The 47,463-nt window shown below is 60.5% G+C and carries 51 protein-coding genes; 32 read left to right on the top strand and 19 right to left on the bottom strand.

Features of this window, described 5'->3' with window-relative positions:
• The 8 genes from mreC to ADK28_RS27260 all read left to right on the top strand — a co-directional run.
• Positions 1-711 (top strand): rod shape-determining protein MreC (mreC, locus tag ADK28_RS27295; RefSeq protein ID WP_048797194.1); only part of this gene is annotated, 711 nt, incomplete at its 5' end.
• Positions 708-1,196 carry a rod shape-determining protein MreD gene (gene mreD, locus ADK28_RS27290; protein WP_004936918.1) on the top strand — a complete coding sequence of 163 codons (489 nt, stop codon included), beginning with the start codon at positions 708-710 and terminating at the stop codon, positions 1,194-1,196. The genes mreC and mreD, both read left to right, overlap by 4 nt.
• Before the next feature lie 10 nt (positions 1,197-1,206).
• Positions 1,207-1,791 (top strand): Maf family protein, encoded by a 585-nt coding sequence (locus ADK28_RS27285; RefSeq protein WP_004936921.1) that lies wholly within the window; start codon positions 1,207-1,209, stop codon positions 1,789-1,791.
• A gap of 38 nt (positions 1,792-1,829) precedes the next feature.
• Positions 1,830-3,299, top strand: a complete 1,470-nt coding sequence (gene rng / locus ADK28_RS27280) for a ribonuclease G (protein ID WP_016930237.1) — start codon at positions 1,830-1,832, stop codon at positions 3,297-3,299.
• Positions 3,300-3,387: 88 nt separating this feature from the next.
• The gene (gene yhdP, locus ADK28_RS27275) at positions 3,388-7,191 is read left to right on the top strand and encodes an AsmA2 domain-containing protein YhdP (RefSeq protein ID WP_033639288.1); all 3,804 of its coding nucleotides are present in this window, start codon (positions 3,388-3,390) and stop codon (positions 7,189-7,191) included.
• A complete protein-coding gene (nit1, locus tag ADK28_RS27270; RefSeq protein WP_033639289.1) occupies positions 7,188-8,048 on the top strand; it encodes a deaminated glutathione amidase in 861 nt (286 codons plus the stop codon). The genes yhdP and nit1 overlap by 4 nt, the downstream gene beginning before the upstream one ends.
• 7 nt (positions 8,049-8,055) lie before the next feature.
• Positions 8,056-9,501 (top strand): metalloprotease TldD, encoded by a 1,446-nt coding sequence (tldD, locus tag ADK28_RS27265; protein WP_048797193.1) that lies wholly within the window; start codon positions 8,056-8,058, stop codon positions 9,499-9,501.
• Positions 9,502-9,652: 151 nt separating this feature from the next.
• A complete protein-coding gene (locus tag ADK28_RS27260) occupies positions 9,653-10,417 on the top strand; it encodes a CDP-diacylglycerol diphosphatase (RefSeq protein ID WP_033639291.1) in 765 nt (254 codons plus the stop codon).
• A gap of 59 nt (positions 10,418-10,476) precedes the next feature.
• On the opposite strand, the gene ADK28_RS27255 is transcribed toward ADK28_RS27260, so the two are convergent.
• On the bottom strand, positions 10,477-12,159 hold the full coding sequence (locus tag ADK28_RS27255; protein ID WP_048797192.1) for a PglL family O-oligosaccharyltransferase: 1,683 nt from the start codon (positions 12,157-12,159) through the stop codon (positions 10,477-10,479).
• A gap of 692 nt (positions 12,160-12,851) precedes the next feature.
• Entirely contained in the window at positions 12,852-13,793 is a 942-nt protein-coding gene (locus ADK28_RS27250; protein ID WP_016930231.1) for a nucleoside hydrolase, read from the bottom strand.
• A gap of 207 nt (positions 13,794-14,000) precedes the next feature.
• Between ADK28_RS27250 and ADK28_RS27245 the strand changes: the two genes are divergently transcribed.
• Complete coding sequence (locus ADK28_RS27245) at positions 14,001-14,276, top strand: zinc ribbon domain-containing protein (protein WP_016930230.1); 276 nt, start codon at positions 14,001-14,003, stop codon at positions 14,274-14,276.
• A complete protein-coding gene (locus ADK28_RS27240; RefSeq protein ID WP_048797191.1) occupies positions 14,273-14,617 on the top strand; it encodes a hypothetical protein in 345 nt (114 codons plus the stop codon). The genes ADK28_RS27245 and ADK28_RS27240 overlap by 4 nt, the downstream gene beginning before the upstream one ends.
• On the opposite strand, the gene aaeR is transcribed toward ADK28_RS27240, so the two are convergent.
• Entirely contained in the window at positions 14,608-15,519 is a 912-nt protein-coding gene (aaeR, locus tag ADK28_RS27235; RefSeq protein ID WP_033639294.1) for an HTH-type transcriptional activator AaeR, read from the bottom strand. The two genes, ADK28_RS27240 and aaeR, sit on opposite strands and share 10 nt — an antisense overlap.
• A gap of 314 nt (positions 15,520-15,833) precedes the next feature.
• On the opposite strand from aaeR, the gene aaeX reads away from it, so the two are divergent.
• From aaeX to ADK28_RS27210, 5 genes are all read left to right on the top strand, one after another.
• Positions 15,834-16,037, top strand: a complete 204-nt coding sequence (gene aaeX, locus ADK28_RS27230) for a p-hydroxybenzoic acid efflux pump operon protein AaeX (protein WP_004936952.1) — start codon at positions 15,834-15,836, stop codon at positions 16,035-16,037.
• Between the two features lie 7 nt (positions 16,038-16,044).
• A complete protein-coding gene (gene aaeA / locus ADK28_RS27225; RefSeq protein WP_028127537.1) occupies positions 16,045-16,980 on the top strand; it encodes a p-hydroxybenzoic acid efflux pump subunit AaeA in 936 nt (311 codons plus the stop codon).
• A complete protein-coding gene (aaeB, locus tag ADK28_RS27220; protein WP_048797190.1) occupies positions 16,980-18,947 on the top strand; it encodes a p-hydroxybenzoic acid efflux pump subunit AaeB in 1,968 nt (655 codons plus the stop codon). Before aaeA ends, aaeB begins: the two co-directional genes overlap by 1 nt.
• 280 nt (positions 18,948-19,227) lie before the next feature.
• Positions 19,228-19,695 (top strand): ribonuclease, encoded by a 468-nt coding sequence (locus ADK28_RS27215; RefSeq protein ID WP_004936959.1) that lies wholly within the window; start codon positions 19,228-19,230, stop codon positions 19,693-19,695.
• 5 nt (positions 19,696-19,700) lie between these two features.
• Positions 19,701-20,000: a barstar family protein gene (locus tag ADK28_RS27210; RefSeq protein ID WP_004936963.1), complete on the top strand. Its 300-nt coding sequence runs from the start codon at positions 19,701-19,703 to the stop codon at positions 19,998-20,000.
• Positions 20,001-20,027: 27 nt separating this feature from the next.
• On the opposite strand, the gene yjgA is transcribed toward ADK28_RS27210, so the two are convergent.
• Positions 20,028-20,576, bottom strand: a complete 549-nt coding sequence (gene yjgA, locus ADK28_RS27205) for a ribosome biogenesis factor YjgA (protein ID WP_004936968.1) — start codon at positions 20,574-20,576, stop codon at positions 20,028-20,030.
• Between the two features lie 179 nt (positions 20,577-20,755).
• Here yjgA and pmbA point away from each other — a divergent pair, with 179 nt between their 5' ends.
• Together pmbA and cybC are read left to right on the top strand one after the other, a co-directional pair.
• Positions 20,756-22,096, top strand: coding sequence for a metalloprotease PmbA (gene pmbA / locus ADK28_RS27200; RefSeq protein ID WP_033639296.1), 1,341 nt, complete (start codon positions 20,756-20,758; stop codon positions 22,094-22,096).
• A gap of 138 nt (positions 22,097-22,234) precedes the next feature.
• Complete coding sequence (cybC, locus tag ADK28_RS27195) at positions 22,235-22,621, top strand: cytochrome b562 (protein ID WP_016930224.1); 387 nt, start codon at positions 22,235-22,237, stop codon at positions 22,619-22,621.
• 4 nt (positions 22,622-22,625) lie between these two features.
• On the opposite strand, the gene ADK28_RS27190 is transcribed toward cybC, so the two are convergent.
• Complete coding sequence (locus tag ADK28_RS27190) at positions 22,626-23,408, bottom strand: AraC family transcriptional regulator (protein ID WP_016930223.1); 783 nt, start codon at positions 23,406-23,408, stop codon at positions 22,626-22,628.
• A 283-nt stretch (positions 23,409-23,691) separates the two neighbouring features.
• On the opposite strand from ADK28_RS27190, the gene ADK28_RS27185 reads away from it, so the two are divergent.
• The 3 genes from ADK28_RS27185 to ADK28_RS27175 are packed head-to-tail and all read left to right on the top strand — an operon-like array spanning position 23,692 to position 26,805.
• Positions 23,692-25,146, top strand: a complete 1,455-nt coding sequence (locus tag ADK28_RS27185) for an FAD/NAD(P)-binding protein (protein ID WP_033639298.1) — start codon at positions 23,692-23,694, stop codon at positions 25,144-25,146.
• Complete coding sequence (locus ADK28_RS27180; protein ID WP_033639299.1) at positions 25,143-26,024, top strand: formyltransferase family protein; 882 nt, start codon at positions 25,143-25,145, stop codon at positions 26,022-26,024. The genes ADK28_RS27185 and ADK28_RS27180 overlap by 4 nt, the downstream gene beginning before the upstream one ends.
• A complete protein-coding gene (locus tag ADK28_RS27175; RefSeq protein WP_048797189.1) occupies positions 26,017-26,805 on the top strand; it encodes a sulfite exporter TauE/SafE family protein in 789 nt (262 codons plus the stop codon). Before ADK28_RS27180 ends, ADK28_RS27175 begins: the two co-directional genes overlap by 8 nt.
• 37 nt (positions 26,806-26,842) lie before the next feature.
• Here ADK28_RS27175 and rnk read toward each other — a convergent pair whose 3' ends face one another.
• On the bottom strand, positions 26,843-27,253 hold the full coding sequence (gene rnk / locus ADK28_RS27170) for a nucleoside diphosphate kinase regulator (protein ID WP_004936993.1): 411 nt from the start codon (positions 27,251-27,253) through the stop codon (positions 26,843-26,845).
• 444 nt (positions 27,254-27,697) lie between these two features.
• Between rnk and ADK28_RS27165 the strand changes: the two genes are divergently transcribed.
• From ADK28_RS27165 to ADK28_RS27120, 10 genes are all read left to right on the top strand, one after another.
• Positions 27,698-28,024 carry a glycine dehydrogenase gene (locus ADK28_RS27165; protein WP_086013604.1) on the top strand — a complete coding sequence of 109 codons (327 nt, stop codon included), beginning with the start codon at positions 27,698-27,700 and terminating at the stop codon, positions 28,022-28,024.
• A 36-nt stretch (positions 28,025-28,060) separates the two neighbouring features.
• Entirely contained in the window at positions 28,061-28,426 is a 366-nt protein-coding gene (locus ADK28_RS27160) for a glycine-rich SFCGS family protein (RefSeq protein WP_004937000.1), read from the top strand.
• The gene (locus ADK28_RS27155; protein ID WP_004937003.1) at positions 28,426-28,722 is read left to right on the top strand and encodes a DUF4312 family protein; all 297 of its coding nucleotides are present in this window, start codon (positions 28,426-28,428) and stop codon (positions 28,720-28,722) included. Before ADK28_RS27160 ends, ADK28_RS27155 begins: the two co-directional genes overlap by 1 nt.
• Positions 28,723-28,752: 30 nt before the next feature.
• Positions 28,753-29,529, top strand: coding sequence for a DUF4311 domain-containing protein (locus ADK28_RS27150; protein ID WP_048797188.1), 777 nt, complete (start codon positions 28,753-28,755; stop codon positions 29,527-29,529).
• Positions 29,530-29,540: 11 nt separating this feature from the next.
• Entirely contained in the window at positions 29,541-30,191 is a 651-nt protein-coding gene (locus tag ADK28_RS27145; protein WP_004937013.1) for a DUF4310 family protein, read from the top strand.
• A gap of 60 nt (positions 30,192-30,251) precedes the next feature.
• On the top strand, positions 30,252-31,391 hold the full coding sequence (locus tag ADK28_RS27140) for an amidohydrolase/deacetylase family metallohydrolase (RefSeq protein WP_048797187.1): 1,140 nt from the start codon (positions 30,252-30,254) through the stop codon (positions 31,389-31,391).
• Positions 31,375-32,493 (top strand): DgaE family pyridoxal phosphate-dependent ammonia lyase, encoded by a 1,119-nt coding sequence (locus tag ADK28_RS27135; protein ID WP_048797186.1) that lies wholly within the window; start codon positions 31,375-31,377, stop codon positions 32,491-32,493. The genes ADK28_RS27140 and ADK28_RS27135 overlap by 17 nt, the downstream gene beginning before the upstream one ends.
• Positions 32,490-33,230, top strand: a complete 741-nt coding sequence (gene dagF / locus ADK28_RS27130; protein WP_016930215.1) for a 2-dehydro-3-deoxy-phosphogluconate aldolase — start codon at positions 32,490-32,492, stop codon at positions 33,228-33,230. Before ADK28_RS27135 ends, dagF begins: the two co-directional genes overlap by 4 nt.
• 288 nt (positions 33,231-33,518) lie before the next feature.
• Complete coding sequence (locus ADK28_RS27125; RefSeq protein ID WP_048797185.1) at positions 33,519-34,733, top strand: lactonase family protein; 1,215 nt, start codon at positions 33,519-33,521, stop codon at positions 34,731-34,733.
• A 51-nt stretch (positions 34,734-34,784) separates the two neighbouring features.
• Entirely contained in the window at positions 34,785-36,701 is a 1,917-nt protein-coding gene (locus tag ADK28_RS27120) for a BglG family transcription antiterminator (RefSeq protein ID WP_048797184.1), read from the top strand.
• Between the two features lie 3 nt (positions 36,702-36,704).
• Here ADK28_RS27120 and ADK28_RS27115 read toward each other — a convergent pair whose 3' ends face one another.
• The 13 genes from ADK28_RS27115 to ADK28_RS27055 form a co-directional block, all read right to left on the bottom strand.
• Complete coding sequence (locus ADK28_RS27115; RefSeq protein ID WP_015379178.1) at positions 36,705-37,127, bottom strand: helix-turn-helix domain-containing protein; 423 nt, start codon at positions 37,125-37,127, stop codon at positions 36,705-36,707.
• Positions 37,124-37,435 carry a type II toxin-antitoxin system HigB family toxin gene (locus ADK28_RS27110; RefSeq protein ID WP_048797183.1) on the bottom strand — a complete coding sequence of 104 codons (312 nt, stop codon included), beginning with the start codon at positions 37,433-37,435 and terminating at the stop codon, positions 37,124-37,126. The genes ADK28_RS27115 and ADK28_RS27110 overlap by 4 nt, the downstream gene beginning before the upstream one ends.
• Before the next feature lie 294 nt (positions 37,436-37,729).
• Complete coding sequence (gene npr / locus ADK28_RS27105) at positions 37,730-38,002, bottom strand: PTS phosphocarrier protein NPr (RefSeq protein ID WP_004937034.1); 273 nt, start codon at positions 38,000-38,002, stop codon at positions 37,730-37,732.
• Positions 37,999-38,853 carry an RNase adapter RapZ gene (rapZ, locus tag ADK28_RS27100; protein ID WP_015379177.1) on the bottom strand — a complete coding sequence of 285 codons (855 nt, stop codon included), beginning with the start codon at positions 38,851-38,853 and terminating at the stop codon, positions 37,999-38,001. The genes npr and rapZ overlap by 4 nt, the downstream gene beginning before the upstream one ends.
• Positions 38,854-38,982: 129 nt before the next feature.
• On the bottom strand, positions 38,983-39,444 hold the full coding sequence (gene ptsN, locus ADK28_RS27095; protein WP_016930212.1) for a PTS IIA-like nitrogen regulatory protein PtsN: 462 nt from the start codon (positions 39,442-39,444) through the stop codon (positions 38,983-38,985).
• A 155-nt stretch (positions 39,445-39,599) separates the two neighbouring features.
• Positions 39,600-39,887 carry a ribosome hibernation promoting factor gene (gene hpf / locus ADK28_RS27090; RefSeq protein ID WP_004937038.1) on the bottom strand — a complete coding sequence of 96 codons (288 nt, stop codon included), beginning with the start codon at positions 39,885-39,887 and terminating at the stop codon, positions 39,600-39,602.
• Positions 39,888-39,910: 23 nt separating this feature from the next.
• On the bottom strand, positions 39,911-41,344 hold the full coding sequence (gene rpoN, locus ADK28_RS27085; RefSeq protein ID WP_016930211.1) for an RNA polymerase factor sigma-54: 1,434 nt from the start codon (positions 41,342-41,344) through the stop codon (positions 39,911-39,913).
• A 52-nt stretch (positions 41,345-41,396) separates the two neighbouring features.
• Positions 41,397-42,122, bottom strand: coding sequence for an LPS export ABC transporter ATP-binding protein (gene lptB / locus ADK28_RS27080; RefSeq protein ID WP_004937040.1), 726 nt, complete (start codon positions 42,120-42,122; stop codon positions 41,397-41,399).
• A gap of 6 nt (positions 42,123-42,128) precedes the next feature.
• A complete protein-coding gene (gene lptA, locus ADK28_RS27075) occupies positions 42,129-42,668 on the bottom strand; it encodes a lipopolysaccharide ABC transporter substrate-binding protein LptA (RefSeq protein WP_028127535.1) in 540 nt (179 codons plus the stop codon).
• Complete coding sequence (gene lptC, locus ADK28_RS27070; protein WP_016930209.1) at positions 42,637-43,215, bottom strand: LPS export ABC transporter periplasmic protein LptC; 579 nt, start codon at positions 43,213-43,215, stop codon at positions 42,637-42,639. The genes lptA and lptC overlap by 32 nt, the downstream gene beginning before the upstream one ends.
• A complete protein-coding gene (gene kdsC / locus ADK28_RS27065; protein ID WP_021505108.1) occupies positions 43,212-43,766 on the bottom strand; it encodes a 3-deoxy-manno-octulosonate-8-phosphatase KdsC in 555 nt (184 codons plus the stop codon). The genes lptC and kdsC overlap by 4 nt, the downstream gene beginning before the upstream one ends.
• A gap of 17 nt (positions 43,767-43,783) precedes the next feature.
• Positions 43,784-44,770: an arabinose-5-phosphate isomerase KdsD gene (kdsD, locus tag ADK28_RS27060; RefSeq protein WP_016930207.1), complete on the bottom strand. Its 987-nt coding sequence runs from the start codon at positions 44,768-44,770 to the stop codon at positions 43,784-43,786.
• A gap of 16 nt (positions 44,771-44,786) precedes the next feature.
• On the bottom strand, positions 44,787-45,764 hold the full coding sequence (locus tag ADK28_RS27055; protein WP_028127534.1) for a calcium/sodium antiporter: 978 nt from the start codon (positions 45,762-45,764) through the stop codon (positions 44,787-44,789).
• A 303-nt stretch (positions 45,765-46,067) separates the two neighbouring features.
• On the opposite strand from ADK28_RS27055, the gene mlaF reads away from it, so the two are divergent.
• Positions 46,068-46,883: a phospholipid ABC transporter ATP-binding protein MlaF gene (gene mlaF, locus ADK28_RS27050; RefSeq protein WP_028127533.1), complete on the top strand. Its 816-nt coding sequence runs from the start codon at positions 46,068-46,070 to the stop codon at positions 46,881-46,883.
• Between the two features lie 4 nt (positions 46,884-46,887).
• Positions 46,888-47,463: MlaE family lipid ABC transporter permease subunit (locus ADK28_RS27045; protein ID WP_048797199.1), on the top strand; the 576-nt coding region annotated here is incomplete at its 3' end.

Raw genomic sequence — 47,463 nt, 5'->3', positions numbered from 1 at the left:
GAGCTGCTGGGTTCTCCGCTGCGTCAGGACGAACACAAGATGGTCACCCAGGTGATCTCCACCGGTTCCGATCCGTATAGCGATCAGGTGGTGATCGACAAAGGGTCGGACAACGGCGTCTATGAAGGCCAGCCGGTCATCAGCGACAAGGGCGTGGTCGGTCAGGTGGTGGCGGTGGCGAAAGTCACCAGCCGCGTGCTGCTGATCTGCGACGCCTCGCATGCGCTGCCGATCCAGGTGCTGCGCAACGATATTCGGGTGATCGCCGCAGGCAGCGGCTGCGCCGACGATCTGCAACTGGAGCATCTGCCGAACAACACCGATATCCGCGTTGGCGACGTGCTGGTCACCTCCGGTCTCGGCGGCCGCTTCCCGGAAGGCTATCCGGTGGCGGTGGTCTCCTCGGTCAAGGTCGACAACCAGCGCGCTTACACTGTGATTCAGGCGCGGCCGACCGCCGGTCTGCAGCGCTTGCGTTACCTGTTGCTGCTGTGGGGCGCCGATCGCAACGGCGACATGCCGCTGCCGCCGGACGAAGTGCACCGCGTGGCCAATGAACGCCTGATGCAGATGATGCCGCAGGTGCTGCCGCCTGCCGGTTCCGTCGGGCCGCAACTGCCGGCTCCGGCCACCGGGGTGGCGCCGCAAACCACGGCTCCGGCCTCTGCTCAGCCTCAGGTTCAGCCCGCGGCGGCGGGGGTGGTGCAATGAACAGCTACCGCAGCCACGGGCGCTGGATAATCTGGCTGTCGTTCCTGGTGGCGTTGGTGCTGCAAATCATGCCGTGGCCGGAACAGATCTACATGTTCCGGCCTTCCTGGCTGGTGTTGATCCTGATCTACTGGGTGATGGCCTTGCCGCACCGGGTCAACGTCGGCACCGGCTTCGTGCTGGGGCTGATCATGGATCTGATCCTCGGTTCCACGCTGGGCGTGCGCGCGCTGGCGCTGGGCATCATCGCCTATCTGGTGGCGTTCAAATTCCAACTGTTCCGCAATATGGCGCTGTGGCAACAGGCGCTTATCGTCGTGCTGCTGTCGCTGTCGATGGATGTGGTGGTGTTCTGGGCTGAGTTTTTAGTGATCAACGTCTCTTTCCGCCCAGAGGTGTTCTGGAGTAGTGTGGTAAACGGCATTTTGTGGCCGTGGTTATTCCTGTTGATGCGCAAAATCCGCCGTCAGTTCGCCGTACAGTAAGGGTATATCAATGACTTCGCTTTATCTGGCCTCCGGCTCCCCACGTCGACGTGAACTGCTGACCCTGCTGGGCGTGTCGTTCGACATTCTGCTGACGCATACCGAAGAGCAGCGCCGGGAAGGCGAAGCCGCGGAGGCCTATGTGCGCCGCCTGGCGCAGGACAAGGCCAAAGCGGGCGTGGCGCTGGCGCAGGAAGATCGGCCGGTGCTGGGCGCCGACACCATCGTGGTGCTCAACGGCCGGGTGCTGGAGAAGCCGCGCGACGAAGCCCATGCGGCGGACATGCTGGCGGCCCTGTCCGGCAAGCAGCATCAGGTGATGACGGCAGTAGCGATCGCCGATCGCCACGACGTGCGTTGCCAACTGGTGGTGACCGACGTGACGTTCCGCAGCCTGTCACAACAGGATATCCGCGACTATATTGCTACGGGCGAACCGATGGATAAGGCGGGCGCCTATGGAATTCAAGGAAAGGGTGGTTGTTTCGTCAGAACGATAACCGGGAGTTATCACGCAGTGGTTGGTCTGCCGCTGGTCGAAACACATGAGCTGCTCAGTAATTTTGTCGCATTACGTGATGTAAGAACCGGTTGATGGGCGCTGCCATTATCGACCGGCTCTGAGGAGAAGGCATGACAGCTGAGCTACTGGTTAATATCACACCGTCTGAAACGCGGGTCGCCTATATCGATGGCGGCATTCTGCAAGAGATCCATATCGAACGCGAATCCAAACGCGGCATCGTCGGCAATATTTATAAAGGGCGCGTCAGCCGCGTCCTGCCGGGCATGCAGGCGGCGTTCGTCGACATCGGCCTGGACAAGGCCGCCTTCCTGCACGCCTCCGACATCATGCCGCATACCGAATGCGTCGCCGGCGACGAGCGGAAAAACTTCCACGTGCGCGACATCGCCGAGCTGGTGCGCCAGGGGCAAGACCTGATGGTGCAGGTGGTGAAAGATCCGCTTGGCACCAAGGGCGCGCGTCTGACCACCGATATCACGCTGCCTTCGCGTTATCTGGTCTTCATGCCGGGCGCGGCGCACGTCGGCGTGTCGCAGCGCATCGAAAGCGAAGCCGAGCGCGAGCGCCTGAAGGCGATCGTGGCGCCGCACTGCGACGAGCTGGGCGGTTTTATCATCCGCACCGCGGCGGAAGGCATCGGCGAGGAAGAGCTGGCGCAGGACGCCGCATTCCTCAAACGCCTGTGGACCAAGGTGATGGAGCGCAAGAAGCGCAACCAGACCAAATACAAGCTGTACGGCGAGCTGGCGTTGGCGCAGCGCATTTTGCGCGATTTCGCCGGCGCGGCGCTGGATCGCATTCGCGTCGATTCGCGGCTGACGCACGATCTGCTGGTGGAGTTCACCGGCGAGTACATTCCGGACATCACCAACAAGCTCGAGCTCTATACCGGCAGCCAGCCGATTTTCGATCTGTACGATGTGGAAAACGAGATCCAGCGCGCGCTGGAGCGCAAGGTGGAGCTGAAGTCCGGCGGCTATCTGATCATCGATCAGACCGAGGCGATGACCACGGTTGACATCAACACCGGCGCCTTCGTCGGCCACCGCAACCTCGACGAAACCATTTTCAATACCAACATCGAGGCGACGCAGGCCATCGCGCGCCAGCTGCGGCTGCGCAACCTGGGCGGCATCATCATCATCGACTTTATCGATATGAACAACGAAGAGCATCGCCGCCGGGTGCTGCACTCGCTGGAGCAGGCGTTGAGTAAAGATCGGGTAAAAACCACGATCAACGGCTTCTCTCAGCTAGGCTTAGTTGAAATGACGCGTAAACGCACGCGTGAAAGCATTGAACATGTGCTCTGTCACGATTGTCCTACTTGCAATGGGCGCGGCACCGTGAAAACGGTGGAAACCGTGTGCTACGAGATCCTGCGCGAGATTGTGCGCGTGCACCATGCTTACGATTCCGATCGCTTCCTGGTGTACGCCTCCGCGGCGGTCGGCGAAGCGCTGAAGAGCGAAGAGTCGCATGCGCTGGCCGAAGTGGAGATCTTCGTCGGCAAACAGGTGAAGGTGCAGATCGAACCGTTGTACAGCCAGGAGCAGTTCGACGTCGTCATGATGTAGCCCGCCCGACATCGGTAGGGGCCCGGCACGCCGGGCCCGTCAGTGCATAGATATTCCCGTTGCCAGGCAGCGGAGCAAGGAGAACTGCGTGAGGCGACTGCCTGGGATTCTGTTAGCAACAGGCGCCACCCTAATCGTGATTGTGGCGCTGCTGATCAGCGGGCTGCGCCTGATGCTGCCGAAGCTGAACGACTATCGTCCCCAACTGCTGGCGCAGGTGGAGAAGCTATCCGGTGTGCCTGTGCAGATGGATTTCCTGCAGGGCAGTTGGGAAACCTTCGGCCCACAGCTTGAAGTGCGCAACCTGAGCGTTACGCTGCCCAAAAGCGATGTGCATATCGAACGCGTGACGCTGGCGCTGGACGTGTGGCAATCGCTGCTGCATTGGCGCTGGCAGTTCCGCGATCTGACCTTCTATCAATTCCGCCTCGATCTGAACGCCACGCTGGGCGGCGATCGTGAGGGCGACGGCCTTGAGCCCGGTAAAATCAGCGATCTGATGCTGCGCCAGCTCGACCATTTCGATCTGCGCGACAGCCGTATCTCGTTCCTGACACCTGCCGGCGCGCGCGCCGAATTCGACATTCCCCAACTGACCTGGCTCAACGGCCGCGATCGCCACCGCGCCGAGGGGCAGATCAGCCTGTCGACGCTGAACGGCCAACACGGCGTGGTGCAGCTGCGCATGGACCTGCGCGATAATCAGGGCCTGCTGGACACCGGCACGGTCTATCTGCAGGCCGATAACATCGACATGAAACCCTGGTTTACCCGCTGGCTGCGCGCCAATACCGGGCTGGAAAGCGCCGACTTCAGCCTGGCGGCCTGGCTGCAGGTGCAGAACGGCGAAATCGCCGGCGGCCATGCGTTGCTCAAGCAGGGGGCGGCCAACTGGAATACCGGCGCCGCGCAGCACCGGCTGGACGTGGACAATCTGGCGCTGTCGTTGCGCCGCCAGGGCACCGGTTGGCAGCTCGACGTGCCGCAGCTGCGGTTGAGCACCGACGGCCAGGCCTGGCCGCAGGGCGCGCTTTCCGCGCTGTGGCTGCCGGAAAACACCGAATTCATGGGGCCGGCGCAGAATGAAGAGCTGCGGGTGCGCGCGACTCACCTTCAACTGGAGCGCCTGTCGGCGCTGCTGCCGACCTTCTCGTTCCTCAGTCCGGACGCGCTCGAGCGCTGGAACGATCTGCAGCCGCAGGGGCAGGTGGCAGCGCTGGCGCTGGACATCCCGCTCAAGCAGCCGGAAAAGAGCCGTTTTCAGGCGCTGTGGCGCGATGTCAGCTGGCAGCGTTGGGAACTGCTGCCGGGCGTCAACCACTTCTCCGGCGCGTTGAGCGGCGGGGTGGAGAACGGCCGCCTGACGCTGGGGCTCACTGACAGCACCCTGCCTTACGGCGACATGTTCCGCGCGCCGCTTGAAATCAGCAGCGCGCGCGGCGCGCTGACCTGGCGTTACAACGACCAAGGTTGGGAGCTGGCGAGCCAGGGGCTGGACGTCAAGGCGAAGTCGCTGTGGGTCAACGGTGATTTCCGTTATCAGCAGCCGGCCAAGGGCGAGCCGTGGCTGAACATCCTGGCGGGCATCCGCCTGTATGACGGCGCCGACGCCTGGCGCTATTTCCCGGAGCCGTTGATGGGCAAGCATCTGGTGGACTACCTGGGCGGCGCCATTCAGGGCGGCCAGGTGGATAACGCCACGCTGATTTATTCCGGCGATCCGCAGCATTTCCCGTACCGCAAAAACGAAGGGCAGTTCGAAGTCTTCGTGCCGCTGCGTCACGCCACCTTCCAGTTCCAACCGGGCTGGCCGGCGCTGACCGATTTGGCGATCGATCTCGATTTCGCCAACGAGGGATTGTGGATGCATGCGCCGCAAACCCGGTTGGGCAAGGTGGCGGGCAAAAATATCAGCGCGGTGATCCCGGATTACCTGAAAGAGCGGTTGCTGATCGACGCCGATGTCGCGGGGGCGGGCAGCGACGTACATGATTACTTCATGCAGACACCGTTGCACGATTCGCTGGGGGCGGCGCTGGAGCAGCTGCAGATTGGCGGTGATGTCAGTGGGCGCTTACATCTTGATATCCCCCTGGACGGCGAGCAGGTCAGAGCCACCGGCGAAGTGGCGCTGAACAACAATTCGTTGCTGATAAAACCGCTGGAAAGCGAGCTGCAGAAGCTCAGCGGCAAGTTCCGCTTCGACAATGGCAATCTGGAGAGCGACACCCTGTCGGCCAACTGGTTCGGGCAACCGGTGGCGGTCAACTTCACTACGCAGGAAGGCGAGCGTGACTACAAGGTCAACGTCGGCCTGAAAGGAGACTGGCAGCCGGGCAAGTTCCCCGGCCTGCCGAAAGAGGCCGCCGATGCGCTCAGCGGCAGCGCGCCCTGGCAGAGCCAGGTGGCCATCACGCTGCCGCACCAAGGTTCGGCTAGCTACGATATCGGCCTTGACGCAGACCTGAAGAAAGTGAGCAGTCACTTACCTTCACCGCTGGACAAGGCGCCGGGCGAAGCGCTGCCGGTGAACGTCAAGGTCAAAGGCGGTTTGAACGGCTTCATGTTGACCGGCAGCGCGGGCAAGCAGAACCGCTTCAACAGTGAATGGAACTTCGACAAAAAACAGGTGAATCTGGCGCGCGCCGCGTGGCAAACCAACGGTGGCGGCACCCCGCCGCTGCCGGCCGGCAAATCGATGACGCTGAACCTGCCGGCGCTGGACGGCGAGCAATGGCTGGCGCTGCTGGCGCCGGCGCTGAAACAGGGCGGCGGCAGCGGTCAGGTGGGCGGTTTCAGCTTCCCCACCACCGTGGCGCTGACCACGCCGCAGCTGCTGTTGGGCGGCCAGGCCTGGCATAAGCTGACGCTGTCGGCCGAAAAACAGCTTGGCGCTACCCTGGTGAGCGCCAAGAGCGACGAAGTGGACGGCAGCCTGCGGGTGGCCGATCGCGGGCCGTGGCGCGCCGATATCAACTACCTGTATTACAACCCACAGTTCGCTGAGACGAAAAACGCGGCGGGCGCGGCGGCGCCGTCGACCGAGAAACTTTCTTTCCGCGACTGGCCTTCGCTGATGCTGCGCTGCAAGTCGTGCTGGGTGCTGGGGCAGAACCTCGGCAGGGTCGAGGCGGATCTGACCAATCGGGGAGATACCCTGACGCTGGATCACGGCCTGGTCGACACCGGCAAAGGGCGCATGAGCGCCACCGGCCTGTGGAAACAAAATGCGCAGGAAGAGCGCAGCTCGCTGAAAGGCAAGCTGCTCGGCGGCAAGATCGATGAAACCGCCGCCTTCTTCGGCATCACTATCCCGCTGAAAGGGGCGCCTTACGACGTGGACTTCGATCTGTACTGGCACGGCGCGCCGTGGCAGCCGCAGGTGAATACGTTGAGCGGCGCGCTGCAGGTCAAGATGGGCAAGGGCGAGATCGACAGCATGGGCGGCGGCCGCGCCGGCCAGCTGCTGCGGCTGGTCAGCTTCGACGCCCTGCTGCGCAAGCTGCAGTTTGATTTCAGCGATACCTTCGGCAAAGGTTTCTACTTTGATTCCATCCGCAGCACCGCCTGGCTGAAAGATGGCATAATGCATACTGATAATCTATTGATCGACGGCCTGGCGGCGGACATCGCCATGAGCGGCCAGATCGATCTGGCGCGCCGCCGCATCGATATGGAGGCGGTGGTGGCGCCGGCGATTTCGGCGACCGTCGGCGTGGCCACGGCGTTTGTCGTCAACCCGATCGTCGGCGCGGCGGTATTTGCCGCCTCGCAGGTGCTGGGGCCGCTGTGGAGCAAGATTTCGCTGATTCGCTACCATATCGGCGGCGATCTCGACCAGCCGAAGATCAATGAGGTACTTCGTAAGGCAAAGGAGGATAAGGCGTCATGAGGAATGCTAACGTTGCGTTGTTGCAGTTGTGCAGTGGCGATCAGGTGCGCGATAACCTGGCCCAGATTGAACAGCAGATCAAGCAGCTCAATGCCGGGGTAAAACTGGTCATGACGCCGGAGAACGCGCTGCTGTTCGCCAACTCCGCGGCCTACCGCCAACAGGCGGAAAAACAGGGCGATGGCCCGCTGCAGAACGCGGTGCGCGAGCTGGCGCGCCGCTATGGCGTGTGGTTGCTGGTGGGCTCGATGCCCTTGATCAGCCGTGAAAACCCGGAACTTATCACCACCAGCAGCCTGTTGTTCGACGAACAGGGCGAGATCCGCGCCCGCTACGACAAGCTGCACATGTTCGATGTGGACATCAACGATGCGCACGGCCATTACCGCGAGTCGGATACCTACCAGCACGGGCAGCACCTGACGGTGGTGGATACGCCGGTCGGGCGTTTGGGCATGACCATATGTTACGATCTGCGCTTCCCTGCGCTGTTCCAGGCGCTGCGGGCGCAGGGCGCCGAACTGATTTCGGTGCCGGCGGCCTTTACCCGGGTGACCGGCGAGGCGCATTGGGAAATCCTGCTGCGCGCCCGGGCGATCGAAAACCAGTGCATGATCCTGGCGCCGGCGCAGGTGGGGCGCCACGGGCCGACCCGCCGCACCTGGGGCCACTCGATGGCTGTCGACGGCTGGGGCAAGGTGCTGGCCGAGAACGCGGACGCCGTGGCGGCACTGAAGGTGCGTGTGGACGCCGCAAGCCTGAAAAATATTCGTGCGCAGATGCCGGTGCTGCAGCACAACCGATTCCAGACGTCGCTGACGGCGCCGTCTGACAAGCTATCCTCCAATCAAGAGTGAAACCATTATGAGCCTGACGTTTGTCAGTGAGCAGTTACTCGCTACCAACAAGCTGAGTCATCAAGACCTGTACAGGGTACTGGGTCAACTGGCAGAACGCCGTATCGACTACGCCGATCTCTATTTCCAGTCCAGCTATCACGAAGCCTGGGTGATCGAGGACGGCATCATCAAGGATGGCTCTTACAATATCGACCAGGGCGTCGGCGTGCGCGCCGTCAGCGGTGAGAAGACCGGCTTCGCCTATGCCGATCAGATCACCCTGAATGCGCTGCAGCAGAGCGCCCAGGCGGCGCGCAGCATCGTGCGTGAGCAGGGCGACGGGCGGGCGCATACCCTGGGTGAGATCGGTTACCGGGCGCTGTATCCGCTGCTCGATCCGCTGCAAAGTCTGCCGCGCGAAGAGAAAATCGCCCTGCTGCACCGCGTCGACAAGGTGGCGCGCGCCGCCGATGCGCGAGTGCAGGAAGTGAACGCCAGCATTACCGGCGTTTACGAGCAGGTGTTGGTGGCCGCCACCGACGGCACGCTGGCGGCGGATGTTCGCCCGCTGGTGCGCCTCTCCGTCAGCGTGCTGGTGGAGCAGGACGGCAAGCGTGAGCGCGGCTCCAGCGGCGGCGGCGGTCGTTTCGGTTACGACTATTTCCTGGAAACCGTCGACGGCGACGTGCGCGCCGATGCCTACGCCAAAGAAGCGGTGCGCATGGCGCTGGTTAATCTTGGCGCGGTGGCGGCGCCGGCCGGCAATATGCCGGTAGTGTTGGGCGCCGGCTGGCCGGGCGTGCTGCTGCATGAGGCGGTGGGCCACGGCCTGGAAGGCGACTTCAACCGACGCGGCACCTCGGTGTTCAGCGGCCATATGGGCGAGCGGGTGGCGTCCGAACTGTGCACCGTGGTGGATGACGGCACTCTGCACGGGCGCCGCGGCTCGTTGGCGATCGACGACGAAGGCGTGCCGGGCCAGTACAACGTGCTGATTGAAAACGGCGTATTGAGAGGTTACATGCAGGACAAGCTCAACGCGCGGCTGATGGGCGTCGCCCCGACCGGCAACGGCCGCCGCGAGTCCTACGCGCATCTGCCGATGCCGCGCATGACCAACACCTACATGCTGGCGGGCCAATCGACGCCGGAAGAGATCATCGCCAGCGTCGAGTACGGTCTGTACGCGCCGAACTTTGGCGGCGGCCAGGTGGACATCACCTCCGGCAAGTTCGTGTTCTCCACCACCGAAGCCTACCTGATCGAAAAGGGCCGTATCACCAAACCGGTGAAAGGGGCGACGCTGATCGGCTCCGGCATTGAGGCGATGCAGCAGATCTCGATGGTCGGCAACGATCTGGCGCTCGATAAAGGCGTGGGCGTGTGCGGCAAGGAAGGCCAGAGCGTGCCGGTAGGCGTCGGCCAACCGACGCTGAAACTGGATACGTTGACCGTCGGCGGCACGGCGTAATCTTTCCTCAAGGGGCCGCGCGTTGGCCCCTCAACCATTCTCCATTTTGCGGCCTTTCTCGCATTCGTAACGCTAAGCGCGGCAGGACGCCGTAGCCTGCACGACATAATGGAATAAAATTGACGTGGCGAAAAAACAGATCACTACGAGAATGACGCGCCTGGCTTTATCCGCCCGGCATTGGCTGCTGGTGCTGGGGGTCCTCTCTCTGACGGGGTGCGCCCGTTCCGATGCGTTGTGGGGCGTGGTCGATAAGCTCTGCATGGCCAACTATCAGCAAAAGCGCGATCCGGCCCCGTGTGAGCAGATTTATATGCCGCAGGGGAAAGCGCAGGGCTTCAGCGTGCTGCAAAACCCGCGTTATCCCTATCACTTCATCCTGGTGCCGACGGCGCCGCTCTCCGGCATCGAAAGCCCGCAACTGCTGGCCGGGGAACGGACGGACTATTTTGGCTATGCATGGCTGATGCGTTACCGGCTGGCCGCTGAGTATGGCGGGCCGGTGCCGGATGATATGTTGGGCATGGCGATCAACTCCGCTTATGGCCGCAGCCAGAACCAATTGCATATTCACCTGACCTGTCTGCGCGAAGATGTGCGGCGCCAATTGCAGGCGGAACGCCCCTACATACAGGAGCAATGGCGGCCTTTGCCGGATAAGTTGTTGCGCCACACCTATTATGCTCGCCGCGTGATGCAGCCAGCCGTGATGGGCATCTACCCGATTAAGGATTTGGCGGATTATTTCCATCTGTCGCCGCCGCAGCTGGCGGAATATGGCGTGGTCGTCGTTCCGACGACGTTTGCCGGCCGGCAAGGGTTTATTTTGCTGGCCTCGAAGCGCGGCTGGGACGTCGGCAATCGCGCGTCGGTAGAATCGCTGCTGGATAAAGAGTGCGCGATTTTGCCGCGTTAATTGTGCTACATAAATGACGCAGGTGAGAGCGACGAGGCATCGCTCTCACCTTGTTGTCCCTACCTAAACCGCGCATCCCGCGTAAACAGGAAAGCGGCTTCCCGCAGGCGAGCGTCGGCTTCCGCCTGGGCCCCCTGATAGCGCAAGATCATGATCAGCGTGGCGTAGACGTTGGCGTCGATACGGCGCTGCAGATAGGCATTGGCCCACTGCCGATAGCCGGTCAACAGGGCATCATCACGTGTCTGGTTATAGACCAGCAGCGCGTGAGATTGCTCGTCGAACGTTTTGCGCTCCCGGTAGATCCAGGCGGCTGGCGGCGGCATCTGCTCGATGCTGTCGATGTTGGCCAGCATAGTGCGTTCCGACTGAGTGAGCGCCATGCGCCCTTGCCAGGCGAAGACCGCCATCGCCAGCACGCCGATCGCCGCCATCGCCACCGGCAGGCTCAGGGCTTTGGCGAACGGCAGCGGGCGGGGCTCGCCGGTTTGGCCGTCCAGCAACGCCAGCAGCAACAGAAACGCCAGCCAGTGCGGCGCAGACAGATAGAAAGGGTATTCCAGCTGGGTATGCACCAGCATTGGCAGCAGCACCAGGAACAGCCCGACGCGCGCGCCGTCCCGCTGCGCGCGATCCCGTTGCCAGGCGCATTTCAGCAGCAGCGCGCCGGCGGCGAGGACGATCATGATACCCGCCAGCGCCGGCAGACCACCCTCAACCCACCACAGCAGGATTTCATTGTGCGGATGCCCGGCGACTTCCAGCACTTCTCGCCAGGGCATTTCCTGCAGGCGGAAGTGCGCGAAGCCGTATTCAAAACCGCCGTAACCCCAGCCCAGCAGCGGCTTGGCCAGGATCATGGCGCCGACGTCGTGCAGCATGGTCAGACGCGCGCTGTTGGATAGCCCCCGACCGATCAGGCCGGTGTGACCCTCCAGACCGAAACCGGTGAACAGCACCGTGAGGCCGATCGCCATACCCAACAGCAGCGCACCGCCGGCCCAGCGGCTTGCGGCCGGGCGCTGGCGGGCAAAACGCCACAGCAGCAATGCCGCCGCCAAGGCGCCGCCGAGCCAGGCGGCGCGCGACTGGATCAGCACCAGCAGGGCGGAGAAAACGGCCAGCAGCGCGAGCAGCGGGATTTGCCGCCGCCGCATCGGCGCAGAGAGGGGAGCAAGCAGCAGCCAGAGCGCCAAAGCCAGCCCGGTGGCGATAAAGCTGCCCAGCACGTTCGGTTGCTGAAAGACGCCGTAGACCCGGCTTCCGTGAGGGGATACCCACGCCAGCGCGGGGGCGAACAGTTGCAGAGCCGCCAGCAGCGCCTGAACGCCAGCGGCGAACAGCAGACCGTACAGCAATAGGTTGCGCTGCCTGGGGGTTAGGCGCAGCTGCAGGCAGGCGACATAGAACAGCCAACCGCCGAGCAGGCCGGCGCAGCGCCACAGGGCGTCTTCGCGCCACTCGGGGCGGGTATACAGCAGCGGCAGCGCCAGCACGGCGATGCCGAGCAGTAATAGCCGGGCGGTGGGGGTAAGCGAAAGGCGGATGCGACCCAGGCAAACGGTAAACGTCACGATCAGCGTAGTGAGCGCCATGACGCCCCAGGCCTGAATGTTTTGCGGCAGCGCCAGACCGTCGCCGCCCATATTGGGATGATAGATCGGCAGGAGCGCCGTCATCCAGATCAGCAGCAGGGGCAGCACGGCGATGGTCGCTGCGTTAGCGGGAGATTTATCGGCCATGGTTAACCTGCCAAGGCCTGATAGCGTTTATTGAATGCATGTTTTGATTATTCCCTATCCTTTATCCTGATGTTGAAATGTGTGTAATGTTCAATTCGAAAATGTCTTACGGGAAATTTAAGTCGTCTTCATGGTGAAGCGATAAATAATGTTTGCCCTGAGAATGCGTGAGGCTGTGCGCCTAAAGAAAGGTTAAGCCGTATTTTTCACCCGCAAAAAGCATTTTTGTTTTTTCAAAAACAGACGCGCTATTTTCTCAAATCTATTGCGATTCAGTCAATTTTTAATCTAACTATTGTTTTTATTTATTAAAATCAGTTGGTTGGTCTTTTTGTTGGCGTGTGTGAATATCGTGAGGCATCCCGGCAATGGCCTATATCGGCAGGTAATGTGAAGAATAAAATAGGTATCTGCTTGTTTAATTTGTTTCGTCAGTGGCGGCGTGACGGAGGAGGTTTATTTCATCGTTTCCCATTGCTGACTTTTAAATTAAAAGTGATTTTCATGGTTTTATTTTTATTAAGATTCTTCTTGTCTCTATCTTTTTATTTGGGCTTTTATAAAATGATTTATTGTTAGGATTGTTCTGCTGAATTGGAAATAAAGACGTTATGTCTTGAGCCTCCCCGTTGCCGCGGCAGAATACAGACTAACGCGCCTGCCCAAGCGCGTTAGTCTTGTCTCCCGTCCGCTTACTCCACCTCACCGATCCGCTTTAGCGCATCCACCACCAGATCCCAGAATTTATCCTGATCCAGTTTGACCGCGACCTGGGTGTGGCAGTCCGGCGGCGGCGGCGCGCGGAAGTCCGTGACCGTCATGCCCAACGTCAGGGTGCCGGTCAGTTCGATATCCACCGGCGCTTTGCGCACCGTCATGACGCTCGGGTCGATCACGTAGGCCACCGCGCAAGGATCGTGTACCGGCGGGGCGCTGAAGCCTTGCGCCTGTTGGTACATACGGCCAAAGAATGCCAGCAGTTCGCCGACGAAGGCGGCCGGCCGGGTGCCGAGGGCGGCGATGCGTTCGCAGACTGCCGGCGTGGCCAGCGCCTGATGGGTGAGATCCAGCCCGACCATGGTGAGCGGCCATTTTTCGTTGAACACGATGTGCGCCGCCTCGGGATCGATTTTGATATTGAACTCCGCCACCGCGCTCCAGTTGCCCACATGATAGCCGCCGCCCATCAGCACCACTTCCTTGACCCGTTCGGCAATGCGCGGCTCTTTACGCACCGCCATGGCGATATTGGTCAGGCCGCCGGTCGGCACCAGCGTCACGCTGCCCGGCGGGTGGGCCATCACGGTCTCGATGATCAGGTCTACCGCATGGCGTGAGTCCAACTGCAGGTGGGGTGCCGGCAGCACCGGGCCATCGAGGCCTGAGTCGCCGTGAATGTCGGGCGCCACTTCGATATTGCGCACCAGCGGGCGCGGGCAGCCGGCGGCGAAGGGGACGCCGGTGATATTGGCGATGCGGGCCACCGCCAGGGCGTTGCGCGTCACTTTGTCCAGCGTCTGGTTACCCACCACGGTGGTGACCGCCAGCAGGTCGATCTGCGGATTGCCCCAGGCCAGCAACAGAGCGATGGCGTCGTCATGCCCCGGGTCACAGTCCAGTATGATTTTTTTCATGGTTATTCCTGATGCAGGGAGAGGTTTCCGCAGCATAACGCAGCGCGGCGGAGTGGGATAATGCCGATGGTGCTTTTGTTAACGGCATCAAAGCCTTGCCACTTTTACGATGTAATGAAACGTAAATCCTGCTCGCCGGGCTTTACCCTGGAGTTTACTCCAGGGTTTACAGTGAGGTTCAGCGTCAATGCACAGAGGAGAGGCGGGATGAGCTTACTGAAACGGTTGTTGGGGCAAGGCGGTATTAACGGCGGTCATCAGCGCGCGGGCCACGGCGGCGGGCATCATGGCAACCGCTATAATCAGCATGGCGAGCCGGGGCCGCTGTGCCCGGAATGCCGGGCTGTGAATAAATCGGGCGCGCGTTATTGCCACCGCTGCGGTCAGCCGTTTGCCGCGGTGAGCGCCACCTGCGGCCAGTGCGCCGCGCCGTTGCCGTCGGGTAGCCGCTTTTGTCCGCAGTGCGGCGGCGGTGTGCCGTGAACCGGGGCGCTTGGACACTCGCGCTGCTGCTGGGCGCCATGGCGCTATGGACGCTGCTGGCCTGGGGCGTAGCCGGGGTGCTGGCCTGGCTCCCGGCGTTGGCGGAGGCAGCCGGGAATGCATCGTTGCCGGTGAACGGTGCGCTGAGCCTGGTGCCGCAGGCGGTGCTGGACGCCTGGCTGCCGTGGCTGAAACAGCTGGGCAGCGGGCTGGCGAGCTATTTTCCTGCGCTGCTGACCTGGGCGGGCTACGCCGTCTGGCTGCTGTGGGGCTTCGGCATGGTGGCGCTGACGCTGCTGGCCGCGCTGGCGCGACGCTATTTGAGCGCTGCTCAGCGATAGCCCTGATAGACCGCCGCTACGCGTTCGAAATAGTCGGTTAAATAATTGATGCACACCTGCACCTTCAGCGGCAGTTTGTCCTTCTCGGTATAGAGCGCGTAGATCGGCCGCGGATCCGAATGGTAGCTTTTGAACAGGATCTCGATCTCGCCGCGTTTGATCTCTTCGATCACCCACATCAGCGGGGCGTAGGCGATGCCGGCGCCGTTTTTCAGCCAACGGATCATGGTGGAGGAGTCGTTGGTGACGAAGCGCCCCTGCGGGGAAATGCGCGTGGTGATGCCTTCCGGCGACATCAGTTCGAATTCGCTGTCGGGCCGCACGCTGTACTCCAGCCAGGAGAAGTTGACCATGTCGCTCGGCTTCTGCGGCGTGCCGTGCTGGATCAGGTAGCTTTTGGCGGCGCACACCACCATCGGCATCTGCCCCAGGCGGCGAGAGAACAGGCTGGAGTCCTGCAGCGCCCCGGTGCGGATCACCAGATCCAGCCCGTCGGTGATCAGATCCGGCGCCGGAATGCCGGTTACCAGGTTGACCGTCAGGCCCGGGTACTCTTTCATCATCTCGGCGGTCATGTTCGCCAGCACGTTTTGCGCCATGGTGGATGAGCTGCCGATGCGCAGCGTGCCGGCGGGCGTATTGTTAAACGCATACAGCTGTTCATGCACTTCGCTGACTTCCTGCAGCATGCGTCGGCAGCCCTGATAGTAGATTTTGCCGGCCTCGGTCAGGCCGATGCTGCGCGTGCTGCGGTTCAACAGCTTGACCTGCAGCTCATTTTCCAGTTTCGAGACGGTTTGGCTGATCGATGAAACGCTCATGCCGAGTTGGCGCGCGGCCGCGGTAAACGACCCGAACTCAACCACTTTGGCGAATACCGACATCCGTTTTAATCTTTCCATTATTCACTCTGGCTTAAAAGTGATTTAGATCACAGATTGTTGATGCCTTGATAGTAAGCAGGCTAATATAACGTGGTCGGGTGAATAGACCTTACCAACGTGCGAGAGCGATCGGCGACGTAATCCTGCCGCTCCTCCGGCACCCTCGCAATCCCTGTCGTGGACGTCTGCCCCAAAGTTTAACCTTTTTTCGGGTTCGTGACCTGGACAAGCTGTCTGGTCAAGATTTGTGGCGCGCGCACGCTAAAATGTAAAGAGAATGTGAATGGCGAGATGTGTCTTTCCCCGGCGCAGTGAACAATAAGGAAAAAGTGATGAGTTTGCTTCCGGTTATGGTCATCTTCGGACTGTCGTTTCCGCCGGTGTTTTTCGAGCTGCTGGTGTCGCTGGCGCTGTTTTTTCTCTTGCGCCGCCTGCTGCAGCCGACGGGGATTTACGATTTTGTCTGGCATCCGGCGCTGTTTAACACTGCGCTGTATTGCTGCTTGTTTTATCTGATTTCATGTCTTTTTGTTTGAGGTCGCTGTGAAAAATTTTTCGATAAAAATAACCCGAATCGCGATCACTTTGATTCTTGTGCTGTTGGGCATCGCCGCGATATTCAAGGCCTGGGTGTTCTACACCGAGTCGCCGTGGACGCGTGATGCCAAGTTTACCGCCGATGTGGTGGCGATCGCGCCGGACGTCAGCGGCCTGCTGACCGACGTGCCGGTGGTGGATAACCAACTGGTGAAGAAAGGCCAGGTGCTGTTCGTGGTCGATCGGCCGCGTTATGAGCAGGCGTTGGCGGAAGCCGGCGCCGATGTCGCCTACTATCAAGCGTTGGCGGCGGAAAAACGGCGCGAGGCCGGCCGCCGCGTGAAGCTGGGCGTGCAGGCGATGTCGCAGGAAGAGATTGACCAGTCGAACAACTCGCTGCAGACCGTGCAGCACCAGCTGGCGAAGGCCGTGGCGGCGCGCGAGCTGGCGCAGCTGGATCTGGAACGCACCACGGTGCGGGCTCCGGCCGATGGCTGGATCACCAACCTCAATGTCCATGCCGGCGAATACATCACCCGCGGCTCGGTGGCGGTGGCGCTGGTGAAGAAAGATTCCTTCTACATCCTGGCGTACCTGGAAGAGACCAAGCTGAATGGCCTGAATAAGGGCGATCGCGCGGAGATCACTCCGCTCGGCAGCAACCGCATCATGCACGGCACCGTCGACAGCGTGGCGGCGGCGGTGAACAACAGCAGCAGCACGGTGAACAACAAAGGGTTGGCCTCGATCGACAGCAACCTGGAGTGGGTGCGCCTGGCGCAGCGCGTGCCGGTGAAGATCCTGCTGGACGCCAAGGATCAACAGCATCCGTACCCGGCCGGCACCACCGCCACCGTGGTGATCGTCGGCAAGAACGATCGCAATGCCGACAGCGGCTCGCCTTTTGTGCGCCTGATGCACCGGCTGCGTGAGTTCGGCTAATGAGCAGCCCAACCTTTATCCGGCTGAGATTCGCCTTCAAACTCAGCTTCGCGATTGTGTTTGCGCTGTTCGTCGGCTTCCATCTCAATCTGGAAACCCCGCGCTGGTCGGCGATGACCGCCGCCATCGTCGCCGCCGGCCCGGCCTTTGCCGCCGGCGGCGAACCCTTCTCCGGCGCCATCCGCCACCGCGGTTGGCTGCGTATCATCGGCACCTTTATCGGCTGCTTCGTCGGTCTGATCATTATCATCACCACCGCCCGCGCGCCGGTGGTGATGCTGCTGCTGTGCTGCATCTGGGCCGGTTTCTGCACCTGGCTTTCTTCGCTCATCAAGGTGGAGAACTCCTATGCCTGGGGGCTGGCCGGGTATACCGCGCTGATCATCATCGTGACGGTCGCCACCAGTGAGTCTCATCTGCTGGAAGCGCCGCAGTTCGCCATCGAGCGTTGCAGCGAGATCGTGCTGGGGATCGTCAGCGCCGTGTTGGCGGATCTGCTGTTCTCGCCGCGTTCGATCAAACAGGACATCGATCGGGCGGTGGATCAACTGCTGGTGGCTCAATACCGCCTGATGCAGATGTGCATCAGCAACGCCGACAAAGAGGATATCGACCGCGCCTGGAGCAATCTGGTGAAGAGCACCACGGCGCTGGACGGCATGCGCAACAATCTGATGATGGAGTCCTCGCGCTGGCAGAAGGTCAACCGCCGGGTAAAAGCGCTGCATACGCTGTCGCTGACGCTGATCACCCAGGCCTGCGAAACCTATCTGATCTTGGTGAATCACCCGGAGGCACTGAAAGACAGCCTGCGGGAGCAGCTGATGGTCCCGGCGGAAACCCCACAGGAGATCCACAAGCGCATGAAGCTGTTGCGCCAGGTGCTGACCACGCATCGTTCCGAGGAAACGCTGCCGACCATCACCGGTTGGGTCGGCGCGGCGACGCGCTACCTGCTGCTGTCGAAAGGCGTGCACGCCAACTGCAGCATCAGCGCGGTGGAAGAGGGGGTGTTGAGCAACGAAACCGTGGTCAAGCCGACTTCGGCGGAAGGGCATCACGCGATGATCAACGGCCTGCGCACCTTTGTGGCGACGGCCTTCGGCAGCCTGCTGTGGCTGTGGACCGGCTGGACGTCCGGCAGCGGTTTTATGGTGATCATCGCGGTGATCACCTCGCTGGCGATGCGCACCCCGGCGCCGCGCATGGTGGCGATGGATTTCGTGCTGGGCATGCTGGCGGCGATCCCGGTCGGTTCCCTGTTCTTCATGGTGATCCTGCCGGCGACGCAGCAGAGCATTTTGCTGCTGTGTCTCAGCCTCGGCCTGCTGGCGTTTTTCATCGGCATCGAGGTGCAGAAGCGGCGGCTCGGTTCGCTGGGGCTGCTGGCCGGGACCATCAACATTCTGGTGCTGAGCAACCCGATGGAGTTCAACGTCACCCAGTTTCTCGACGGGGCGCTGGGCCAGTTCCTCGGCAGCTGCGTTGGGCTGATGGTGCTGCTGCTGATCCGCGACAATTCGCGTGAACGCACCGGGCGCACGTTGCTCAACCAGTTCGTCAGCAGCGCGGTGTCGGCGCTGACCACCAAGGCGGCGCGTCGTCGGCAAAACCATCTGCCTGCGCTGTATCAGCAGCTTAACCAACTGCTGATGATGTTCCCGAACGACATCGCCAAGTATCGTCTGGCGTTGAACCTGATCATTGCCCACCAGCGCATGCAGCGGGCGGAGATTCCGGTCAGCGAAGAGCTGTCGGCCTTCCACCGCCAGATCCGCAGCACCGCCGATCGGGTGGTCTCCGCCAAGAACGACGTCAAGCGCGCCTATTACTACGATCGCTTGCTGGGTCAAATGAACGAGTACCAGCAGAAGCTGGTGGACAATCAGGCGCCGCTCAGCGTCACCGGGCCGGTGAAACGCCTGGCCGACATGCTGCATCGCTATCGTCACGCCTTGATCGATTGATGCGTTCCCTCCTGTTGCGCCGCGTTGTGCGGCGCCTTCCCTGACTATACTGAAAGCAGTGCCTGACATGGCGGGCCGTCTCGTGTGAGGCGGCCTGTTTTCAGAGAGACTCCGAGTGCCAGAACGACTGGAAAGTGGCATCATTGTCATGAATGGATGAAACGCTCACCGCCGCGAAAACGTGACGTGCCGGTCATCTTAGTTTCATCCAGGTCGACTATATACCTAACTAGCCTGGGGGAGCTGCGGCGCCTTCGGCGGCATAATTTCAGGGAATGTCATGAACAAGCGGATTCTGTTGGCGATTGTCATCGCCGTGGTCATCGCCGTCTTCAGCGCGCTGCGCGGCAACGAGCACCGTGCGATCGGCGGCAATGCGACGGTGGTGCAAGCGCCGGCGGGGCAACAGCAGAGCATCGATCGGCTCACGCAGCAGCAAACGGTGGTGAGCTACCTGCAGCAGCATCAGCGGCTGCCGGGCTATTACGTCACCAAGAAGCAGGCGCGCGAGCAGGGCTGGGACCCGCGTTCAGGCAACCTCTGTGCGGTATTGCCGGGCAAGGCGATTGGCGGCGATCGATTCTCTAACCGTGAAGGACAACTGCCGAGCGCCGGCGGCCGGGTCTGGCGCGAAGCGGACATCAATTACCAGTGTGGCCGGCGCGGCGCCGATCGCCTGCTGTATTCGAGCGACGGTCTGATCTTCGTCACGCGCGACCATTACAAAAACTTCATTCGTGTGGAGTGAGTTTGATGGCAAAAGTAGAGTTTGATTTTGAACAGATCCAGGATGTGCCGACCTTCTACCGCGATTTTGCGCACAAGTTTGCGCTGGACGAGGGATTCGGCGCCAACCTCGACGCGCTGTGGGACGTAGTGACCGGCGATATCGGTCTGCCGGTGGAAATCGAGTTCACTCACCTGAATGCCCGCAGCAAGCGTCGTTTCGGCGCGATCATTCTGCTGTTTGAAGAGGCGGAAGAAGAGCTGGAAGGCAGCCTGCGCTTCAATATCCGCGAAAGCAGCGGCGAACCGGCGCATCACCGGGGATGAAACGGGTTCATCCCGGGATGGCGGCGCTTAGTCGGCCGCTTCGGCCAGCTCGCGCAGGTATTGGAAGATCTGGCGGTAAGCCTTAGGCGGCTTGTTGGCGGCCTTCTCTTTCTGCGCGTTGCGCACCAGTGAACGCAGCTGTTGGCGATCGGCGGCCGGATACAGATCCAGGATCGACGGAATGACGTCATCGCCTTCTTCGACCAGACGGTCGCGCAGCGCTTCCAGTTTATGGAACAGGGAAACCTGCTGGTTGTGGCGGTTTTTCAGCTTGTCGAGCGCGGTCTGGATCGGCTCGATATCGCGGGCGCGCAGCATTTTGCCGATCAGCTGCAGCTGACGGCGACGGCCCTCTTTCTTGATCTTCTGCGCCAGCTCGATGGCGGCGCGCAAATCTTCGTCCAACGGAATGCGGTCCAGCGCGTTTTTGCCCAGATCGACCATTTCGGCCCCCAGGTCTTTCAGCGCTTCGGCATCACGTTTAATTTCACTTTTACTGACCCAGATAATCTCGTCATCGTCCTCGTTTTCATTCTCCGGGACATCGTCGAGCCAGTCTTCAGGCTGTTTGTTCATGGTAGGCTCCGTTAAAAAGAGGCTAATCCTAACAGGTTGCCGGCTTTATGCGAAATTCAACGCGGTTCCTGTTAGACTCAACGGCAGAGATCTCAGGATTTTTGCGCGCCGCCCCGCGTGCACAACTACGCCGCTCCGGCACTTTTCTCAACGATTTTCTGATTAATTATGGCAGATTGATGAAAGTAGTCACTCAAGTTGCAGAACAGCGCAAGGCGCTGGAACAGGCCGTTTCTCAGGCGCTGGAGCTGGCCCGCGCCGGTTCCGACGCGGCGGAAGTCGCGGTCACCAAATCGACCGGCATCAGCGTCAGCACCCGCTTCGGCGAAGTGGAAAACGTCGAGTTCAACAGCGATGGCGCGCTGGGCATCACCGTGTATCACCGTCAGCGTAAAGGCAGCGCCTCTTCCACCGATCTCAGCCCGGATGCCATCGCCCGCACCGTACAGGCGGCGCTGGACATCGCGCGTTACACCTCTGAGGATCCCTGCGCCGGCCCGGCGGAGAAAGATCTGCTGGCGTTCGAGGCGCCGGATCTCGATCTGTTCCACCCGACCGAGCTGGACGCCGAGCGCGGCATCGAGCTGGCGGCGCGCGCCGAGCAGGCTTCGCTGGCGGCGGACAAACGCATTACCAACACCGAAGGCGGCAGTTTCAACAGCCACTACGGCATCAAGGTGTTCGGCAACAGCCACGGCATGCTGCAAAGCTACTGTTCCAGCCGTCATTCGCTGTCCAGCTGCGTCATTGCGGAGCAGGACGGCGACATGGAGCGGGATTACGCTTACACCATCGGCCGTGCGATGGGCGATCTGCACAGCCCCGAGTGGGTGGGGCAGGAGTGCGCCCGCCGCACGTTGGCGCGTCTCGCGCCGCGCAAATTGTCGACCATGAAGGCGCCGGTGCTGTTCGCCTCCGAGGTGGCCACCGGATTGTTCGGCCATCTGGTGGGCGCCATCAGCGGCAGCAGCGTTTATCGCAAATCTACCTTCCTGTTGGACTCGCTCGGCAAGCAGATCCTGCCGGAGTGGCTGACCGTCGAGGAGCATCCGCACCTGCTGAAAGGGCTGGCGTCGACGCCGTTCGACAGTGAGGGCGTGCGCACCCAGAGGCGCGATATCGTCAAGGACGGCGTGCTGCAAACCTGGCTGATGACCAGCTACTCGGCGCGCAAGCTGGGCCTGCACAGCACCGGCCATGCCGGCGGTATCCATAACTGGCGCATTGCCGGGCAGGGCGCGGACTTCGCCGGCATGCTGAAGCAGCTCGGCACCGGCCTGGTGGTCACCGAGTTGATGGGCCAGGGCGTCAGCGGCGTCACCGGCGATTACTCGCGCGGCGCCGCCGGTTTCTGGGTGGAAAACGGTGAGATCCAATATCCGGTCAGCGAGATCACCATCGCCGGCAACCTGAAAGACATGCTGCGCAACATCGTCAGCGTCGGCAGCGATATCGAAACCCGCAGCAATATCCAGTGCGGTTCGGTGCTGCTGCCGGAAATGAAGATCGCCGGCCAGTGATCCGCTGCGCGGCCGGCGCCCGCCGGCTGCGCGTTATCCCGTCTCAACCTTGCTTACAAATCTCCGGTTTCGATTTTTCCCGGCCTTGCCTATGGTAACGGTGGGTTAATTAAAACAATAACTGGAAGGTGAGCAAACATGCAGAATACCCTGAAAGCGCTGGCGGCGTTGACGCTGCTGGCAGCCAGTTCGCTGGCGGTCGCCGCCGATCTTGGCGACGATATGGACACCCTGGCGGAAAACTACAAAACGGTGCTGAATACCGACTCCGCCGCTACCCTCACACAAAGCCTGCAGAACATGCGCGCCGCCGCGCAGGATGCCAAACAGGGCACCCCGCCGAAGCTGGAAGACAAAGCCGCCGACAGCCCGGAGATGAAAGATTTCCGCAGCGGGTTGGATACCCTGATCGGCCAAATCGATCAGGCGCTGGCGCTGGCCAATCAGGGCAAAGTCGCCGAAGCGAAGCAGCTGGCGCAGGGCTTCAAGCAAACCCGCGACGCCAACCACAAGAAATTCCGCTAATCCGTCAACCGTCGCGCCCGTCTTCCGTCAGATAGGAGGAGGGCGCCTGCCCCAGCACGCGGCGGAACATGGTTGAGAACGCCGCGCTGCTGTCATACCCCATTTCCATCGCCACCTGTGTCACGCTGCGTCCTTCGGCCAGCAGCGCCAACGCCAGCACCACGCAGGCGCGCTGACGCCATTGCGAAAACGGCAGGCCGGTCTGCGCGCGAAAGAAGCGGCTGAAGGTGCGAATGCTCATGTACAGACGAGGCGCCCACCGCTGCGCGGAGTCGTGGGCGTCGGGGTGCTGCAAAAAGGCGCGGCACAGCTCACCCAGCCGAGGATCGGCGGGCAGCGGGATGTGCAACGGCAAGGGCTGCAGCCTGGCCAGCTCGTGCAGCAGCAGCGCCGCCAGCGCTCCGTCGCGGCCCTGTTGTTCATACTCCAGCGGCATATCCACCGCCGCCATCAACAGCTGGCGCATCAGCGGAGTGACGCTGACCACCTGACATACCTGCGGCCGTTCGGCGGGCAACGCGCCGGGTTCAAGGTACAGGCTGCGGGTGGTGACGCCGACCATCCGCACCGCGTGCGGCATCTGCGGCGGCAGCCACACCGCGTGCTGCGGCGGAACGACCCAATTGCCTTGCTGCGTGAAAACGTGCATGACGCCGGTAGCGCCGTACAGCAACTGCGCGCGCCGGTGGCTGTGCATTGGCAGCAGATGCCCCGGCGGATAATCGGTGCCGATGGCGATCACCGCGCGGGTTACGTGGTCGATGTCATCAATGCGGACGTTGCGCATGTGTTCCCTTTGGCGGGCAGATTGGCCGAAACGCAATGATAGTTGGCCCTTCATATAAAGCAAGCCAGCGACGGTCGCCCTACTATCGGGGCAGAAAAATAACGCTTGTTCGGGGCGCCGTTATTTTATCGGCCATGAAGCCCGTGCAAGTCTTCACACCAGGGTGGGACGAAGGTTCTCGTTCTCGCAATACAAGAAGTTAATAAGGAATAAAGCGTCATTTTATTCCAACACCTGAAGCAATAGTTCTTAGCGCAGTTCAATGACTATAAGGTGATATTTCATGTATAAGTTCGGTGTGATTGGCGGCGGGGCCGCCGGCATCTCTTTTGCGTATAACTTTATAAAAAATAAGTCGGTTAATCATTGCAAAAGGCCGCTTTCCCTGACGGTTTTCGACAAGCAGGGATTTAAAGGCGGCATGGCATACAGCAGCGATTTTGACAGCCATATATTAAATATGACGCCGGAAAATATGTCGGCGGATATTTTCGACGATGCGCACTTCGTTGATTGGATCGCCATGCATTTCCCGCAGTTTTGCCAGGATCGTTATCCGCCGCGCTGGCTGTATCGGGAATATCTCGATTTTATTCGCGACATGACAATATATATGGCGGCGGACAGTAACGTCGCGCTGAATTTCGTCACTGCCGAAGTGAATGCCATCGCACCGCACGAAGCCGGCTATCGGCTGACCACCGCCTGCGGCGGCGCCGAGCAGATGAACGCGCTGGTGCTGTGTTCGGGGCACAACCCGCCGGAGTGCCTTTACCCGGTGGATGGGGTGATCGCTTATCAGGCCCATCAGGACTTGCCGCCGATCAACCCTTATTCGAGCATCGGCGTGATCGGCTGCAGCCTGACGGCGATTGACGCCATCGTTGAACTGATGGAGCGCCTGGGAGCGACCGACATCTGCGCCCTGTCGCGCTCGGGCCTGTTCCCCAGCGTGCAGCCGGCGCTGATGCGTCCGCCGCCGGAGGCGTTTGTTGAGGCGCTGCGGCGCTTTGTCGCCGGCCGCGATTTTATTGACGCGCATCAGCTGGTGCATGCGATCAACGCCGCGCTGGCGCGCCACTATCCGGGGCCGGAGCGGCTGACGGTGCTCTCTGCGCTGGGGGAAAGGCGCGATTGCTACCGCGATCTGGCGGACAGCCTCGATCGCGCGCGTTTTGCCCGGGAGCATATCTGCAGCTATCTGGCGGCGATCCACCCGGCAGTGTGCGCCGCCTGGGTCAAGATGGATGCCAACAACCGGCAGGTCTTCATGCGCTTTTACAACTCCTCCTGGATGCGCAATCGGCACGCCATGCCGATCAAGAATGCCAACAAGATCGTGGCGGCGCTGGAGAGCCAACGCCTGCGCGCCTGCGGCGGCCTGGTGGATATCAGCAAGGCAACGGACGGGTTTATCCTTCGTTGCCATGAGACGCGGGTGCGCGCGCAGTATCTGTTCAACTGCACCACGCCTTCCTATCAACTGCCGCCCAACCGCCTGAGCCAGCAGCTGCTGCAAGACGGGCTGGTGCAGGAGAACCTGTTCGGCGGCGTGAAGTGCAACCCGCATACGCTGAAAATCGCCGACCGACGCGGCCGTGAGCAGCATCTTTACTCGCTCGGCGCGCCCGCCAAGGGCGATCTTTTTTACACCTCGGCGATGGAATCCATCACGCGGGATATCAGCAAAATCGTGTTCAACAACCCTATTTTCAACGCAAAGAAGGCTGAAGTATGAAGAACGTAGCGCTCTTTGTCGGCAACGACATTTTCTCCTGGCTGGTGTGTCAGGATCTGATCGCCGCCCTGAAAGGCGAGTGTGCTTTTACGGTGTATTTCCCCCTGGCGAAAAGCGGCGGCCGCACCCAGGAGCCGGCGGTTCGCCGCCTGGGGCTGTATGAGCGCGAGGTGCTGAACGATTTTGTGTTCCCGTTCGTTGGCCGCAACGCCGCCGCCTGTGAGGGAGCCTATCAACCGCCGGCCCTGTTCCTGGCCGCCGCCGGGGTCAAGGCGCATCGCGTTCTCGACATCAATGACGCCACGTTTATCAGCAGCCTGGAGCATATGGACGCGGTGATCTCCCTGCGCTGCTATCAGAAATTCTCCGCCGACTATGTGCGCGCCTTCAGCCGACGCGGCAAGCTGCTGTGGAACCTGCACCCCGGCGACTTGCCGCGTTATCGCGGGGTGATGACGCTATTCCGCGCGATGATGAACGGTGACAAGGGCTGTGCGGTGACGCTGCATGAAATGGATGAACACTGGGACGCCGGCCCGGTGCTCGCCCGTCTGCCCGCCGAGCTGCGTCACGATCTGTCGTTCCTGGAAAACATGATGTTGCTGGGCGTGCAAAGCGGCACCTTCCTGGCGCGCCAGCTCATGCGGGCGGAACGGAGCGAAGCGATAGCGGCGGAAAAGCAGGGTGATTCGCGCTATTGGGGCTTCCCGGACGCACAGACGCTGGCGCGGGCGGAACAGGCGGGCATTGAGCTGGTGGATCACGACGCCGTGCGCGAGCAGTATTTGGGGCTGTTCGTCGGCGAGCGCTTCCACCCGCTGGCGGGGCAGTTCTGCGCCGGGTTCGACGACTTCGTGCGGGCGCACGGCCATGATTGAAACGTTGATTGTACTGGGCGCCGGTTTTCTGACCGGCATCACCACCATTCTGTTTGGCTTCGGCGGCGGCTTTGTGGTGGTGCCTTTCGTCTATCACCTGATCTCCGCCTCGGGCGAGCAGCCCGGCCAGGCGATGCATATTGCTGTAGCGACCTCGACAGCGGTGATGATCCTCAACGCGAGTTACGCCACCCTGACCAACTGGCGCAGCGGCAACCTGCTGCGAGAAACCATCGTGCCGCTGATCTTTTTCATCGGCCTCGGCGCGGCGCTGGGCGCGTTCGCTTCCTCGCTGCTGGCGGACGGCGTGATCCGCGGGCTGTTTGTGGTCTATATGGCGGTGACCATCGCCGACTGTCTGTTCCGCCGGGGCTTCCTGATCAAACCGGCGCGCGCCGAACTGTCTCCCGCCACGTTGTGGGGCGGCGGGCCGCTGATCGGCGGCATCGCCACCCTGCTGGGGGTGGGCGGCAGCGTGATGACCGTGCCGCTGCTGCGCCGCCATGGTTACGACATGAAATATTGCGTCAGCGCCGCCAACCCGCTGTCGATCCCGGTGGCGGTGATCGGAGCGCTGATGTATATCGTGTTGGGATGGCGCGAGATGAGCGGGCCGCAGTATCTGGGTTACGTCAATCTGAACATTCTGGGGCTGCTGGTGGTGGCGGGGATTGCGGGGATCGTGTTTGCCAGGCGCTGTTTGCCGAAGGTGAGCGATGCGCTGCATGCCAAAATCTACGTGCTGCTGCTGATCGCCGTGCTGATCGCTATCTGCATCTGAGACAGAAAGGGCGGCCGGATGCCGCCCTGAAAACCGCTTAACGGTGGTATTCGCCCGCCGCTTCCGGCTGGTACAGCAATTCCAGCACTTCAATCCGCGCTTCTTCACCGTTCGGCAATTGCCAGGAGATCTGCTTGCCGACGTGCATGCCGAGCAGCGCTGCGCCCAGCGGCGCCATCACCGACAGCTGATCGTGGCTGTCTTTCAGCGAGGCTGGGTAGACCAGCGTGCGCACATGCTCTTCATCGGTGTGCAGATCGCGAAAACGCACGCGGCTGTTCATGGTCACCACGTTGGCCGGCATTTTCTCCGGCGGCAGGATTTCCGCGCGATCCAACTCGTCGTTCAGCGCGGCGGCGACGTCGGTGTTGGCAAAGGCCGGTTGTTCCAATAGCGCATCCAGGCGTTCCGCATCCAGCTCATTAATAGTAATGATGGGTTTGGTCATTCCACTCTCCAGTCAAATCAAAGGGCGCCAGTCTGTGCGCCCATAAATTCGGAAAAACAACACAAAGCAACACCCCCGCGCCAGAGGAGCGGGGGTGTGGGTAATGTCGATTTGTCCCATTGATAGTAGGCGGTTGGGGCGAGAAAAGAAAGAGATCCCGATCACGAAGGCTTTTATCGTCAATCGAGGCAAAAAAAACCGTTAGCCGGGTTATGTAATTGTTATCTCATTTACTTTTTCGCCATAACGCCGTTTTGCGAAATGGATCCCCGCGCGTCATTCGATTTCCACTTCGAACTGGAAAAAACCGGTCTACACAGAAAATCTTGCCGGGGGTAGGGTAAAGACATCACAGAAAGCGGGTTATTCAGGTGATGCGCTTTACGGCTTACTGATTAATGTGGGATCTAGGGGTACTGAAAAGTGAATGATGGATCTGCTTCGATAAAAGAAATTGAACAATCCGATGTCAGCGAAGCCGGTGAGATCACCGCTCGGGTGCTGGCGGATATTACCGCGATGCTGAATGCTGAGAATATTTATACCAATGCGGTGCAGCAACAGATGCTGGAATCGCATATTCGCGCCATGGTGCTGCGTTCAATAACCGGTGAGCCGTTGCCGGAGGTGGATAAATCGCTTTTCGACGAAATTTCCGCCGAGTCCATGCAAATGGCGGAACGCGTGGTGAATCAGTTTGGCACATTGCCTATCGAAGAAGCCTATTTGCTGTCCGTGCACTTCGAAGTGGCGAAAGATAATAACGCATAGCGGTTAACGCATCGATTTCAATCAGGAGAATATACCATGGGTCAAATTACCGTAGTGATCGGCGATCGTTTGGGCAAAGGGCAAAAAGTCGGCCAGGGCGTTGAAAACGCAGGCGGAAAAGCGGTGGTCATCCCCGGCGTGGCGGCGGATATGAAGCTGGGCGACGTCATGAAAGCGGAAAACGCGCAGCTGGGCATCTCTTTTTGCGGCAGCGGCGGCGCAGGCGCGATTACCGCGCAAACCAAATACGGCTACAAGGCCAAATACGGCATGCGTTCGGTGGAAGAGGGCGTGACGGCAATTAACGAAGGCTGCAACGTGCTGGGTTTCGGCTTTATGGATAAAGAAGAGCTGGGCCAGAAACTGGTGGAAGCCTACGTCAAAAAACATGGCAACCCATAATGAAAGAGCAATATACCACATCGGTAAAGGTGGAGGGTAAAGGCGACAGCAAAGCGAAAGCTTTTGCTTCCGCCTTGGCTAATGTGCAGGGCGCGGTATTAAAGTCCACCAACAATATTCTGCTGCGCATCGAGCCGCAGGACGTCAGCGTAGTGAAGGCGGAAGAGAAAATAACTAAAGAGAAATTTCTTTTCTTCTTTTTGCCGCGCGAAAGAAAGAGCTATGCCGTTTCTCTGGAAATAACCGTGAACGTAACCATTATCAATACCGAGAAGGTTGTCTTCGTCACGAAATAAAAACGTTAGCATAAATGAAAGGGTATACTGATGTTTTTAATCATCTTATTTAAATCGATAATTATCGGTGGACTGGTGGGGGTCGGCGTAGGGGCCGGCGCCGCACGCATGTTCCACGCACCGACAACACAGGGCATGGGAGCGTTTCGCACCCTGGGCGAGCTGAACTCCTGCGAGGGCGATCCGGCTTCCCACTTCTCATTCGGTCTGGGTTTCTTCTTCAACGCCTGGGCGTCTTCCGTGGCGGCGGGCTCCTTCACGCAGGACGTCGATCACCGCATCATCCCGCACTGGGGCGCGGCGGCCCTGATGGTCAAGAACCGCAATCTGGCGCAAACGCTGCACGATCCGAAAAAAATGGCCATCGCCTGCGGCATCATCGGCATGCTGGTGGTGGCCTTCCTCAATACCACCGCTTCCGCCGTGCCTGCCGCGCTGCAGGTCACCGCCATCAAGGTGCTGGTGCCGGCGGCCAACCTGCTGGTGAACACCGTGATGCCGGTGATCTTCTGGCTGGCGGCGATCGACGCCGGGCGCCGTTCCGGCTTCTGGGGCACCATCTTCGGCGGCCTGGCGCAGCTGATCATGGGCAACGCCGTACCGGGCCTGGTGCTGGGCATTCTGATCGGCAAGGGTGTGGAAGAGAGCGGCTGGAACAAAATCACCAAGATCATGATGGCGGTGATCGTGCTGCTGTTCGTGCTGAGCGGCTTCTTCCGCGGCTTCGACATGAAAGTTCTCGAGTCCTTCAGCCTCGGCGTGCCGGGCTGGCTGGACGTCATTCACAACACCCTGAGCGGTAAATAAGGAGCGGGATGATGGAAGAGCAAACCCAAAAAGGCTTCTGGTACGCCGACTGGTCATTCCCGATTTTTGTTGGCCTGCTGTCCTCCGGCGTGTTCGCCGGGACGCACATGTACTACCTGTACGGCATCGGCGCCTTTAACGAAGTGGCGTTCGTCTCCATGCTGCGGGCGGGGATGGATACCGGCGTATACGGCGCGGTGGCGGCGTTCGGCGCCAGCTTCCTGTTCGCGCGCATCATCGAAGGCTCGCTGGTGGGCATCCTCGACATCGGCGGCGCGATCCAGACCGGCGTCGGGCTGGGCGTGCCGGCGCTGCTTTTGGGGGCCGGCATCGTGTTCCCGGTCGCCAACTTCGCCGCTTCGCTGGCCACCGGTCTGATCATCGGCCTGGCGATCGGTTACGTGATCATTCTGGCGCGCAAATTCACCATCAATCAGAGCAACTCCACCTACGGGGCGGACGTGATGATGGGGGCGGGCAACTCGTCGGGCCGTTTCCTCGGGCCGTTGATCATCCTGTCGGCGATGACTGCCTCGATCCCGATCGGCATCGGTTCGCTGCTCGGCGCGCTGCTGTTCTATATCTGGGGTAAACCGATCACCGGCGGAGCGATCCTCGGCGCGATGATCCTGGGGGCGATCTTCCCGGTAGCCATTTCTTAAGAGGCCTGCGCCAGGCGCCGCCCGATACGGCGGCACCCGGGCTAACAGGAGCAATGCGGTATGTATGACTTAGTAATCAGAGGCGCCAGACTGGCGGACGATACGCTGATCGATCTGGCGGTGAAAGACGGCAAAATAGCCTCGGTGGGGCGGTTGGCGGCGGACGTCAGCGCCGTTCGCCAGCTGGATTTGGCGGGCAACTGCCGCCTGAGCGCCGGTTGGATCGACGCGCATGTGCATTGCTATCCCGAATCGCCGATTTACCATGACGAGCCGGATCGGGTCGGCGTCGCCAGCGGCGTCACCAGCGTGGTCGATGCCGGCAGCACCGGCGCCGACGATATCGACGCCTTTTATCAGCTGACGCGCAGCGCCAAAACCAACGTTTTCGCCTTCCTCAATATCTCGCGCATCGGCCTGCTGCGGCAGAACGAGCTGGCGGAGATGACGGACATCGACAAGCGCGAGGCCGGCCAGGCCATCGCCAACCACCCCGGCTTTGTCATCGGCATCAAGGCGCGCATGAGCAGCAGCGTGGTGGGGAAAAACGGCACTCGCCCGCTGGTATTGGCCAAAGAGATCCAGCAGGAAAACCGCCAGCTGCCGCTGATGGTGCATATCGGCAATAACCCGCCGGATCTGGATGAGATCGCCGATCTGCTGACCCGCGGCGACATCATCACCCACTGCTACAACGGCAAACCGAACCGCATTCTGACGCTGGCGGGCACGCTGCGCGAGTCTATCCAGCGCGCGCTGCGGCGCGGCGTATTGCTCGACGTAGGGCACGGCACCGCCAGCTTCAGCTTCGAGGTGGCGCGCCAGGCGATCAAACTGGGTATTTTGCCGCACACCATCAGCTCCGATATTTACTGCCGCAACCGCATGAACGGACCGGTGCACAGCCTGGCGACGGTGATGTCCAAGTTCTTCAGCGTCGGCCTGACGCTGCCGCAGGTGATCGCCTGCGTGACGGAGAACGCCGCGTCGGCGCTGCAGCTGAGCGGCAAAGGGCGGCTGGAGCCGGGCTATGACGCCGATTTCACGCTGTTTGAGCTGCGCCGCGAACCGCAGGTGTTCGCCGACGCCGAAGGGCAAACCGCCGAGGGCGAGCGGCTGCTGGTGCCGCTGGCCGCGGTGGTGGCCGGGGAAATCCTATTAACCGAACAAGGGGAGGCAAGCCATGTCTTCGATTTATGAAAAATACGGTTTGAAGCAGGTGATCAACACCTCCGGCCGCATGACCATTCTCGGCGTTTCCACGCCGCGCCAGGACGTGATCGACGCCGTTGATTACGGCCTGAACCACTATTTCGAAATCAAGGATCTGGTCAACAAGACCGGCGCCTACATCGCCGATCTGCTCAACGTGGAGGATGCGGTGATCGTCTCCTGCGCCTCGGCGGGCATCGCCCAGTCGGTGGCGGCGGTGATCGTTAAAGATAACGCCAATCTGCTGGTGAACCTGCATTCGGCGTCGGTGACCGTGCCGCGCGAGATCGTGCTGCCGCGCGGTCACAACGTCAACTTCGGTGCGCCGGTGGACACCATGGTGGCGCTGGGCGGCGGCAAGGTGGTGGAGGCGGGGTACGCCAACGAATGTTCGCCGGAGCAGATTGAAGCCTGCATCACGCCGCAGACCGCGGCGATCCTGTACGTCAAATCGCACCACTGCGTGCAGAAAAGCATTCTGTCCGTCGAACAGGCGGCGGTGGTGGCGCGCAAGCATAACCTACCGCTGATCGTCGACGCCGCGGCGGAAGAAGATCTGATGTGTTACTACCAGATGGGGGCCGATCTGGTGATTTACAGCGGCGCCAAAGCCATCGAGGGGCCGACCAGCGGTCTCGTGATCGGCAAGAAACAGTTCGTCGAGTGGGTGAAGTTGCAATCCGGCGGCATCGGCCGGGCGATGAAGGTCGGCAAAGAGGGCATCCTCGGCCTGACGCAGGCGATTGAAAGCTATCTGACGCTTGAGAAAACCACCGGGCAACAGATGGTGGAGCGGATGACGCCATTCCTCGACAGCCTCAACACCCTGACCGGCGTCAGCGCCAAGACCGTCTGGGACAGCGCCGGCCGCGATATCGCTCGCGCCGAGATCACCTTTGATGAGGCGGTGCTGGGGCGGTCGACCTATGACATCGTCCAGGCGCTGAAAACCGGCGACATCGCCATCTACTTCCGCGGCTATAAGGCCAACGAGGGCAAGATTGAGGTCGACGTGCGCAGCGTCGACGAGCAACAGCTGATGACCGTCTTTACCTGTATCAAAAACCTGTTTACGGAGAAACAAGCATGAAGCTGCAGCCTAACTACTATCGCGACCGCGTCTGCCTGAACGTGCTGGCCGGCTCCAAAGCCAACGCGCAGGACATCTACGCCGCGGCGGAAGGCCATGTGCTGGTGGGCGTGCTCTCCAAGAACTACCCGGATGTCGATAGCGCGGTGACCGACATGCTGCGCTATGCGCGCCTGATTGAAAACGCGCTCTCGGTCGGCCTGGGCGCCGGCGATCCGAAGCAGTCGGCGATGGTCAGCCTGATCGCTCAGCAGGTGCAGCCGCAGCACGTTAACCAGGTGTTTACCGGCGTCGGCGCCAGCCGCGCGCTGCTGGGCCAGAACGACAGCGTGGTCAACGGCCTGGTGTCGCCGACCGGCCGCGTCGGTTGGGTGAAGATCTCTACCGGCCCATTGAGCGCCGCGGCGCCGGACGGCATCGTGCCGGTGGAAACCGCCATCGCCCTGCTGAAAGACATGGGCGGCAGCTCCATCAAGTATTTCCCGATGGGCGGCCTGAAGTGCAAGGACGAATACCAGTACGTCGCCAAGGCCTGCGCCGAGCATGACTTCATGCTGGAGCCGACCGGCGGCATCGATCTGGAGAACTTTGAGCCGATCGTCGAGATCGCGTTGGCGGCCGGCGTGAAACGCGTGATCCCGCATATCTACAGCTCGATCATCGACGCCGCCAGCGGCGACACGCGCCCGCAGGACGTGAAAACCCTGCTGGCGATGACCAAAACGCTGGTGGGCTGAACGCGTAATGGGATGAGGTAAACGCTGGGAGGCGAAGGTTTTCCCGTGGCGCGGCATGCCGCGCCGCCGTTACCTATAGCCTATAGCTTTCAAGTTGCAGCTAGGCGGCAAGCGCAGGAGCCCCAGTCACTTACTTAAGTCAGTGACTGGGGTGAAAAATCTGCCGGGAGCAGATTTAAACGCTGCTTGCAGCGGCCCCGAAGGGGTGAGGCCCATGGATGGGCCGAGTAACTGCGCAGCCAACAACGCTGCGGCTTGAAAGATGACGGATATATACTGAGGATTACTATGCGAAACTGGCAGGTTCCAACCCGACGCTCCGCGTTGTTCCTGGCGCTGCTGGCCGTGACCGGCCCGGCGCTGCATGCTGAGGATGCAATGAACTCCACGTCATCTCATTTTGCCTATATCGGCACCTACAATCCCAACGGCGAAGGCGTTTACCGGGTGCAGGTCGATCCGGCCAGCGGCGCGCTGAGCCACGCCACGCTGGTCAGCAATGTGCCGAATCCGGCGCAGCTGACGTTGAGCGCTGACGGCAAGACGCTGTATGTCGCCAGCGAAGTGGCCGATTTCAACGGCGGCAAGCACGGCGGCATCACCGCCTACCGGATCAATCCGGCCGATGGCGCACTGACTCAGCTCAATCAGGTGGATTCGCAGGGGGCAGGGCCGGTGTATCTCTCCTCGACGCCGGACGGGCGGCATCTGCTGGTGGCGAACTACGTCAGCGGCAGCGTGGCGGCTTTCCCGATTGAAGCGGACGGCAGCTTGGGCGCCGCCAGCTCGGTGCAGCAACAGCAGGGGCCGGCGGGCGCGGCCAAACCGGCGGCGGCGGTGAACGGCAGCTTCGCCATCAGCGATCACAACGGCCCGCATGCCCATATGATCGCCAGCGATCCGAGCGGCAAGTTCGTGTTCTCCACGGATCTGGGGTTGGATCGCATCTACCAATGGCGCTTTGACGCCGCGAGCGGCCGCCTGACGCCGAACGATCCGCCGTGGATCGCCGCCTCTTCCGCCGGCGCCGGCCCGCGTCATTTTGTGTTCCACCCGGACGGCGACACCGTGCTGCTGGTGAACGAAGAGGCCTCGACGTTGACCAGCTACCGTTTTGATCGCCAAAAAGGTACTCTGAAACAACTGCATGCGGTTTCCGCGCTGCCTGCCGACTATCAGGGCACCAGCTTCGCTTCGGGGCTGGCGCTCAGCAAAAACGGCGGCACGCTGTACGTCGCCAACCGGCTGCATAACAGCATTGCCCAGTTCAGCGTGGGCGCCGGCGGCGAGTTGAAACCGGTGGCGGAAACCTGGACCCGCGGCGATTATCCGCGTTCGCTGGCGCTGAGCCCGGATGGCCGCTATCTGTATGCGCTGAACCAGCGCAGCGATAACGTCACCCGCTTCAGCGTCAACCCGACGGACGGCAAACTCAGCTTTGTGGGCGGCTATCTGCCGATCGGCAGCCCCTCGCAAATGGCGTTCCTGCCGCCGGTGAAGTAACCCGTGGCCCGCCCGGTTCGCCGGGTGGGCTACCTGATTGACGGACACAGAATGGTGCGATTTCCTTACCCGCGTTTGGCTTACTTGTTCGATGCTTTGCAAACCGAGACTTTGCCGCAGGATGAGCTGGCGAAGCGTTTCGCCGTGTCCACCCGCACGGTGCGGGCGGATATCACCGCGCTGAACGAGATCCTGGACAAATACGGCGCGCGCTTCGTGCATAGCCGCGGGGCCGGCTATCGTTTGCAGGTCGATAACGCCGCGCTGTTCAGCGCCCTGCAGCATCAGGAACGCCGCAAACAGGCCACCCCGCGCAGCGCGCAGGAGCGGGTGCATTATCTGCTGGTGCGTTTTTTGACCTCAGCCTTCTCTCTCAAACTGGAAGATCTGGCCGACGAATGGTTCGTCAGCCGCGGCACGCTGCAAAACGACATGGCTGAGGTGAGAGAGCGTCTGGCGCATTATCAATTGACGATCGAAACCAAACCGCGTTACGGCATGAAGCTGTTCGGCGCGGAGATGGCGATCCGCGCCTGCCTGACCGATCTGCTGTTCCAGCTGCAGCTGGCCGACGCCGAGAACCCGTTGCTCAACAACGAGATCCTGTTGCAGCCGCAGGTGGCGGCGTTCGCCGGATTGCTGCACCCGCTGTTGTCGCAATACGCCATTCGCCTGACCGACGAGGGCGAGCAGTATCTGATCTTCTACTGCGCGGTGGCCCTGCGGCGCATCAACGACGGTTATCCGCTGCCGGACTTCGAGGTGGAGGACGGCGACGAGGCGGTGCGCCAGGTGTCGACCCGTCTGGCGGCGGAGCTGCGCGCGGCCTCCGGCAAAGAGATCTCGATGGCCGAAGAGGCCTATCTGCGGGTCAACATCGCCGCACGCCGCGTGCAGGACGTGCAACCGACCGAGATCAACGCCGACGATGAAGAAGCGTTGGTGGACTACATCCTGTCCTACATCAACGCACACTATAACTACAATCTGCAGGGCGACGAGCAGCTGCGGGCCGATCTGCTCACCCATATCAAGACCATGATTACGCGGGTGAAATACCAGATCAACATCCCCAATCCGCTGCTGGCCAACATCAAGCAGCACTATCCGATGGCTTACGACGTGACGCTGGCGGCGGTCTCCAGCTGGGGCAAATACACCCCCTATACCCTGAGTGAAAACGAGATCGGCTATCTGGTGTTGCACATCGGCGTGGGGCTGGAGCGGCATTACAACATCGGTTATGAACGCCACCCGCAGGTGATGCTGGTGTGTGATACCGGCAACTCGACGGTGCGCATGATCCAGGCGCAGATTGCGCGCAAGTATCCGCAACTGGTGATGACGCGCATCGTCTCGCTGCGCGATTATGAGATGCTTGCGCACATCGACGAAGACTTTGTGATTTCCAACGCCCGCATCGGCGAAAAGAACAAGCCGGTGGTGGTGATGTCGCCGTTCCCGACCGATTATCAGCTGGAGCAACTGGGCAAATTGGTGCTGGTGGATCGCACCAAACCGTACATGCTGGAGAAGTTCTTCGACGCCGAGCATTTCATGGTGCTCGACGAGCCGCTGACGCAGGCGGAGCTGTTCAGCCGGGTATGCGGCCAGCTGGAGCGGGAAGGATACGTCGGCGCGGACTTCTATCCGTCGGTGGTCGAACGCGAGGCGATCGTCTCCACGCTGCTGGGCGAAGGCATCGCCTTGCCGCACTCGCTGGGGCTGCTGGCGAAAAAGACCGTGGTGGTGACGCTGCTGGCGCCGCAGGGCGTCGCCTGGGGGGAAGGTGAGATCGCGCACGTGATTTTCCTGCTGGCGATCAGCAAGAGCGACTATGAAGAGGCAATGGCGATCTACGAGCTGTTCGTCACCTTTGTGCGTGAACGCTCAATGAGCCGCCTGCTGGGCAGCGACAGCTTCGACAGCTTCAAAGCGGTGGCGCTGGACTGCCTGAGCCGGAGTTGAGGGCTAATCCGCTTCCGGCAGGAACAGGGCCGGGGGCAGATTGAAACGCTTGGCCAGCGCCATAATGTGCGGAATGGTCAGCGATCTTTTACCGTTCAGGATTTGGTTAACCAACGACTTTTTACCGATCTCATGTTCAAAATCACTTTGGCTGAGTTGGTGCTGTTCCATAAGGACGCGAAGCGCGGCTACCCCCTGTGGTAACTGGGCGATACGCTGGTTGAATGCGGTAAATTCGGCGCTGTTGTCTTCATATTCGGCGATCTTTTTTGCCAGCATGTCAATCAGCGGATGGTGTTCGTCGTTTTCCAGCAGGTATTCCACCAATTCAAGCGCTTCCCGGTAGTCTTGCTGAGCGCGGCTGCCCTGCAACAAGGGCACGGCGCGCAGTAGCGCATCGGCCGCCTTAATGGCATCTGTAATCATGATGAACTCCTTCGATAGTGCTGCATCAGCTTGTCGTATTCGGCGTGGATAACGATATGCTTTATGAAGACTTTCTGTGTCTCGAAGCTGGCAAAGAACAAGATCCGCAGGTGGTTGCCGCCGACGTCAATGACCCACCATTTCTCTTTGTATTTCATACGATCGAGCGAAGGAAAAAGCGCTTTTAACTCGTCCGGCGTGCGGAACTCGCCCCGTCGCAATGCTTTATAAATGGCCTCGAGAGCAGTGGCTTCATTGGGATATTGCTTCGTTGCGTTATTGAACGGTTCCCTGGAAATGATATGCATCGTTCCTTCGATTCCTACCCGGTGAACATTATAGCGACTGCCGGTGAAGTTCACAAATTGTAAACTTTTCGTTGTCCCGTAAGCAAAGCGTGGGGAAACACCCGCCTGTTGTCTGTTTTTGCGTTACACACTATTGCGATTATCGTGGTGGGGGTAAATCCATGACGTGAATTTACAGGCGGTTACGGCTGATTCTGGAAGCGGATTCGCAAAGTGAGAAACGGGAGGGCTACGTTATGGGAGGGGCGGAGGCAACACATGCGCCGAGGCGACGCATGGGGAGAGTCTCAACGACTAATCTTCATCAAACCCGGAGTTGAACAGCTCGACCACCGCCGCCAGCGCGTTGACTTCGTCGGGGCCGGTCGCTTCGACTTCGATATGCCGGCCCTGGGCGGAGTCCAGCATCAGCAGCGCGATGACGCTGCTGGCTTCGGCCTCGGTGCCGCTTTCGTTGCGCAGCATCACTTCCGCATCGAAGCTTTGCACCAGTTCGAACAGCTTCATCGCCGGGCGCGCGTGCATGCCCAGTTTGTTTTTGATTTCAACCGTCTGTTTGACCGTCATTGTTTACGCTTTTCCAGCGTGCGGTGGCGCGACTGCACGTTCTTGCCGCGCGAGCGGAAGTAATCGGCCAGCTGTTCCGCCACGTACACCGAGCGGTGCTTGCCGCCGGTACAGCCGATGGCGACCGTCAGGTAGCTGCGGTTGTTGGTTTCCAGCATCGGCAGCCATTGCTCCAGGTAGCTGCGGGTCTGGTAGATGAAGTTGTGCACTTCGGTATGGCGATCGAGGAACGACGCTACCGGCTTGTCCAGACCGGTCATCGGCCGCAGCTTCGGATCCCAGTGCGGGTTCGGCAGGAAGCGCACGTCGAACACGTAGTCGGCGTCGATCGGGATGCCGTGTTTGAAACCGAAGGATTCGAACACCATGGTCAGTTCGCGCTCGCGCTTGCCCAGCAGGCGGGTGCGCAGCATTTCGGCCAGTTCGTGCACCGACATTTCCGAGGTGTCGATAATCAGGTCGGCCCGCGAGCGCAGCGGTTCGAGCAGATCGCTTTCTTCGTCGATCGCGCTTTCCAGCGACAGGTTTTTGCTGGAGAGCGGATGCAGGCGGCGGGTGTCGCTGTAACGGCGGATCAGCGTGTTGCGATCGGCGTCGAGGAACAGCAGCTGCGGTGAGAAGCTGTCCGGCAGCTGAGTCATCGCGTATTCGAACACTTCCGGCGATTCCGGCATGTTGCGCACGTCGATGCTGACCGCCGCGGAGATATTGCGTTCCGCCAGCGTATTGGCGAGCTGCGGCAGCAGGACCACCGGCAGGTTGTCAACGCAGTAAAAACCCATGTCTTCCAGCGCCCGCAAGGCGACGGATTTTCCGGAACCGGAACGGCCGCTGACAATCATCAGCACCATGTGGCAACTCCCCTGGCATCGCGGCGGCGTTCATCGCCACCGGTGGAAACTTTGTTATTCCGGCCGCAGCCGGATCCATCATCGTGAAACAGTAACGTTATCCGGGCTGGAAGTCACGCCGGCCGGGCATCACTCGGTGATGATTTGGTAAAGTTCTTCGTCGCTTTGCGCGGCGCGCAGGCGGCGACATACGGTTTTGTCGGCCAGGCGTTTGGCGACCAGCGACAGGGTATGCAAATGGGTTTTGCACTGATCGGCAGGCACCAATAGCGCGAACAGCAGGTCGACCGGCTGGTTGTCGATAGCGTCGAAAGCGATGGGTTGGTCGAGACGGATAAACACGCCAACGGCCCGCAGTGTGTCCTCTTCCAGTTTGCCGTGGGGAATGGCGATACCGTTGCCGATACCGGTGCTGCCCATGCGTTCCCGGGTGAGAACCGCGTCAAACACCACCTGCGAAGGCAGATTGAGTTGTTTGGCGGCCAGTTCGCTGATAATTTCCAAAGCCCGCTTCTTGCTGGTGCAGTGTACCGAGCTTTTGGTGCACTCGATGTTTAACACCGAGCTTAATTGCATATATTCGTTGTTCATCTCATCTTCACTTAAAACCGCGCCGCCGGGCGCGCCCGGCAAGGCGGTTTTTCGTCGGTTTTAACCCTGATTACCGTTCGGCGCGTCACCCATGCAGGTCACGCGCCGAAGGGTGAGGCGGCGACGGATGCCGCCTCATGGAATGGGTTAGGGTGTCAGTGTTGCTTCAATTTGTCTTTATGTTTGTTCAATTGACGTGCCAATTTGTCGATCAGCGTATCAATTGCGGCATACATATTCTCGTCTTCCGAGGTGGCGTGCAACTCGCCTCCATTCACGTGCACCGTTGCTTCCGCAATTTGCTGCACTTTTTCCACACTTAATACAACATACACCTGATTGATGCGATCAAAATACTGTTCGAGTTTGGCGAACTTGTTGTTCACGAACTCGCGCAACGGATCGGTGATTTCGATGTGGTGTCCGGTAATGTTGAGCTGCATAGTGTCTTCCTTCTCAATAGAGGTCAAACCAACTGTTTACGCTGGTTCGACGGCGGGATGGACAAAGACTCTCGGTACTTGGCGACGGTGCGCCGCGCCACGATGATCCCCTGATCGGCGAGCAGGGTGGCCAGCTTGCTGTCGCTGAGTGGTTTGGCGGGGTTTTCCGCCGCAATCAATTTCTTCACCAATGCGCGGATCGCCGTCGAGGAGGCTTCGCCGCCGCTGTCGGTATTCACGTGGCTGGAGAAGAAATATTTCAATTCGAAAATGCCGCGCGGGCTGTGCAGAAACTTCTGCGTGGTGACGCGCGAGATCGTCGATTCATGCATTTCCACGGCCTGGGCGATATCCGCCAGCACCATGGGTTTCATAAACTCTTCGCCTTGCTCGAAGAACGCCTGCTGCTGATCGACGATGCAGCGGGTGACCTTCAGCAGCGTCTCGTTACGGCTCTCCAGGCTTTTAATCAGCCACTTGGCTTCCTGCAGGTTGCTGCGGATGAACTGGCCGTCGGCTTCGCTGCGGGCGCTGTTGCCCAGCGCTGCGTATTGCTGATTGATCTTCAAACGCGGCACGCTGTCGCCGTTGAGCTCGACCGTCCATTTGTTCTGCGTCTTGCGCACCAGCACGTCCGGGATCACGTATTCCGATTCGCCGGTATTGATCGACTGCCCCGGGCGCGGATCGAGCGACTGAATCAGCAGCATCGCTTCTTTCAGTGTATCTTCTTTTAGCCGGGTTGATCGCATCAGGCTGCGAAAGTCATGGTTGGCCAGCAGATCCAGATGGTCGCTGATGATCAGCCGCGCTTCGGCCAGGTAAGGGGTGTCTTTGGCGTATTGGGAGAGCTGCACCAGCAGGCAATCGCGCAGATCGCGCGCGGCGACGCCGATCGGATCGAAACGCTGCACGCGCTTCAACACCGCCTCGACTTCATCGAGGGTCACGTTTTCGTCGCCCAGGCTTTCCAGAATGTCTTCCAGCGGCACGGTGAGATAGCCGGTGTCGTCCACCGCGTCGACGATGGAGGTGGCGATGGCGGCGTCGGTATCGGAAAACGGCGTCAGATCCACCTGCCACATCAGGTAATCCTGCAGCGTTTGGGTGGTCTCGCCCTGATAGACCGGCAGCTCGTCGTCGCTGTAGTCGGTGCCGGTGCCGGACGGCGTGCCGGCGGTGTAGATCTCATCCCAGGTGGCGTCCAGCGGCAGCTCTTCCGGCATGTCTTTCTGTTCCAGCGCCTCGCGGGTATCGAGCCCCTCGGTCTCCTGGGTTTCTTTGGCGTCGATTTCGTCGTGCAGATCGGTCTGTTCAAGCAGCGGATTGCTCTCCAGCGCCAGCTGGATCTCTTGTTGAAGCTCAAGCGTGGACAACTGCAGCAGGCGGATCGCCTGCTGGAGCTGAGGAGTCATGGCCAGCTGTTGACTGAGCCTGAGTTGCAAACCTTGCTTCATAGTTTTCTGTCTACTTCCGTTAACGGTGTCGCCCCGCAGGGCGCGCCGGCGTTTAGAGGCGGAACTCTTCGCCCAGATAAACGCGTTTAACCTGCTCGTCGGCCAGAATAGCATCCGGCGTGCCGTGGGCAATCAGTTTGCCCTGGCTGACGATGTAGGCGCGTTCACACACGTCCAGCGTCTCGCGCACGTTGTGGTCGGTGATCAGCACGCCCAGGCCGCTGTCACGCAGGTGCTCGATGATTTTTTTGATGTCGATAACGGAAATCGGATCCACCCCGGCGAAGGGTTCGTCCAGCAGAATGAATTTCGGGTTGGCCGCCAGCGCGCGGGCGATTTCGACGCGGCGGCGTTCACCGCCGGACAGCGCCTGGCCGAGGCTGTCGCGCAGATGGGAGATATGGAACTCTTCCATCAGCTCTTTGGCGCGGTCTTCGCGCTGTTCGCTGGTGAGGTCGGGGCGAATCTCCAGCACCGCCATCAGGTTGTCGTACACGCTCAGGCGGCGGAAGATCGACGCTTCCTGCGGCAGGTAACCAATGCCGCGGCGCGCGCGGGCGTGCAGCGGCAGCAGGCTGATGTCTTCTTCGTCGATCACGATGCGCCCGGCGTCGCGCGGCACGATGCCGACCACCATGTAGAAGGTGGTGGTTTTACCGGCGCCGTTCGGGCCGAGCAGGCCGACGATCTCGCCGGATTTCACTTTCAGGCTGACGTCTTCGACAACTTTACGGCCCTTGTAGGCTTTCGCCAGGTTTTCTGCGATGAGTGTTGCCATAAGTGATTAGTTACTCTTTTTTTGCTCGTTTTTGTCTTGCAACTGCGACGGTACCAGAACCGTTGTCACGCGTTTGCCTTTATCGCTAAACGCCTGCATTTGCTGCTGTTGCACCAGATAGGTGATGCGATCGCCTTTCACGTTGCTGTCGAGCTGCTCCAGATAGGCGTTGCCCGTCAGGGTCACCAGCTGGGTCGCCACGTCGTAACGCACTTTCTGCGCGTGGCCTTTGACCGGCTTGCCGCTGTCCTGCATCTGGTAGAAGGTTACCGGGTTGCCGAACGCTTCAATATAGGTCTTATTCTGATCTCCGCCCGGGCGGGTGACGACCACCTTGTCGGCGCGAATATCGATGGTGCCCTGTTTGATCACCACGTTGTCGGTGAAGGTGCTGACGTTGCTTTGCATGTCCAACGACTGCTTGAGCGAGTCGATGCTGACCGGCTGGCTGGAGTCGGATTTCAGCGCCAGAGCGGGGGCGCTGGCGGCCAAAACTAAGCTGCCGAGCAACAGGTTACGGAGTTGTTTTTTGGTTCTGAATTTCATAGTTGGTCTTAACCTTATCAATCAGCTCAGCGGTTTTGGTCCGCAGGTTCCCACGCATTTTCATGCCGTTAGAGGTAAAATTGGTCCCGTAAAGCGTGACTTCGTCATCGGAGGTGACGTCTTGGGTGACCAGGTTTACCTGAGCGTTGTCCGTCTTAATTTTTTCCAGCTGCGAGGTGGTGGTCAGGCTGTTCACCTCGACGTGACCATACAGATACAGCATTCGGTCTTTAGTCAGTTTGGCGCGATCGGCGCGAACTGACCAGGTGGCCACCGCATTCTCATCGAACAGCGTCATCACCGGCTGGGTGAACCAGCTCAGCTCGCCGGCGGTGTAATACTTCGCGTCTTCCGCCACCAGTTTGTAATTCAGCTTGCCGGCCGGGTTGTACACCACGGTGACCGTGTGCTGGCTCTGGTAGGTCGGATCCTGATCGTTGACCGGGCCAGGGGCCGTGTCGTCGCTGAAGTCCGTCATGTTCCAGCCGATCAGCGCCAGAACGATCACCGTCAACAGAATGGTGATCCACAGTTTGGTTTTACTCATATCGACAGCCCTTTGGCGTCCTCCAGCTTATTTTGAGCCAAAAGAATGATGTCGCACAGTTCGCGCACCGCGCCGCGGCCGCCGGCAATGCGGGTGACGTAGTGGGCGCGCGGCGTCAGCAGCGGGTGGGCGTCCGCCACCGCGACCGCCAGGCCGACCTGCGCCATCACCGGCCAGTCGATCAGGTCATCGCCGATATAGGCGACCTGATCCGCCGTTAACGACAGTTTATCCAACAGTTCGCGGAAGGCCAAAAGCTTATCGGATTGCCCCTGATACAGATGGGTGATGCCGAGCGTCTGCGCGCGATCTTCCAGCAGCTTGGCGGAGCGACCGGTGATGATCGCCACCTCGATGTCCGAGGTTTTCAAGCAGCGGATGCCGTAACCGTCGCGCACGTTGAACGCCTTCAGTTCTTCACCGTTGTTGCCCATGAAGATCAGGCCGTCCGACAGCACGCCGTCAACGTCGCAAATCAACAGGCGGATGTTCCCGGCACGCGCCATAACCTCTTGTTCTACCGGCCCGTAGCAGGTTTCTACCATACCCATTCCGTTCTATTCCTTAATTAAACGACGCCGGCGCGCAGCATGTCATGCATATGTACCACACCCAGCAACTGGTCGCCATCGGCAACCAGCAGCGCGGTGATGTGGCGTTGTTGCATCAGGTTCAATGCATCGACCGCCAGGAGGTTGGGGCGCACCCGCACGCCGCCCGGCGTCATGACATCGGCGATCTTCGCCTCGTGCAGGTTAATGCCCATGTCGAACACCCGGCGCAGGTCGCCATCGGTAAAGATGCCGGCGATTTTCATCAAATCGTCGCAGATCACCGTCAGGCCCAGATTTTTGCGGGTAATTTCCAGCAACGCGTCGCGCAACGAGGCGTCGGCGCTGACGTGGGGTATTTCATCGCCGCTGTGCATGATATCGCTAACCCGCAGCAGCAGTTTGCGGCCGAGTGCGCCGCCCGGATGCGACAGCGCGAAATCTTCCGGCGTGAAACCGCGCGCTTTGAGCAGCGCGACGGCCAGCGCATCGCCCATCACCAGCGTGGCGGTGGTGCTGGTGGTCGGCGCCAGCCCCAGCGGGCACGCTTCCTGCGGCACCTTGATGCACAGGTGGATATCCGCCGCTTTACCCATCGCGCTTTCCGGATTGTTGGTCATACAGATGAGGGTGATCTGTTGGCGTTTCAACACCGGGATCAGCGCCAGGATCTCACTGGACTCGCCGGAGTTGGAGATGGCGAGCACGATGTCCTGCGGGGTGACCATGCCCAAATCGCCATGGCTGGCCTCCGCCGGATGAACGAAGAATGAGGGCGTGCCGGTGCTGGCGAAGGTCGCGGCGATCTTGCAGCCGATATGGCCGGATTTGCCCATGCCCATCACCACCACTTTGCCGCCGCAGGCGGCGATCGTTTCGCAGGCGCGGGTGAAGTCTGCGTTGATGTAGCGATCGAGCTGGGCCAGCCCTTCACGCTCTATCTGAAGCACTTCCTTACCGGCCTGTTGAAAATCGAAGCCCGGTTGCAACTCAATGTTCGACATACTCATTCCCGTCGGTTTAGCCGAAAGTACTGAAAGGGTTAAAGAACAGCACCGCAAGATACGCAATAAAGCCGCATAATAACAGCGCGCCCGCCAGGTGGCCGATGCGATGTTTGCGGCCGATGCACAGCACGCTCAGCAGCACGCTGGCCGCCAGCATCACCCAGTAATCGCGCTGGAAGGCGGCGGTGTCTACGCTGCCCGGCGACAGCAGGGCGGGTACGCCCAGCACGATCACCGTGTTGAAAATATTGGAGCCGATGATATTACCAATCGCCATATCATCCTCGCCCTTCAGCGCCCCGGCGATGGAGGTGGCCAGTTCGGGCAGGCTGGTGCCGATGGCGATAATGGTCAAACCGACCACCAGTTCGCTCAGGCCGAAATAGTGCGCGATCACCGTCGCGTTATCGACCACCATTCTGGAAGAGAGCGGCAGAATGATAAACGCCAGCACCAGCCACAGCACCGCCACGGTATTGCTGCTGTCCTGCGGCAGCTCGGCGATCTGCTCCATAGTCAGGCTGTCGCTGCCCTCGCGCTGCGCCAGCCGGGCGATTTTCAGCATCAGCAGGATGAAGCCGGCGGCGGCGGCCAGCAGCAGCACGCCGTCCAGCCTGCTCAGGGTGCCGTCCATCAACACGAAACCGCATAATACTGTGACCGCTAACATCAGCGGCAGTTCGCGCCGCAGTATCTCAGAGCGCGCGGCCAGCGGGTGAATCAACGCCGCCACGCCCAGGATCAATAAAATGTTGGTGATGTTGGAACCTACTACGTTGCCAACGGCCATATCTATCTGCCCGTTCAGCGCGGCGGTGGTGGATACGATCAGCTCCGGCAGCGAAGTGCCGATGCCGACGATGGTCATGCCGATGATCAACGGCGGTACGCCGAGCGAGCGGGAAATCACGGCAGCACCATAAACTAAGCGGTCTGCACCGTACACCAGTAGAAATAAACCAACGATTAATAATGCTATCGCGAGAAACATGCAGGGTCCTTTGTCGGGTATTATCCCGGTTCGTTGGTTAAAGCCGTCAATGCGGCGGTATTGCTTGCCCTCCGTTGCGCGCGTTTGAGCCGCAGCAACGGTTTTCCCCGGCTAATAGTTGAACAGTTTCGTTTTTTTTCGTTATGGCGCCAATTTTGACCGGGTGGCGCGGAAAAGTAAAACCAATGGCACCATTGGTTGCGAAATGGCAGTAAGTTTTTGTAAAGATGAGACGGATTGCGCCCATTGCTTTAACATCACGGGTAGATTCAGCAAAAGATGAGTCGTAAAGGGTCCATTAACATGCTCCAAAAGGCAGATAATTTGGTCGAAGTGCGCGACATGAGCTTCTCGCGCGGCGACCGACGGATATTTGAAGACATCAACCTGACGGTGCCTCGCGGTAAGGTCACGGCGATCATGGGGCCATCGGGCATCGGCAAAACCACGCTGCTGCGCCTGATAGGCGGCCAGCTGGCGCCGGACAGCGGGGAGATTTGGTTCGACGGCGACAACATTCCCGCGTTGTCCCGCCGTCAGTTATACGACGCGCGCAAAAAAATGAGCATGCTGTTCCAGTCTGGCGCGCTGTTTACCGATTTGACCGTATTCGAAAACGTGGCCTACCCGCTGCGCGAGCACAGCAATCTGCCGGAGCCTTTGTTGCGCAGCACGGTGCTGATGAAGCTGGAAGCGGTGGGGCTGCGCGGCGCGGCTCAGCTGATGCCCAACGAGCTTTCCGGCGGCATGGCGCGCCGGGCGGCGTTGGCGCGCGCGATCGCGCTGGACCCGGAAATGATCATGTTCGACGAACCTTTCGTTGGCCAGGATCCGATCACCATGGGAGTGCTGGTCAAGCTGATCGATGAGCTGAACCATGCGCTGGGCATTACCTGCATCGTGGTGTCGCACGACGTACCGGAGGTGCTGAGCATCGCCGACTACGCCTACATCGTGGCCGACCACCGGGTGATCGCCGAAGGCACCACGCAGCAATTGCAGAACAATCCTGATGCGCGCGTGCGCCAGTTCCTGGATGGTATAGCGGATGGGCCGGTGCCGTTCCGCTATCCGGCCGGGGATTATCAGACCGAACTGCTAGGCTTAGGGAGTAAATAAGCTCATGTTATTAAGAGCGTTAGCGTCGTTGGGGCGCAGTGGCATCAACACCAGCGCCAGCTTCGGCCGCGCCGGGTTGATGCTGTTCAACGCGTTGATTGGCCGGCCGGAACCCGGCAAGCAGTGGCCGCTGCTGTTGAAACAGCTCTACAGCGTCGGCGTGCAGTCGCTGCTGATCATCATGGTCTCCGGGCTGTTTATCGGCATGGTGCTGGGCCTGCAGGGCTATATCGTGCTCACCACCTACAGCGCCGAGGCCAGCCTCGGCATGATGGTGGCGCTGTCGCTGCTGCGCGAACTGGGGCCGGTGGTCACGGCGCTGCTGTTCGCCGGCCGCGCCGGTTCCGCGCTCACGGCGGAAATCGGCCTGATGAAGGCGACGGAGCAGATCTCCAGCCTGGAAATGATGGCGGTCGATCCGCTGCGGCGCATCGTGGCGCCGCGCTTCTGGGCCGGGCTGATCAGCATGCCGCTATTGACCATCATTTTCGTGGCGATCGGCATTTGGGGCGGCTCGGTGGTCGGCGTGGACTGGAAAGGCATCGACAGCGGCTTCTTCTGGTCGGCGATGCAGGGCGCC

This window comes from Serratia sp. 506_PEND, assembly GCF_001076875.1.
Lineage (GTDB): Bacteria > Pseudomonadota > Gammaproteobacteria > Enterobacterales > Enterobacteriaceae > Serratia > Serratia marcescens.
The sequence above is the reverse complement of the archived record's forward strand: the minus strand, read 5'-3'. Positions and strand labels throughout refer to the sequence as shown.

Excerpts from the sequence above, each read along its gene's own strand:
- mreD (WP_004936918.1), top strand. The coding sequence starts at position 708 with ATGAACAGCTACCGCAGCCACGGGCGCTGGATAATCTGGCTGTCGTTC.
- ADK28_RS27285 (WP_004936921.1), top strand. The coding sequence starts at position 1,207 with ATGACTTCGCTTTATCTGGCCTCCGGCTCCCCACGTCGACGTGAACTG.
- rng (WP_016930237.1), top strand. The coding sequence starts at position 1,830 with ATGACAGCTGAGCTACTGGTTAATATCACACCGTCTGAAACGCGGGTC.
- nit1 (WP_033639289.1), top strand. The coding sequence starts at position 7,188 with ATGAGGAATGCTAACGTTGCGTTGTTGCAGTTGTGCAGTGGCGATCAG.
- tldD (WP_048797193.1), top strand. The coding sequence starts at position 8,056 with ATGAGCCTGACGTTTGTCAGTGAGCAGTTACTCGCTACCAACAAGCTG.
- ADK28_RS27260 (WP_033639291.1), top strand. The coding sequence starts at position 9,653 with ATGACGCGCCTGGCTTTATCCGCCCGGCATTGGCTGCTGGTGCTGGGG.
- ADK28_RS27255 (WP_048797192.1), bottom strand. The coding sequence starts at position 12,159 with ATGGCCGATAAATCTCCCGCTAACGCAGCGACCATCGCCGTGCTGCCC.
- ADK28_RS27250 (WP_016930231.1), bottom strand. The coding sequence starts at position 13,793 with ATGAAAAAAATCATACTGGACTGTGACCCGGGGCATGACGACGCCATC.
- ADK28_RS27245 (WP_016930230.1), top strand. The coding sequence starts at position 14,001 with ATGAGCTTACTGAAACGGTTGTTGGGGCAAGGCGGTATTAACGGCGGT.
- aaeR (WP_033639294.1), bottom strand. The coding sequence starts at position 15,519 with ATGGAAAGATTAAAACGGATGTCGGTATTCGCCAAAGTGGTTGAGTTC.
- aaeX (WP_004936952.1), top strand. The coding sequence starts at position 15,834 with ATGAGTTTGCTTCCGGTTATGGTCATCTTCGGACTGTCGTTTCCGCCG.
- aaeB (WP_048797190.1), top strand. The coding sequence starts at position 16,980 with ATGAGCAGCCCAACCTTTATCCGGCTGAGATTCGCCTTCAAACTCAGC.
- ADK28_RS27215 (WP_004936959.1), top strand. The coding sequence starts at position 19,228 with ATGAACAAGCGGATTCTGTTGGCGATTGTCATCGCCGTGGTCATCGCC.
- ADK28_RS27210 (WP_004936963.1), top strand. The coding sequence starts at position 19,701 with ATGGCAAAAGTAGAGTTTGATTTTGAACAGATCCAGGATGTGCCGACC.
- yjgA (WP_004936968.1), bottom strand. The coding sequence starts at position 20,576 with ATGAACAAACAGCCTGAAGACTGGCTCGACGATGTCCCGGAGAATGAA.
- pmbA (WP_033639296.1), top strand. The coding sequence starts at position 20,756 with ATGAAAGTAGTCACTCAAGTTGCAGAACAGCGCAAGGCGCTGGAACAG.
- cybC (WP_016930224.1), top strand. The coding sequence starts at position 22,235 with ATGCAGAATACCCTGAAAGCGCTGGCGGCGTTGACGCTGCTGGCAGCC.
- ADK28_RS27190 (WP_016930223.1), bottom strand. The coding sequence starts at position 23,408 with ATGCGCAACGTCCGCATTGATGACATCGACCACGTAACCCGCGCGGTG.
- ADK28_RS27185 (WP_033639298.1), top strand. The coding sequence starts at position 23,692 with ATGTATAAGTTCGGTGTGATTGGCGGCGGGGCCGCCGGCATCTCTTTT.
- ADK28_RS27180 (WP_033639299.1), top strand. The coding sequence starts at position 25,143 with ATGAAGAACGTAGCGCTCTTTGTCGGCAACGACATTTTCTCCTGGCTG.
- ADK28_RS27175 (WP_048797189.1), top strand. The coding sequence starts at position 26,017 with ATGATTGAAACGTTGATTGTACTGGGCGCCGGTTTTCTGACCGGCATC.
- rnk (WP_004936993.1), bottom strand. The coding sequence starts at position 27,253 with ATGACCAAACCCATCATTACTATTAATGAGCTGGATGCGGAACGCCTG.
- ADK28_RS27160 (WP_004937000.1), top strand. The coding sequence starts at position 28,061 with ATGGGTCAAATTACCGTAGTGATCGGCGATCGTTTGGGCAAAGGGCAA.
- ADK28_RS27155 (WP_004937003.1), top strand. The coding sequence starts at position 28,426 with ATGAAAGAGCAATATACCACATCGGTAAAGGTGGAGGGTAAAGGCGAC.
- ADK28_RS27150 (WP_048797188.1), top strand. The coding sequence starts at position 28,753 with ATGTTTTTAATCATCTTATTTAAATCGATAATTATCGGTGGACTGGTG.
- ADK28_RS27145 (WP_004937013.1), top strand. The coding sequence starts at position 29,541 with ATGGAAGAGCAAACCCAAAAAGGCTTCTGGTACGCCGACTGGTCATTC.
- ADK28_RS27140 (WP_048797187.1), top strand. The coding sequence starts at position 30,252 with ATGTATGACTTAGTAATCAGAGGCGCCAGACTGGCGGACGATACGCTG.
- ADK28_RS27135 (WP_048797186.1), top strand. The coding sequence starts at position 31,375 with ATGTCTTCGATTTATGAAAAATACGGTTTGAAGCAGGTGATCAACACC.
- dagF (WP_016930215.1), top strand. The coding sequence starts at position 32,490 with ATGAAGCTGCAGCCTAACTACTATCGCGACCGCGTCTGCCTGAACGTG.
- ADK28_RS27125 (WP_048797185.1), top strand. The coding sequence starts at position 33,519 with ATGCGAAACTGGCAGGTTCCAACCCGACGCTCCGCGTTGTTCCTGGCG.
- ADK28_RS27120 (WP_048797184.1), top strand. The coding sequence starts at position 34,785 with ATGGTGCGATTTCCTTACCCGCGTTTGGCTTACTTGTTCGATGCTTTG.
- ADK28_RS27115 (WP_015379178.1), bottom strand. The coding sequence starts at position 37,127 with ATGATTACAGATGCCATTAAGGCGGCCGATGCGCTACTGCGCGCCGTG.
- ADK28_RS27110 (WP_048797183.1), bottom strand. The coding sequence starts at position 37,435 with ATGCATATCATTTCCAGGGAACCGTTCAATAACGCAACGAAGCAATAT.
- npr (WP_004937034.1), bottom strand. The coding sequence starts at position 38,002 with ATGACGGTCAAACAGACGGTTGAAATCAAAAACAAACTGGGCATGCAC.
- rapZ (WP_015379177.1), bottom strand. The coding sequence starts at position 38,853 with ATGGTGCTGATGATTGTCAGCGGCCGTTCCGGTTCCGGAAAATCCGTC.
- ptsN (WP_016930212.1), bottom strand. The coding sequence starts at position 39,444 with ATGAACAACGAATATATGCAATTAAGCTCGGTGTTAAACATCGAGTGC.
- hpf (WP_004937038.1), bottom strand. The coding sequence starts at position 39,887 with ATGCAGCTCAACATTACCGGACACCACATCGAAATCACCGATCCGTTG.
- rpoN (WP_016930211.1), bottom strand. The coding sequence starts at position 41,344 with ATGAAGCAAGGTTTGCAACTCAGGCTCAGTCAACAGCTGGCCATGACT.
- lptB (WP_004937040.1), bottom strand. The coding sequence starts at position 42,122 with ATGGCAACACTCATCGCAGAAAACCTGGCGAAAGCCTACAAGGGCCGT.
- lptA (WP_028127535.1), bottom strand. The coding sequence starts at position 42,668 with ATGAAATTCAGAACCAAAAAACAACTCCGTAACCTGTTGCTCGGCAGC.
- lptC (WP_016930209.1), bottom strand. The coding sequence starts at position 43,215 with ATGAGTAAAACCAAACTGTGGATCACCATTCTGTTGACGGTGATCGTT.
- kdsC (WP_021505108.1), bottom strand. The coding sequence starts at position 43,766 with ATGGGTATGGTAGAAACCTGCTACGGGCCGGTAGAACAAGAGGTTATG.
- kdsD (WP_016930207.1), bottom strand. The coding sequence starts at position 44,770 with ATGTCGAACATTGAGTTGCAACCGGGCTTCGATTTTCAACAGGCCGGT.
- ADK28_RS27055 (WP_028127534.1), bottom strand. The coding sequence starts at position 45,764 with ATGTTTCTCGCGATAGCATTATTAATCGTTGGTTTATTTCTACTGGTG.
- mlaF (WP_028127533.1), top strand. The coding sequence starts at position 46,068 with ATGCTCCAAAAGGCAGATAATTTGGTCGAAGTGCGCGACATGAGCTTC.